Genomic DNA, 57,482 nt, shown 5'->3' on the forward strand with positions numbered 1-57,482 from the left:
CTTCGGAAATGTTCTCATCAAAAATATGATCATTAAGGACGATCGTGGGTACTAAGGTAATATTGGCTTGTTCTGTTTCTTCTATTATACTCTCGGCATGTTCCCGGTCAGTCTGTTCCGCGGCATGTCTCTTTTCTTTTGCATACTCAGCGATAGCGTCTTCGGGCAAGTTCCCCCATTCGTCTAAATGAGCAAAGTAGTATGTGATATCTTCTTTAGCCTGTTCCGGGTTACTGTGGTCTAAAAAGCGATGAAGGACATTTCCTTTCTTCAAACCAGGTGTATCCTTATCAAAGTGTTTAACGATGCGCTGCACCATACTTTCTTTGACGTATTTATCTAATAGAGGCAGAGAGTTCTCCCACCACTCTTTGGAATACGGACACCTTAGATTGATAAATTCGACGATTTTTACAGGTGCTTTATCATCCCCAATAAGCAGACCTCCCTTTGTCGTCACGTTTTTACTGTTTATTGCTGATGTGTCCAATCCCTTAACGACCTCCTTTCACTAATTCTTCACTTTCTTAAGTATACTCCTGATAAAAATGGATGACCAGTCAAACGATTTCTTAAAGGTTCTCATGCAATAAAAAAAAGACCCGCTCTTAAAGAGCAGGTCGCAAGTTCTTGATGTTATTTAGATAAATCCGCAGATGTATCCATGATTTCATCCACGAGGCCGTATTCTTTCGCTTCATCAGCCGTCATGAAGAAGTCGCGGTCTGTATCGCGTTCAATGACTTCCATGGACTGTCCTGTACGTTCGACTAAGATTCTGTTCAAGCGATCTCTTGTTCTCAGGATGTGTTTCGCTGCGATTTCAATTTCAGTTGCCTGTCCTTGAGCACCGCCTAATGGCTGGTGAATCATGATCTCAGAGTTCGGCAAGGCAAAACGTTTACCTTTCACACCGGCTGCAAGCAGGAAACTTCCCATAGAAGCGGCTAGTCCGATAGCGATCGTCTGAACATCTGCTTTGATGAAATTCATTGTGTCAAAAATAGCCAGTCCAGCTGTAACACTTCCACCTGGAGAGTTGATGTAAAGGTAAATATCTTTCTCAGGATCTTGGGCATCCAGGAATAACAACTGGGCAATGACTGAGTTAGCCACTTGATCGTCGATCGGTCCACCAAGCATGATGATACGGTCTTTTAGCAAACGTGAATAAATGTCATAGGCACGTTCACCGCGTGGGGATTGTTCAATAACTGTAGGTACTAAATTCATGTAACTTCCTCCTTAAAATACGTTCTAAATAAGTGTAGCATAAATGATATTTTTAATGAATCTAAAATGATTATAACGCATTGGTCAAACAAGGTCAAACGATTGTAGTCTGACTTTCATATTTTCCTGTTTAGGACTTTACATCATTTAGAAAAAATCATCCCACCAGTTCGCCCAATACAACTTCAACGAACTCTTTTTCTTTCCGCTCAATCAAATACTGCCGGATGTGAGGATCGATGTTCAAGCGCTGGAGTTGGATATCATCGCCATCTGTCTTTCCCATGCCGACATTGTTCAGGACACGGTGATACGCTTCTCCGAGCAGTTGTTTCGTGTCGGTCGTCCATTGAGCGACTGTCTGGTGTTCTTTTGCCTTCGTTTCAATGAACGCTGACGTTTCCTTTTTACTCAGATGCCAGTCCAATACCAGAAACTTGTCCCACACCACTTCCCGCATCCATTCAAACAGCAGCCGGTCTTTCTTCAGCAGGGCGTAAAACAGGATAGCTTTACTCGTATCCGTATCAGTCACCAAAAACTGATTGAACAAATATACATCCATTTCTTCCAGACGCTTTTGGATCTCATTAAAAAAACGCACTGTCCGGTCCTGACTATTCAGCTGAAAACGATTTTCTTCAAGCAGAATCTTCAGGATAGTCTCGTATGTTTTCCCCTCATGCAGAAGCTCAGCTACAATTCGAGTTTCTTCATATAAAAACCCTCGAGTATTTAAGATCGTCAGATAAGTATTTTCTGTCATGATTTCTCCCCTTCCTGTTACATCTTATAGTTTCAGTATAGCATTTATCGCTCTGCGGTACATACAGCCTGTTCTCTCTTTTATGACATTGAAAAAACAGCTCTAAAAAACTTGACGTCCAGAGAGCTGTTTCTCAAGTGATTTAAAGAAGTTGTCAGATAAGGATTTACTTAGAAATAGTCGTAAAGTTCAGGCACCCCTTTTGGAAGAATATCCTGCAGGGCCTGCGCCGTTTCCTTTGATGCAGCAAGTGATCCTTCAAACTGTAATTCATCAGCTGTTTTGAACTGCATGAACAGCTGCGTCCATGCCTGAATACTGTCTTTGAGGTGTCGGGATTCATTTCCCGGTTGCTCTTCGATCGTGACACTTACTTCGTGTTCAGAAACAGAAAGTTTGAACACGTTGTTGTTCCACTCTGCGGTATCATCCGTAACTTCCAGCCAGAAATCCTGCTGCTTGGATGTTTGGAATGGAAACTGTTTCAGAAAACCCTCCATATCCACGATGCGCGCCATCATGTGAGACATCATGGTCTGTTTCAAGTCTGCTTCATTGAACAAATGGGTCATACGCTGATCTGACCGACCACTATAAGTGAAACGTTCAAAGCTTGACGAGTGGGTACTGACAAAATCCCACAAACTTCTTTCGGCTGTGCCTGAGAGAGCCATCAGTTCATGTATCTTAAAGGTATTCTGATCGTGCCCTGTAAACTCATACACGAGATAGCCTTGCGGACTGCCTTTATCATCACGGTATAACGCCACCTTTTTCTTGTCCGGCGACAGAAATTTTTTCTCCCATAACCAGCCTGTTCGTCTGACTGGCCCTACGGACTGCGCTACCTTCTTCTCGTAGATCGCCTGGATCGCTTCTTTCTGCTCTTCATAACGTACACGTTCTATGCGGTTCTCCGGCGCTTCAAAAAGACCGAAATCTTCTGGCATGATTTGATACTGTCGTTGTTCGAAAGCTACTTCATAGCCGAATTTCCGGTAGAACCGGTAAGAAAACGGAGCGAGATAAGAAAGCACGTATCCCTGGTCTCTCATTTCTTCAAGCGCCTTTTCCAGCAACTGACGGATCGTTCCCTGGCCCCTGACTTCCGGATAGCTGCTCACGTTCCCGATACCGCCCATCTTCAATATACGGCCATGGTAATACATTTCAAATGGAAAAATGATCACTGAACTGGTCAGTTTTTCTTCAGAAAACGCCCCATAGGCGATTCCGTTAGCAAAACAGTCAGCGACCCACTTTTTTGTTTCCTCTGTATCTTCCAAACGAAAAGCGTAAACATTTAAGTCGTGTATTTCCTGATCATGATCTTTTGTCAGTTCCCTGATTTCCATCTAAGGTCCACCCTTCCACGTTGATTCCTTACTTCGTATTATACGCTTTTTGACCCTGTTTTTTCAGTCAATGTGCATAAAAAAGCTGCTGACCGATCGTTTTCAGTCAACAGCCCATGATTATTATTAGTTGTTGCTTAGATCTTCACCATTCGTCTCAATGACTTTTTTGTACCAGTGGAAGGATTTCTTCGGTGTACGCTCCAGCGTGCCGTTCCCCTCGTTGTCGCGGTCGACATAGATGAAGCCGTAACGTTTCTTCATTTCACCGGTCCCGGCACTTACCAGGTCGATACAGCCCCAAGATGTGTAGCCCATCAAGTCGACGCCATCCAGTTCCACAGCATTTTTCATTTCTTCGATGTGCTGAGCCAGATAATCGATGCGGTAATCGTCTGCTACATAACCGTTTTCGTCCGGCTTATCGATGGCACCCAGACCATTCTCTACGATAAAGAGCGGTTTCTGATAACGGTCATAAATATCGTTCATCGTGATGCGCAGGCCTAAAGGATCGATCTGCCAGCCCCATTCGCTGGCTTCAAGATAAGGATTTTTGACTGAAGCAAAGATATTGCCTGCCGTTTTTTCATTCACTTTCGGATCGCCTGAAGCTACACGTGAAGAATAGTAGGAGAATGAAATAAAGTCCACGGTATGTTCTTTCAGCAGTTCTTTGTCTCCGTCTTCAAACGGGATCTCCACACCTTCACGTTCCAGTTCTTTCAAGGCATAAGCCGGGTATTCCCCGCGTGACTGAACATCGATGAAGAAGTAGTTTTCACGGTCAGCCTGCTGAGCCGCCAGGACGTCTCTTGGATGCGGTGTATTCGGATAGTATTTACCGGCAGCCAGCATACAGCCGACCTGATTTTCAGGATCCACTTCATGCGCGATCTTCGTTGCCAGAGCACTGGCCAAAAGCTCATGATGGGCAGCCTGGTACTTCACTTGTGTCTGATTCTCGCCTTCTTCAAACGCCAGGCCAGCCCCCATGAAAGGTGCGTGCAAGATCATGTTGATCTCATTGAAGGTCAACCAGTATTTGACCAGGCCTTTGTAACGGGTAAACAGGGTGCGGGTCAGGTTTTCGTAAAAATCGACCATCTTGCGGCTGCGCCAGCCCCCGTATTCCTTGATCAAGTGCATCGGGCAGTCGAAGTGCGTGATCGTGACTAATGGTTCGATCCCGTATTTATGACATTCTTTGAATAAGTCTTCGTAGAATTTCAGACCGGCTTCATTCGGTTCTTTTTCGTCCCCTTTAGGGAAAATGCGCGTCCAGGCAATCGATAGGCGGTATGTTTTGAAGCCCATTTCGCCAAATAACGCGATGTCTTCTTTATAGCGGTTGTAGTGATCGATCGCTTCTTTAGCCGGATAGAAATGCTCATCGTCAAAGTCGAAGTGTTTCTGCTGACCTGTGATGATCGGACCGCGGTCTTCACCGATCGGCACGACATCCACGTTCGCCATTCCGCGTCCGTCCTGATCATATCCCCCTTCAAGCTGATTGGCCGCTGTGGCGCCGCCCCATAAAAAGTCTTTTCTAAATCCCATAGTTCTTCCTCCTGATTCTTTCTTAACGATCTCTATAATTTTAAGTACCTTTTCAGTCTATAGCGTGAAATCCATTACACACAATACCAATCGAAAAAAAGATTGGTTATGACTAGATCCAGCTGAAAAAGTTTGATTATTGAATCGCAGCGTGCACAATTTTTACTTTCAAATTCATTAGAGTATACTTGAATTGTATAAGTAAAGAGCACACTCTTTTATCATCTATCAATTATATGAGGAGGTATGAATCATGAGTGAAGAAGACGAAACGGAGAACAATGATAGAATGGGGGTAAGCCTGGCCATTGGTACTGCTCTGGGCATTACTTTTGGTCTCCTGTTCGACAATCTGGCTATCGGCATAGCCATCGGAATCTCTCTTGGTGTGGCCATCGGTTCATCAGACAAACCTGGAGATAACAAGGAAGATAAATAATCGTTAAGCATGAGCTCTGTGAATGGCGTTCATGCTTTTTTTCTGAAATTATACCCTAAAAAAACGCCAGCCTCTAAGGACCGGCGCTTAAACGTTATTCAGTTAATCTTTACTTAAGTCTTTACCATTGGTCTCGATGACTTTTTTGTACCAGTCAAAGGATTTCTTTGGAGTACGATCGAGCGTGCCGTTACCATAGTTGTCCCGGTCGACATAGATGAAGCCATATCGTTTTTTCATCTCGCCTGTCCCTGCACTGACCAAGTCGATGCAGCCCCAGGTGGTATATCCCATCAGGTCCACTCCGTCAAGCTCAACGGCGTCTTTCATCGCTTCTATGTGTGACGCCAGATAGTCGATACGATAGTCATCTTCCACATAGCCGTTTTCATCCGGATGGTCCACGGCACCCAAACCGTTTTCCACGATAAAGAGCGGTTTCTGATAGCGGTCATAGATATCGTTCATGGTAATGCGCAGGCCTAGTGGATCGATCTGCCAGCCCCATTCACTTGCTTTAAGATAAGGATTTTTAACAGAACGAATGACGTTCCCTTCTGCCTGATCTTTACTTTCAGGGTCTCCCGACGCTACACGATTAGAATAATAAGAGAAGGAGATGAAGTCGACCGTATGCTCTTTCAGCAGCTCTTTGTCGCCTTCTTCGAACGGGATCTCGATCCCTTCACGTTCCAGTTCTTTCAAAGCGTAGGCCGGATATTCGCCGCGGGACTGGACATCGATGAAGAAATAATTTCGTCTGTCGGCCTGCTGGGCAGCCAGCACATCTCTTGGATTTGGGGTTTCAGGATAATATTTCCCTGCAGCCAGCATACAGCCGACTTGTATATCCGGGTCCACTTCATGCGCGATTTTTGTGGCCAAAGCACTGGCTAAGAGCTCGTGATGCGCAGCCTGATAGATGACCTGCTTCTTGTTTTCGCCTTCTTCAAACACCAGACCGGCACCCATGAACGGCGCATGCAGGATGACATTGATTTCATTGAACGTGAGCCAGTATTTGACCAGGCCTTTATAACGGGTGAACAGCGTACGGGTCAGATTCTCGTAGAAGTCGATCGTCTTGCGGTTGCGCCAGCCGCCGTATTCCTTGATCAGATGGATCGGGCAGTCAAAGTGCGTGATCGTGACCAAGGGTTCGATGCCATGCTTGTGACATTCCTGGAACAAGTCTTCGTAGAATTTGAGACCGGCTTCGTTCGGTTCCTCTTCGTCGCCTTTGGGAAAAATACGTGACCAGGCGATGGACAGACGGTAGGTTTTAAAGCCCATCTCACCGAACAGGGCAATGTCTTCTTTGTAACGGTGGTAATGGTCGATCCCCTCTTTGGCCGGATAAAAATGCTCATCGTCAAAGTCCAAGTGCTTCCTGTCACCATTTCTTATTGGCCCGCGGTCTTCACCGATCGGGATGACATCCACATTAGCCAGTCCACGGCCATCTTCAGCATAGCCGCCTTCTAGCTGGTTGGCCGCTGTCGCGCCGCCCCATAAAAAGTCTTTTCTAAGTCCCATTCCTTCTCCTCCTGTAATTTAAGATCTGATTCGCTTACTATCTGTTTTTAGTTTATCGAGTGAAATCCATTACATACAAGCGTTTTCTAAAAAATAGTCACTTTTTGTTAACTAGTCTAATTCCTTTCAATATGGTAAAGTGACTGAGACTATGTATACAGGAAAGAGGAAATAACATGACACACTACGATGTCCTTGTGATCGGTGGCGGGACGAGCGGAATGATGGCTGCGATTTCTGCAGCAGAACATGGCGCCACTGTTGGACTCATTGAAAAGAACAACTTTGTCGGACGAAAGCTTCTTGTCACAGGAAACGGCCGCTGTAATGTGACCAACAACCGTGACAAAGAAGAAATCATTGCACACATCCCCGGCAACGGCCGCTTTTTATACAGTGCTTTTTACCAGTATGACAACTACGACATTATGAATTTTTTCCGTTCCCGCGGTATCGCTTTGAAAGAAGAGGACCACGGGCGAATGTTCCCGACGACAGATAAATCACGGACGATCGTGAATGCCTTGAAACAGATCATTGAAGATGTGGGCATCGACCTGCACGTCAACGCCCCCGTTGATACAGTCTTGTACGATGAGGAGAAAGTAACAGGCGTACGACTGGAAGACGGCCGCGAATTTAGAGCGACGTCCGTTATTCTGTCTACCGGCGGACGTGCCATGCCAAAAACCGGCTCGACCGGCGATGGGTACAAGTGGGCAAAAAAAGCCGGCCACACCATCAAAGAACTGTATCCGACTGAAGTCCCCCTCACATCGAAAGAACGGTTTATTGAAGAACGCGTCCTGCAGGGCTTGTCTTTACGTGATATCAATTTAAGTGTATTGAATAAGAAAAATAAATCAGTCGTGACTCACCGCATGGACATGATCTTCACTCATTTGGGCATCTCAGGACCGGCCGTTCTGCGCTGTTCCATGTTTGTCCTTCAGACCATGAAGCGCGACAAGACGGATGCAGCTATGATGACGATCGATTCACTTCCTGATATGACCGAAGGCGAACTGAAGCAGAAGATGGCTCAGCTGAAAAAGAACGACGGCGACAAGAGCATCAAGAACGTCCTGAAGCAGTTCGGTCCGGAGCGTTACATCCTGTTCGGGCTGGAACGTCAGTCTATCGACAGCGACAAGGCCTTCAAAACCTTAACCCCTAAAGAAGTCGAAGCAATCATCACGTTTTTAAAAGACTTCCGTTTCGACGTCCACGGCTCACTGCCGATCGAAAAAGCCTTTGTGACAGGCGGCGGCGTCCATACCAAAGAAGTGAATCCAAAGACACTTGAAAGCAAGAAGAAAAACAATCTGTATTTCACAGGAGAGATCCTGGACTACAACGGCTATACCGGCGGCTACAATATAACAGGCGCCTTCATTACCGGTCGTGTGGCCGGTATGCATGCCGCAGAATCGGCTTTGGCTTTGAAATAGGTATATTATAATTGGAAGGACTGATCGATCATGGAGCACAAGCTCAGAAAATCAGCATCAGATAAATCTATTCACGGTGTCTGCGGAGGTATTGCTGAATTCTTCGGGATATCCTCATTCGCCGTCAGACTCCTTTTTATCTTCTTACCCGCCAATATTATCATCTACGTCATTCTTGCTAATTCGATGGCTGAAAGTCCCCGGTCGATATGACTGGATCATTAAAAGACGAAACCCCTTGCCAGCTAGTAGCCGGCAAGGGGTTTTTCATAAGAGGTTCAATGAGGAGAATCTGGCTGTGCCAGATTTTTCTTTATAAATCTTTAGACTGAATAGAGTTCAGATAACCGAATTACTTCTGAACTTCACTTAATTAGGATAACGTTGAGTTCAGCTCCTTTTTTATGAGCTGAACTTCACTTCACAGCCGTATTGTTCAAATTCAGTCTCAAAATCCTTCATTCACTCAGTCCACTGGAAGATCCAGGCTGTTTTTCAGCTGGTCTATCTGCTTTTTCACCGCTTCTGGGGCCGGACCGCCTTCAATGTTTCGTTTGGTCACGCAGTTTTCAAGATCGATCGCTTCGTAAATATCTTCTTCAAACAGCTCATGCAGGGACTGATAGGTTTCCAGAGATACTTCTTCCAGTGTCTGATCCGTTTCTATACAGGTCTGCACCAGCGTCCCGATCACATTATACGCTTCACGGAACGGGACCCCTTTTTTGGTCAGGTAGTCTGCGCAGTCGGTGGCATTGATGAATCCTTTTGACGCTGCTTCACGCATGCGGCCCGTTTGAGCTTCCATTGTATCGATCATCGGAATCATGGCGGAAAGGGCCAGTTTCACTGTACTGATGCTGTCGAACAGAGCTTCTTTATCCTCCTGCATGTCTTTGTTATAGGCCAGTGGAATACCTTTCATCATCGTTAACAGCGTCTGAAGGTTGCCGTATGCACGTCCGGTCTTACCGCGTACCAGCTCGGCAACGTCAGGATTTTTCTTCTGCGGCATGATGGATGAACCGGTCGCAAAGGCGTCATCCAGCTTCACAAACTTGAATTCCTGAGAACACCAGGTGATCACTTCTTCAGACAGGCGGGACAAATGCATCATCACCATACTCAAGGCATAAGCGGCATCGATCACGAAGTCCCGGTCCGACACGCCGTCGAGACTGTTTGCTGTAACGGATCCAAAGCCCAGCTGTTCGGCTACATACTGGCGGTCCAATGGATAGGTCGTCCCCGCCAGCGCCCCGTTACCCAGCGGCATGGCATCGGTATGCTCGACGACTTCTTCCAGACGCTTGCAGTCTCTTTTGATCATCTGCGCATAGGCCATTAAATGATGGGCGAACGTCACTGGCTGGGCGATCTGCATGTGCGTATAGCCCGGCATGATCGTATAGAGATGCTGTTCGGCCTTCCTGGTCAAAACGGCTTCAAATTCTAGCAGCTGCTGGCTGATCTCTGTGATCTTTTTTTTGACATACAGTCTCAAGTCCAGCGCCACCTGGTCGTTTCGGCTTCTGCCCGTATGCAGTCTTTTTCCAGCTTCACCTATGCGTTCAGTGAGTTCAGATTCCACAAACATATGGATGTCCTCTGCCGTGGGATCGAATAAGAGAGCGCCAGTTTTCAGATCCATCAGAATGCTCTCCAGCCCCTCCACTATCAGCGAAGCATCTTCAGTAGAAATGATCGCCTGCTTACCCAGCATTCGGGCATGTGCCTGGCTGCCTTGGATGTCTTCTTCGAACAGGACATAGTCAAAGCTGATCGACGAGTTGAACACATCCACTTCTTTTGCGCTACCGCCGCTTAAACGCCCTTGCCAAACTTTATTAGATTCCGTCATGTCCCAGACCTCCCGATATGTCCACTACTTTATACTCAACTTTGTCTATTCCCAATCGGTCTCGCTGTTTTACCCTCACGCTTTCACTCCTGCACGTTTGATCAGATAGGATATCTCTGCCTGTTTACCAAACTGAACTTTCTGCTTCATTTCAGCATGGATCACACTCGACAAGCCATACAGATTGATAAATCCGGCCGCATCGTTCTGATCATAGACATCGTCCTCATCGAAGGTCGCAAACGCTTCTGAATACAAACTATAAGGAGATTCTACACTCGAAACGACCATATTGCCTTTATACAGTTTCAGTTTCACTGTGCCGGTGACTGTTTTCTGCGTTTCATCCACGAATGAATCCAGAGCCTGTTTCAAAGGTGTAAAATACTGACCGTTATAAATCAGGTTCGCGTACTTCTGGGCCAGCTCCTGCTTGTACTGGAGGGTCTCTTTATCCAGCGTGATCATCTCCAGCTGTTCATGGGCAAAGTAAAGCAGCGTACCGCCCGGTGTTTCATAGACACCGCGACTCTTCATGCCGACCAGACGATTTTCGATCATATCCAGGATCCCGATGGCATTGGATCCGCCGATGGTGTTCAGTGCTTTGATCAGTGAGACGCCATCCATTTCTTTTCCATTCAGTGCGACCGGAATGCCTTCATCAAAGGTGATACTGACATAAGTCGGCTGGTTTGGTGCCTGTTCAGGCGAGACACTCATTTCCAGGATCGCATCATACTTCGGTTCATTCAGCGGATTCTCCAGATCCAGTCCTTCGTGAGAAAGGTGCCACAGGTTCTTGTCCTTTGAATAATTTGTTTCGCGCGTGATCTTCAGTGGGATCTCATGTGCTTCCGCATACGCGATCGCTTCTTCACGGGAAGTGATGTCCCAGGTTCTCCAGGGAGCAATGATATCCATCTCGGGCGCCAGTGCCTTGATGCCCATTTCAAAACGGACCTGATCGTTTCCTTTGCCCGTACAGCCGTGACAGATGGCATCGGCCCCTTCCTGCTTGGCGATGTCGACAAGGGCTTTTGCGATGATCGGACGCGCGGTGGCAGTTCCTAATAGATATTTATTCTCATAAACAGCGCCGGCTTTTAGTGTCGGGAAGATGGAATCATAAACGAATGCTTCTTCGATCTCCGCCAGATAAAATTTTGATGCACCAGTTTTCAATGCTTTTTCTTCTAATCCATCGAGCTCGTCGTCCTGTCCAACATTTGCAGTCACGGCAATGACTTCACAGCCATAGTTCTCTTTCAGCCAGTGGATGATGACCGATGTGTCCAGTCCTCCGGAATAAGCCAGTACGATTTTGTTGTATGTTTTTTCAGTCATAAGTCATTCCCCTTTTTTTATATTAGTCAGCTCTATTTATTAATTTGGGTATAAAAAAAACGCCTTCTGTGTTTTACACAGAGACGATCAGATCGCGGTACCACTCTATTTGCAGACATATTATTATGGTAACGGAAAAATCAACGGCTGTCTGCCAGCTCATAGCATTAACGCTGCACACGGCTTTTCTACTTAAGTCGCTGACCTGTTGAATCAGAGTGATCCGTTGATCTTTCAGGGTCAGTTTTTTAAAAAGGTGACTTGGTTCGAAAAGCATCTTACAAGCTCGTTTCAATGACCGTTCATGTCAGCCTTCCACTCTGTGCTGATTCGCTGTGATGAAGAAAATCATTTACTCTCTTGTTCTTTGATGTTAGAAGTAGTCTATAACACACGTAATGCAATGTCAACACCAATATTCTATTTTTCGTATATTATTTTAAAAATTGACAAGTTTAGGTTAATTAACGCATCTTCTATACATTAATTATACTTATTTTGTATATTTAAAAAATCAAAAGTTGAAAGCGGTTATCATATTGTTGCTCGATCCTCACTTGTGTTTGTTGAAGATGAGAATCTGGCTGTGCCAGATTTTCCTTTTAATGTTTACAAGACCTTTGTTCTAGTACCTCTACACTATCATTGACATGAGTTAACACAAGGGCTGTTTTGTTCTATCAACTTTCTCTATCTTCAGGGCCGGGTTACCAAAAGATGACTCCTTTTCTCTTAACTCTGAATTTTTGATAGGCTCAGTTGCTATAAGAATAGCCTTCTTTTAGTAGCTCCTTTGCTTATTCCAACTGAGTTATTAAAACATGCCCCTTCTTTTAGCAACTGCAGCCGAAAATTGAAAAGAGTTCATAAAAGATGACCTGTTTTCTGTTAACTCCTTCTCTCTTTTTTGATCGAGTTCATAGAACATAGCCTTTCTTTTGTAAACCCGAAGAAAAAAAGGATCCAGTTATCAGAAGTTTAAATCCTTATATCAACTCCCTAATATTTTCTCAGCAATTTAAAAAAAGCTCCTCACGTAGTGTCAGGAACTTTTTCTGTATCAAAATGATTATCATTTTCTAGCAACAGTTATCAATACAGGAATTGTTAAAACCTATTCCAGTGTTTCTTTGATCAGTTCTTCGATGTCCGGGTTTTGTTCTCTTATTGCTTTGTACCAGTCAAATGACGGTGTGTACCTGATATTATCCAGCAGTCGGCTCAGGGCATGCGATCGGGCAGTCAATTCTTCGTATTCTTCATCTGTCAGCTCTTCTGTTTCCTGCAGTTTTGACAGCATAAGTCTGACTTCTCTCACTTCCTGCGAGAATAAGTGCCAGTGATCGGGGCTGCCGGGAGTATACAACAGATTAGGGTCCAGCTGATCCCAAAAGTGAGATAGAATGATTTCCCCTTCTTCTGAATTTGTATCGATATCCGTCCAGTCAGTACGAGACATCAGCGTAAATGTGCTCTGAAGACCAGATGCTTCCTGGGCATAGGCAGCGCCTAAGTCTTTTTTCAGGTTTCGGTTATTCCTGAACTGGACAAGTGATAAAACAGCTAACAGCACGCATATAGAAACAACGATTAAGGTTCCTTTATATTTTTTCATACAGACCTCCTGCTTTTCGGATGATATTCATTTCATTATGTAAGTTAAAAAATAAACGGCAGATAATTAATCATCTGCCGTTTATTTTTATTCTATAAATTAAGACAGTTGACTTGTCAGTTCAATAATACGGTCGACAGATTCGTCAAGATACTTGATCGTATCGGTCAGAGGCTGATCGGTCGTGATGTCGACACCGGCGACTTTGGTTGCATCAGCAGGCACTTTCTGTCCGCCTAAAGCCAGGAAGTCTAGCCAGCCGTCCACGCTTTCTTCCCCGCTCTTGATTTTCAGGAAGGCTTGGGTCGCGATCGTCAGACCAGCTGAGTAAGTGTATGGGTATAGTCCCATGTAGTAGTGGATCTGACGCATCCACGTCAACTCTGAACCTGGTTCCAGTTCAACAGAATTTCCCCAGAACTCTTCCAGTACATTACGTTTCAGTTCGCTCAACTTGTTGGCATCGAAACTCTTGCCAGCATCGATCAGACGGTACACTTCACGCTGATAAGCAGCTTCTAAAAGATGCGTCACAAAGTTGTGGAAGTAGGTTTTTGAGATCATTTTAGATAAAACATTACGTTCCATACGCGGATCGTCTGCCTTGTCTTTCAGATAATCTGTCAGAAGCAGCTCATTGAATGTCGATGGTCCTTCGATCAAGTACAGTGACGGGCGGGCACTTGTCAACGGGTTGTTTTCATTAGACAAGATCCCTTGACCGGCATGGCCAAATTCATGGAACAGTGTGTAGGCATCTGTCAGCTGTCCAGTATAAGAAACCATAACATACGGGTGCTTGCCGTAAGTCGTTGAGCAGAAGGCGCCGGAACGTTTGCCGTGGTTCTGGGCAAAGTCGACCCAGCGTTCAGGATAGGCACGCAGAATCATGTTGACGTAGTCTTCACCTAATGGCGCCATGGCTTCTTTGACCAAGTCCTTGGATTCTTCGATGCTGACCGGCGTCGTATAGTCCGGATCAAGGTCCACTTTCAGATCGGCATAAGTCATTTTCTCCAGACCGTGGACGTCTTTAAGGTGTGTGATATACTTACGCATCACTGGTGCAAAGTCTTTCATGATCATGTCGATCTGACGGTGATACAAGTCCTGCGTGACTTCCTGGTCTTCTAAAAGATAGTCGAAAATCGAATCATAGCCGCGCATCGTAGCCAAGGTCTTTTCACTTTGAAGTGCAGTATAATAACCGGTAGCTACGACATTCTTATACTGGCCCAGGACTTTGCTGAATTTGTCATAGGCTGCACGACGGATTTTTGGATCATCCGAGTACATGTAAACTTCTTCATACAAAACGAAGCTGAGCGGATACTCCTTACCGTCCACTTCAAAGGTACCGTAGTCCGCATCAGCCGAGCGCGCCTGTTCGAATATTTCTGACGGCGCATCAAAGACAGGTGACAGCTGAGCCAGAGCTTCTTCTACTTTTGGATCAAGTTTGGCTAATTTAGACTTTTTGATTTTTCTGATATAGGCTTCATAAACAGGTTCGATCTCAACGACAGCATTCAGCGTTCCTTCATCCAAGTCCTCGATTTGAGACTGGAAGAAACTCAATTTTGCACTGGCACCGGCCAGTACGTTTGAGGTGTGGCGGGCCTGCTGCTGGGCTTCACTGTCTGTGATATCCACTGATACCGGCAGACGTCCGTATTGTCCCAAATGAGAGGCTTTCGCAATGATTTCTTCATACTCTTTAATGGCCTGTACGACCGTAGTGATATCGGTCAGATTCCCATCATATTTAGTTGAGAATGCGTCTACTTCTTTAGGTAATGCTTCAAGTGCTTCTTCAAAAGCTGCCTGATCTGGAAAAATGTCACTTAAGTCCCACTTCAGTTCTTCAGCGATTTCTGAACGCTTTTTCATTTCTTCTGACATACGTTTCTCCCCTTAACCTTTACATTGATTTATGACGTTGTGTCATATTCAAAGCAAAAAAAATTTGCTCTTGTGGTTATTATAGCATGATTTTTCGTGTTATGTGAGAGCATTTTAATATTTATTTCGTTAAACACGTGTTATTTTATCATCGAATTATAATTATAAACAGTTATAAAAGCCTGCTGAACTTATTATCAATGTTCAGCAGGCTTTCAACAGTCATTAATCAGTACCCGGCTTCATAATCCACGACATTTTTCGAAGGGGCATCGCCTTCAACAAACGTTTTCAGGTTCTCCATGAATATCGGGAACACACTGGCAGCATAATCTTCCAGTCCACCGGCGATATGTGGTGTCAGCAGAACATCCTCCCGTTTGTAAATAGGGTGATTTTCCGGCAGCGGTTCTTCATGAATGACATCCAACGCCGCATACTGGATCCACTTTTCATCCAGAGCTTTCAGCAAGTCTTTCGTGACTACAGTCTGACCGCGCCCGACGTTTACAAAAATGGCAGAACTTTTCATGGCTCTGAATTTCCCTAAATCAAACAGATCCTCCGTCTCTTCCGTGAGCGGCAGGATATTGATCACAAAATCAGCTTCCGGCAAGACATCATCCAGCTTATCCTGCGTCACCAGTTCATCCATAAAGTCGACTGGATTCCCACTTCTGTTCACACCGATCGTTTTCATCCCGAAAGCCTGGGCTACTTTACCTGTCTGGGTACCGATGGCTCCAGAACCCACGATAAGCATGGTTTTCCCACTCAGTTCAAGCAGATTTGAGGCCGGATCCCATTTTCTCTGACGCTGTTTGATCAGTGAATGACCGATTTTTCGCGTATGGTTTAAAATCATACCAAAAATCGATTCTGTGATGCCTTTGCCATGGATCCCGCTGGCATTAGTCAAGGTAATACCCAGTTCGCTCAGCCTTTTCAGATCAACATAGTCGACACCGGCAGACATCAGCTGAACCCATTTGAGTTCGTTTTCCGGATCCTTCAACAGCTGAACCGTTTCATCTTTATCCCAGCCGTATATCGCTTTGACTTCAGAAATATCATCAGTCTCGCTCAACGCTTCAATGATTTCATACGAAGGGGCTGCCTTTTTGACTTGACTGAGCTGTTCATCGCTCAGCTTGATATAACTTAGTAACTTGTCAGACACTCACGATCTCTCCTTTGTATTTGTTTTTATCTTATATTCAGACTATTCTTCAATGGTATTATAATCACCAGTGATAACGTCCAGTTTCTGCATCTCATCTGTCGAAACATTATATCGGTACATGCCGATCAGATTGGAAAACGTGACACCGTCCTGTTCGACTGATTCACGGGCCTCCACCTGGACCCAGTTATCTTCAGTATAATTGACAAAGTAGAAGTAGTTTTCTTCGTCGATCTCCGCGCGCTCAATGACTTGTTCAAAGGCATAGTTTTCAGCCTCTGCCCGAGTCATGTTGCTTTCTGGCATAGACTCTTCCCCAGCTGTTTCTCCTTGGGCAGGTTCATTTTTTTCTGCATCCCGTTCAGTCAGCCAGGCTTCAATTTCTTCGTCAGTGGCTTCAGACAGGTCCTTGCCGGTCGCGGCTTTATATTCTTCGCTCAATAGTGCAGACTGACGCTCTTCTTTAAAGGCAGAGTCCGCTTGTGACTCAGCCGTTTCACTGGCCTCTTCCGCCTGCTGCTGACTGATTTCTTCTTTCAGATCTTCAGCTTCAGCTTCGAGCAGTTCTTTATCTGATAAGTCCTTCTGAAGCAGTCTTGAAAGTGTTCCTGACGCCGCATCCAGATTACCACCGTAGTACTCCTCTTTGGCCTGTTCCAGTAAAGCATAATCCGGATCCGATGGTTCTCCTTCAGTCGGAATAGCTTCATCGTCATTGATTCCGCTTGTTGCGCTGTCAGTGGTCGAACCATTTTCATCAGAGGTTTCTTCAGTCGGTGTTTCCGTTCCTGTATCCTCCGTGGTATCCTGGCAGGCTGCCAAACCAAGGCTCAAAGCAATCATGGGCAAAATCAGTCGTTTGTTTTTCATTGTCATTTCCTCCCTGTCATTTAATTTTCCAGTTCGTGATAAGCGGCATAAACCTCACGTTTGGGCATATCCCTAAGTAGTGCTACTTCCTTGATTGCTTTTTTACTGGGCAGTGACTCATTTTCCATGACAAATGCCACATGCTCTTTCAACGTCCAGTTTTCCCACACTTTAACTTCTTCCGTTTCCGCATGTTCATTCCCTTCGACGATGATGACAAATTCACCACGGATGTTTTCCTCACTTAACCATTCGTAGACCTCATCCATCGTGCCGCGGATAAATTCTTCAAAGCGTTTCGTGACCTCCCGTGCCAGAACAAGTTTCCTTTCAACACCAAAGACACCAGCCATGGCGTCAACAACTTGCTTGATGCGATGAGGCGATTCATAAAAGACGAGGGTCTCTTTTCGTTTATTCAGTTCTTCCAGTTCAGCTGTCAGGTCTTTCTTCTTTCTAGGTAAAAAGCCTAGAAAGTAGAATGGCTGAGGGGATAAACCTGAAGCGATCAGTGCTGTCAGTGCGGCATTAGGTCCCGGCAAGGGGACAACAGAGATGCCTGCGTCCACGGCGGCTTTCACCAAATCTACTCCGGGGTCACTGATGGACGGCATGCCTGCATCACTCACCTGAGCAATCGACTGCCCGTCTAGGAGTTTTTCAATCAGCTGCGGTGTACGCTCTTTTGAATTGTGTTCATGAAAACTCGTCTGTGTAGTTTCTACCTCAAAGTGATTCAGGAGCTTCTGCGTGTTCCGCGTATCTTCTGAGGCGATCAGGTCGACCTCATTTAAAATATTGACGGCCCGAAACGTCATGTCCTCCAGATTGCCTATGGGAGTCGGCACTAAGTAGAGTGTTCCTTTATCCTGTTGTTCAAAACTTTTCTGCGTCTCGATCATGTTTACCTGTCACCTCTCTCACGACACACACCGTCTGATTTTTCAAAGGCATCTTCACACCTTGTTCTTTCAGATATCTGTTTTTCTGGGTGCGTGCCTGTTTTTTGAATGCCGCTTCTGCTTTGGTTGCTTCACTGCGTGTCTCATACGCTTCTGCGTAAATCATCTTTAGCGGTCGACGTCTTTTAGGCCGGGTATACTTGGCCCCAACCCCGTCGTTGTGTTCTTTCAGTCTTCGGGAAAGGTCTGTCGTGTACCCGCCGTAAAGTGTCCCGTCCTTACAATGTAAAACGTAAAAGTAACTTGTCTTTGCTTCACTCATTGCCGTAGATCATCCTTCTCACTTCCGGGTAATAATTCCCGTTCTCGTCGAATACATACAGCGGCGGCAAGATTTTCAGTCCTGATTCTTTACCCTGTTTGATGCCTTCGATCAGCAGCATATTCGCTTCCCTATCCGGTTTCGGATAGACGAAGCGTATGCGTTTTGGTGCCAGTCGGGCTGCCCGCATCTCATCCATGATTTCTAAGAACCGTTCTGGCCTGTGCACGAAATAGGCTTTGCCTTTCGTTTTCAGAAGGCCCGCAGAAACGGTCATCAGTTCTTTCAACGTCAGATGCAGTTCATGTCTTGCGATGGCCAGATGGGCGTTAGGGTTTTGTCGACTCTCTTCTGTCACCGTGAAATAAGGCGGGTTACAGGTCAGGACATCCACTGAATCTTTTTTGATGTGTTCGGTCGCATGATTCACGTCTGAGTGAATCATTTCCACTTGATCTTCTAAGTCGTTGAGCTTGATACTTCGCTCCGCCATATCGACCAGACGCTCCTGCAGCTCCATGGCCACGACTTTGCTATTCGTCTTCTGGCTCAGCATTAGAGCCACTGCCCCATTGCCTGAACATAAATCGACAACTCTGGCCCGATCATGCTTCGGTACTTTAGCAAAATCACCCAGTAATACAGCATCCAGTGAGAATGAAAACACTGAGGGGCTCTGAATGATTTCCAGATCATACTGCATCAGCTGATCGATGCGTTCGTCTTCCTTTAATTGAATCTCCATTATAATACCTTGCTTCCTTTATGATCGTTTCATTAAGTATACCAAAAATCCTTGTCAGTTTTATCGTGATATGTAAATTAAAAAGACGGTAGAATTGACAAAAGCCACTCACAAGTGAGCGGCTTTCTATAATTAAAAATAAATACTTCTAAAGTGAATCTTCATTATTCCCATTCATATGAATATGACTAAGTTTCTCATTTAAACGACACGATCCCTACCTCTATCGTGTTCTTACAACTCCATAGTTGCGCCAGTGTGAATAAATTTCTTTAAAACGTGTTTATATTATACTTCATATTTACTTTCAACGTAATTATAAGTATACCATTTTCTGGGAGATAAGCAAATGGGACGCTCCAGTCTGAATCCGAGCGGAACGAAGTCGTTTTGCTATACTATACAATATTTACATAATATTGCCCGATGGTGCTTGCTGAATCTGGGCCTGTTCGGTCGTTACACTAACATTCTTCTCCCTAACTACCGAACTTGGCATTATTCGGCAGTTTGAATGAACCTTTTTATACCTAACTGTCGAACGTGCTACTTGTTCGGTAAGTACATTGGATTATCTTCATGCTACCTGTCGAACTTGGCTCTCTTCGGTAAGTACGCCCAACTCCTTTTATCCTAGTTACCGAATAGAGACTCTCTTCGACAATTAGGTGAGATTTCTCTGAGCGTACTTGTCGAACTTGGCTATATTCGACAAGTACGTGTAACCTATCTATCCCTAATTACCGAACCAACGGTCAGCAGACTGTTTTAAGGAACTTATCGGTTCTGCTAGTCGACTTTCCCTTTACAAGACAGTCATCACTAAAAAAAAAGACTTCAAGAAGGCGACTGAATTGAAGTCTACCTTCTTGAAGTCTCTGTTCATTTATACTCCCCGTTTTTCCAGAGGATGACTTCCCCGGAGGCTAAAGACTGTTTCACATCAATGATCCGCTGGTTGGCACTCCCTCTAAAAGCCAGGTTTAGATCCATCTTGTCCTGCTCGAACCGTCCGTCAACAAGAACATCGATGACAGAAAGCAAGGCTTTCTTGTCGTCCGTACCCGCCATCAGCTCTTTCCAGGTATAGCCTGTCCAGGACCAGATGTCTTTGGTATCGTCAAAAGTCTCTCTGATTTTCTCACATAAAGGAACCGTCACGCCGGTATTCAGAAACGGTTCGCCGCCCAGCAGCGTCAGCCCCTGACAGTAGTCGGCTTTCAAGTCTTCTAAAATCTGTTCTTCCAGAGCTTTAGAATATGGCCTTCCATAAGAAAAGTTTTGAGCGGCTTTATTGTAACAGCCTTTGCAGGCAAAGGGGCAGCCACTGACATATAAACTGCACCTGACCCCTTCGCCGTCCACAAAATTATAGGGTTTATAATCCGCAACATAGTTTTTACTGAAACGGTCTGACGTCCACGTGATCGGATCAGCTGGCATCTAAACCAGATCCCTTCATATGTTTCGTACGAGATGAGATCTCTTTATGACGTCCGTCGACCATCGGCCGTTTCTGAGGATTGCCCAGATACCCGCAGGTCCTCTTGACCACATCACAAGTTTCAGCATTGGTATTGCCGCATTGTGGACATTTGAAGCCATTTTCTGTCGGTCTGAATTCTCCTTCAAAACCACATTCGTAGCAGTGATCGATCGGAGTGTTCGTACCAAGATAACCAATGCGATCATAAGCGTAATCCCAGACAGCTTCCAGAGCTTTGGGATTCGTCTGCAGTTTAGGGTATTCACAGTAGTGGATGAAGCCGCCCCCCGTATACTGAGCATAGTCTTTCTCGAAGTCGATCTTTTCAAAAGGCGTCGGGTTTTTCCGTACATCATAATGGAAGCTGTTCGTGTAGTATCCTTTGTCTGTTATATCGGAGACATCACCGAATTTTTCAAGATCCAGCTGGCAGAAACGGTCTGTCAGACTTTCGCTTGGTGTTGAGTAGACACTGACATGCAGACCGCTTTCCTGACCCCATTCATCTGCGTGGTTCTTCAATGTTTTCATGATGTCCAGCGTAAATACTTTCGCTTCTTCATTATCTTCCCACTCATGACCATAAAAAACAGTAGCTGCTTCATAGAGCCCGATATATCCCAATGAGACCGTCGCGCGTTTATTCAAAAACAGCTCTGACACCTCATCTTCTTTGGTCAGCCGCTCCCCGAATGCCCCGTGCATGTATAAAATAGGGGCGTTTGCGGGTTCAGCTTCCATCACGCGGTTCGCCTTGAACAACAAGGCATCTTTCAAGACGGAAAGACGTTCTGTCAGCAAGGCATTGAACCGGTCGATGTCACCCTTAGATTCCATCGCTATACGCGGGATATTTAATGTTACGACCCCAAGATTCATGCGTCCCACAGAGACATCTTCGCCTTGCTCATTCTTCCATCCCTGCAGGAAGGAACGGCAGCCCATCGGCGTCTTGAAACTGCCTGTGATCTCCACTATCTTATCGTAGCTCAGGATATCGGGATACATTCGTTTAGTGGAACATTCCAGCGCCAGCTGCTTGATATCATAGTTTGGATCGTCCGCATTCAGATTCAGGTCTTTTTTTAAAGTGAAAATCAGTTTAGGGAAAATGGCTGTCCGTTTTTCTTTACCCAGTCCCTTGATACGAACCGTCAGTATCGCTTTTTGGATTTCTCGTTCGATCCAGCTTTTACCCAGTCCGAAGCCTAAACTGGTGAACGGTGTCTGTCCCTGACTGGTATAAAGCGTATTGATTTCATATTCCAGACTCTGCATGGCATCATAGATATCTTTTTTCGTCTTTTCAACAGCGAAAGCTTGCTGCTTATCCTGACCTTCGATCCACTCCCTGGCTGTGTTTAAATGTTTTTCAAAGTTCAATTCGGCATAAGGAGCCAGCACTTCATCCACCCGGTCGAAGCTGCATCCACCGTACTGACTTGAAGCCACATTCGCGATGATTTGAGCAGTTTGAGCGGTAGCCGTCTGGATGGACCGCGGTGAATCGACTTCCGCATTACCGATTTGAAAGCCGTTCTCAAACATATTTTCAAAGTCGATCAGACAGCAGTTGCTCATGGGAGAATAAGGGGTATAATCCAGATCATGGTAATGGATATCCCCTTTTTCATGGGCATTTGCGACATGCGAAGGCAGCAGTTTCAGTCCAAGGGCTTTGCCGACGATCCCTGCCGTCAGATCACGCTGTGTGTTAAAGACTTTACTGTCCTTATTGGCATTTTCATTGACAATGGCTTTGTCCTGTTTCAGTAAACTGTCGATCATGGCATTTACATCACGCCTGTTCTCACGCTTTTTTTCTTTGTCTTCTCTTCGTTGAATATACCCTTCGACAAGGTCCAGAAAACCGTGCTGCTTGAGAACATCCAGCACGACAAAATCGATTGCTTTCGTATCGATATCCGCTTCATCATTGCTGAGAATGATCTTTTCGACTTCCAAAGAGATCCCTTTCAAGTCACTAAACGAAAAATCCAGATCCAGCTGCTGCACAGCCTGAAACAAGGCTTCTGTGATTTTCCTGCGATCATACGTCTGTACTCTGCCATCTCGTTTTTTTACGACTGATATATTATATTCTTTTGTTGTTCCTTCCTTTGCCATATCTACGTTCTGCATGTGGCTTTCCTCCTCTGATTTACACTCGCTTATTCAATCATTCACAAATATATCTAAAAAAATAAATGTACGTTTACAAATCAGTTTCAAGCGTTTCCCCTTTAGAGAAACGCCTGTAAACGTCATTGATGCTGCTTAACTCATCCACTTCTCGTAGTCGCTGTCGTCCATCGATTCGACCATCCCCACTAAATAACCATTCCCGACTTGGGAGAAGAAATCGTGGTTGCTGGTCCCTGTCGAAATCCCATTCATGATGATCGGGTCGACATCTTGTGCCGTATCAGGGAACAAGGGATCAAAGCCGAGGTTCTGCAGCGCTTTGTTGGCATTGTATCTTAAAAAGATACCGACACTGTCCGTCCAGCCGATGTCATCATACAAATGACTCGTGTACTCTATTTCATTTTCGTAGAGTCGGAACAGTAAGTCATAGGCCCAGTTCTTCAGCTCCTCTTGCTCTGTTTCATCCAGCTGATTATAACCCACTTGAAACTTATATCCGATATACGTGCCATGGACTGATTCATCCCGCAGGATCAGCTTGATGATCTCCGCGACATTCGTCAGCTTGCTGTTTCCGAGATAATAAAGCGGGGCATAGAAACCTGAATAAAACAGGAACGACTCAAGCAGGACACTTGCTACTTTCTTCTGCAGATCGGTCCCGTCCTGGTAGATCCCATTGATGATCTGCGCTTTTTTCTGAAGCATCGGATTGGAATGCGTCCACTCAAAAATCTCGTCGATTTCAGCTTTTGTATTCAACGTACTGAAAATGGCACTGTAGCTTTTGGCATGCATGGATTCCATGAATTCGATATTGTTATAGACGGCTTCTTCATGCTGAGTCCGGCTGCTTTTCTTGAGTGCCTCGATCCCGTCCTGTGACTGCAGTGTATCCAGGAGCGTCAATCCCCCAAACACTTTGGCGATCATTTCCCGTTCGTTTAACGGCAACGTGTTCCAGTCACTCAAGTCATTGGAAAGCGGGATCCGGGTATCCGTCCAGAACTGTTCCACCAGCTTTTCCCAGGTCAGTTTATCGATCATATCATCGATCCGATTCCAGTTGATGGCTTTATATGCTTCTGCTGTCATATTTGATTCTCCTTTATTCAGGAAAAGACCTGATTCGGCCTCTTCTCTTTTCCTACCAGATATTTCTCCTGTTAAATCGTACAGCTTTCACAGGCGTTGGCTCCGATTTCTTCTTCGTCATCGGTAAAGGTTCGCACGTAATAGATCGACTTCACACCTTTTTTATGGGCATAGTGTCTCAGAATAGTCAGATCCCGGGTCGTCTGTTTATTGGTGCGCCCTTCTTTCCATTCATACAAGCCTTCTGGAATCGCCGAACGCATAAAGAGTGTCAGGCTCATCCCCTGATCCACATGTTTTTGAGCCGCTGCATACACATCGATGACTTTACGCATATCCATATCATAGGCACTGGTGTAATAAGGCATCGTTTCATTGGATAAGTAGGGGGCCGGGTAATAGGTCTTCCCAGTCAGTTTTTCCTGACGTTCCTCCACTAAGCGCGTGATCGGATGCAGGCTGGCAGAAGTCTCATTCACATAACTGATGGATCCTGTCGGCGCTACAGCCAGACGGTTCTGATGATAGAGACCGTATTTTTGAACATCAATTTTCAGCTGTTCCCAGTCTGCTTTAGACGGAACAGCAATACCACGATCATTGAACAGGTGCTCGACTTTTTCGTGTTCGAAGGTAAAGGATTTTTCAGTATACTTGTCGAAGTACTTCCCTGAGGCATAATCCGATTTTTCAAAGTTATGGAACACTTCTTGCCGTTCTCTAGCCATTTCATTACTGGCTTTCAATGTGTAGTAATTCAGCAGCATGAAGTAGATATCCGTGAATTCGATCGATTCCGGCGAACCATAATGCATTTGGTTCAACGCAAAAAACGTGTGCATCCCCATAGCGCCCAAACCGATCGTATGGTACTTGTCATTCCCGTTTTTCACAGTCGGCACCGCATCGATACTCGAATGGTCAGTCACATAGGTGAGCGCCCGGACCATCGTATTGATCGACTGTTCAAAGTCAGGCGTATTCATCAAGTTGACGACATTCGTTGAGCCTAAGTTGCAGCTGATGTCGGTCCCCATCACTTCATATTCCTGATTATCTTTAATTATGGAAGGTTCCTGGATCTGCAGGATCTCGCTGCATAAATTGCTCATCGTTATCGTGCCATGGACCGGATTTTCCCGGTTCGCTGTGTCGATATTGATGATATAAGGATAGCCGGATTCCTGCTGAAGCTTGGAAATTTCATTTTCGAGTTCACGTGCATTGATTTTCGTTTTTCTAATCTCCGGATCAGCGACCAGCTTGTCGTACTCTTCTGTAATATCCACATATGAGAATGGCTTGCCGTAGAGGCGTTCGACATCATAGGGGCTGAAAAGATACATTTCTTTGTTTTCAGCAGCCAGTTCATAAAACTTGTCCGGTACCACAAGACCTAAAGACAGCGTTTTGACACGTACTTTTTCATCTGCATTTTCTTTCTTTGTGGATAAGAAACGCAGGATATCCGGATGGAAGACGTTCAAATAGACCGCTCCAGCCCCGTTCCGCTGTCCAAGCTGATTGGAATAGCTGAAACTGTCTTCTAAAAGTTTCATGACAGGCAGGACACCGCTTGAAGCATTCTCGATGTGCTTGATCGGATCACCCGCTGCTCTCAGATTCGTCAGGTTCACCCCGACACCTCCACCGATGCGTGACAGCTGAAGCGCCGAGTTGATCGTGCGGCCAATGCTGTTCATATCATCCATCGTCTGGATCAGGAAACAGGACACAAATTCGCCCCGTCGCTTACGTCCGGCATTCAAGAATGTCGGTGTGGCCGGCTGATAACGCTGATTGATGATCTCCTCAGCAATATGACTGGCCAGCCCCTCATCACCATCTGCCAGATACAAGGCATTGAAGGCGATCCGGTCCTCAAAGCGTTCCAGATACTGCTTGCCGTCGTTGGTTTTCAGCGCGTACTGTGTGTAAAACTTATATGCGCCCATGAACGAGCGGAACCGGAATTGCTTGGCATACAACTCTTCAAATAACCGATCGAGAAATGCTTCTGAATACTTTTCAATAAATTCCCTCTCGATAAAGTCATGAGTCATTAAGTAAGTCAGTTTTGCTTTGACACTATCGAAAGGGACAGTGTTTGGATCGATATGTTCTTTGAAGAAAGCCTGGACTGCTTCCTGATCTTTATGCAAAGGTATCTGATTATCCACAGGCCGGTTGATTTCATTGTTGAGTCTAAAATAAGTTACTTCTTTTGACTTTTCATTTCGTGTGCTGGTCGATACCAAGGTCATTCACCACTTTCTTTAATTTCAAAACGTCTTCATCATTCCCCTGAAATTCGAATCGATGGAGTAAGGGCACGTTATAGTCCTGTGCGATATCTTTGGCCGTGAAGACGTACAGTTGACCAAAGTTTATATTTCCTCCCCCCGCGACTCCTTTTAACCATTGACTATTCTCTCCGGTCTCAAGAAAGTCGTCCCATATTTCAGTGACTTCTTTGTCATAAGTAGGCGTTACTATGATAAAAGGTTCATTCATTTTAACAAACGGATCTGCCGGATTTAATTCCAGTACATCCATTCTCAGCTTCTCTACAAACTTACGTGTCTGACCAGTCAGTGTAAAAAAGACCACTTTCATATTGCTAAGCCAATCTGTTCAGTATATCGGGTCTGAAACCATTAAAAGCTTCAATGCCTTCTGCTATGACAACTGGCAGCGAGCTGAACCCCATTTTTTTCACTTCATCAATGGCTTCACCATTCTGTTCCACATCTTTTTCTTCAAAGGGTATTCCCTTATTCTCCAGATATTTTTTTGTAAATTGACATTGCATACAATTCGGTTTTGAATAAACGATCACTGATGATTCTTGCATTATAATTACCTCCATTATCCATGTTCTGAGACAACAAGATGTCACGGTTTTTCAGTAAGTTTCCGTCTGATCCATCTCCCTGTTCGATAATCTTATTTTACATCAGTCATTTTCAAAATCAAGGGGAACACACTACATATACCAAAATAATGTATAACACATACAACATATAGTGTTTTGGATACAGAAAAAACCTTCCTCACACTGCAGTTATACTGCATCAAGGAAGGGTTCTAATTAAATTTTTTCGAATAGTTGATATACATTTATCTTCGTTCACCGTAGATGACTTCCAGACAAAATGCACAGGGCTCATCGCCATCTCTTCTTGAGCCATAAAATAAATTACAGACATGAAAGCCGTCTTCATATATTTTTTCAAGATTCAAGCGAGACTTTGTCATACCAGAATCAGTCATTTGTTTCTCGATCGACTGCTGTTTTATTATTTCTGCTAAGCGATCTCTGAGATGTTGGTTTTCCATTCGCAGCACATTGTTTTCTTCGGTTAAGTGAGATAATTCTTCTTTGATATTCTTGATTGTACTTAACGTGGCTTCTGCTTGGGACTCCAGCTCAGAAAATGTATCATGCAATTCTTTTTTATCCATTTTTCACCACTTCTTTACTCTTCTTAGCTTATTTGTTAGTGATGCATGGACCGAAGAAATGTCCTCTTACATCTTTACCTAGCATACCATGATTACCATAAAAAAGCCAAATGTACACAATATCTTATTAAATTTCTACAGAGATCTTTTCATAGCTGCCAGCATTTTTAGAGCAGACATTTCAAGTACGCCCTGTGCGGCAACATTACTGTCCAGATATTTTTTTCCTGTCAGAATGATGTCCATCAGGTCGGCAAGCGTTACTGCACTTAATCGATCAGCTTCTTCCTGGATCCTAGTCTGATACTTCAGATAGCCGATAGAATAGTCTTTTGAAAGCTGAGTATTCAGTATATCCTGTAAAATGACCAGAAAGAGATCCAGGACCCGATGATACTCTGCTTTTTCCTTAACCAGAGGCATGATATCCGTGTGAACATAAATGAAGGCCTGATCATCTTTTTTAGAAAAGGCTACATACCATTTCCACACAGCCTCTATTAAAGCAGTAAGATTTTCATTCTCCGACAGTTCAAGGGCCTGTTCTGTATCACTGGTCAACTGACTCAGTACAGACGCCCGTTCCTTAGACAAACCGGCTTCTTCCAGAGCCTGCATCCGGTGTTCTTTTGACAGCTGAGGGAAATGGATCAGCTGGACACGGGATAGTATCGTTGGCAGCAGCTGATGCTTAGCGGTCGTCATTAATATGACGACGATATCACCATCCGGCTCTTCCAGAAACTTCAACAGACTGTTGGCCGCCTGAGTCGTCATCTTTTCGACATCTTTCACCATCACCAGTTTCTTTCTACCTTCCATCCCGCTTCTGGTAAATTCCTGCTTTAATCCTCTAACCTGGCCGATTTTGATCGACAAGCCCTCCGGCTCCAACTCGATGACATCGGGATGCTGGTGAGAAGCGATCCGCTGACACGTATGACATTCTCCGCAGGGGCCATCAGAAAAGTTCTGACAGAACAAACTCTGAGCTATCCATAACGCCGTCTCTTTTTTACCTGTGCCTGTCTTGCCGTCAAATAAATAGGCATGCTGCAGGTTATCTTTTTTAATTAACTGAAGAAACAGCCGCTGAATGCTCGGCTGTTTGATTGTTGTGGTAGACATTGCTCGTCTCCCTTGCGTTTAGAATTGTAAAAATTGATCGATCGGTAAAACAAAAATCGTGGCACCGCCAACTTCAACATTTACTGGATATGTCAGATCCGATTCCAGCGTGAAGTCGTAAGACGGTGGGCTCATCATGGTTTGACTGCGCGTTGAACAGTTTTCTTTGATCAGTTCAAGCGTCTCATCAACCTTTCTGTCCTCGACACCCATTAAGAATGTAGTGTTCCCTGCTCTCAAGAATCCGCCTGTAGAAGATAATTTCGTTGCCCGGATACCATTTTCAACAAACTCATCCGCCAGACGCTTACTATCCTGATTCTGTACGATTGCTACGACTAATTTCATCTTACTTCATCCTCTCTTATGAACCGCTCTATCATGCTTAGATTTTCAGATTCTTGCCTTGACGATTTTCCATACATCCTCAAATACTTTTTCTTCAGACTGACTCGCATCTACCGTGACAAAACGATTGGGTTCTGCCTCGATCAAAGCCAGATAACCTTTTCTCACTTCTTCATGAAAGGCCACTTCTTCCAGCTCAAGGCGGTCTTGCGTGCGGTTGGAATTTTTATCTTTTATTCGATTAAGCCCAACTTCTGCATCCACGTCTAAATAGATCGTCAGATCTGGTCTCAATCCTTCGATGGCAAATTCATTTATTGCCTTGACTTCTTTGATCCCGATCCCTCTAGCCTGACCCTGGTAAGCGATAGAACTGTCTACAAATCGGTCACATAGTACGATATCTCCTCTTTGTAGTGCAGGATTGATTTTTTCCACAACATGCTGACGTCGCCCGGCTGCCAGCAAAAGGGCTTCAGTTCGGTCATCCATGTTCGTATGTATCGGATCCAGCAAGATAGCTCTTATTCTTTCAGCTATTTCGCTGCCTCCCGGTTCTCTTGTAACGACTAAAGGTCTGGTGGTGGTCTGCTTTATTGCTTCGACTAACCGTTTTACAACACTCGATTTTCCTGCACCATCCGGTCCTTCGATCGTGATAAATAATCCACTCACAAAACTTCCTCCATCTATAACTCGATTCTACCTTCATTATACGTTAGATAGTACAGTGTTGTCTATTCTAAAAAAGAGTTCCATCCATGGATACTAAATAGTGAACGTATTAGTCACTATTTTTCTAAAAGCTTAGGTAGCCTCAAGCATTGAACTTTCATAAAAAAATCAGCTCCATTTTTCCATAATGATTGCGCGACTATATATCTATATCCTGTCTAATTCAATTCATTGTATAGAATAGATCATCACGCTGTGACAAAATAAGACTTTTGGATATCATCGCTTTTCATCTAAAGATAACCGACAAAAAACGACTGTATCAGACAGCCGTTTTTTGTCGAACGTTATACCTTTTTTTAGTCTTATCCCTCTGATTTAATAACGATTTTCCCCACGGCATGATGCGTTTCACTCAATTCATGAGCTTTGTATATTCCTTTTTCACTCAAGGGAAAGGTCGAACCGATCACGGATCTTAGATTCCCTTGCTCCATCAAATCGGCAAGTTCTTTTAGCTGCTCTCCATTCGGTGTCAGCCAAATATTATTAAATGTGACATCGGCTTTCTCGATCCACTCTTCTTCTGCTTCTGCAACTATGGAAACAATTCTGCCTGTATGAGGTTTCACAACTTTAAAACTGTCTTTCAGAACTTCACCGCCGATTGTATCAAAAACCATATCTACGCTGTTTAACAGCTCGCTGAATTCTTCCTTTCGATAATCAATGAACTGATCGACACCTAAGTCCATCAGTAACTCTTTGTTTTTACCGCTTGCTGTAGAGATAACAAAGGCGCCTTTATTTTTTGCCAGCTGGACAGCATATGTGCCGACGCCACCGGCCCCTGCGTGAATGAGGATTTTTTCTCCAGCTGCCAATTTACCATAATCAAATAGAGCCTGAAAAGCAGTCAGTCCCGCTAAAGGAACAGCAGCAGCTTCCTCAAACGAAACATTTTCAGGAATAGGAGCAAGCAAATGATCGTCCACCGCAGTATACTCAGCATATGTGCCGAATCGAGTGGTTTCAGGTCGTGCAAACACCCGATCACCAGTTTTCCAGCCAGTAACTTTACTGCCAATCTCATATACTTCGCCTGCAACATCCCAACCTAAAATAATCGGGAAGTCCCAAGGAAGCATTTGCTTGAGGTAACCTTCTCTTAACTTCCAATCAATAGGGTTGATCGAGGTGGCTTTGACTTTTACCACAACTTGATGTTCCTTCGGTGTAGGCATCGGTACTTCTGCTTCTTTCAATTTTTCTTTTCCACCATATTCTTCGATAATAATAGCTTTCATTTGCTTCTCCTCCATATTCATACTGAGAATGTCATAACTTCTTACAAATAATAAGTGTACCCAAAATCAAAAGAGAAAGCTAATTTTATGTGTTATCAGTATATAAGAATCATTTCCCTATACTCTTTCTCCTGCCCATGGTCGTTTTTCACTCTAGCTGAATATCATGTTTTCACTCATTACTCCAGATAGAAAGCGGCGGTCATATTGTCTTTCAGAATTAATTTCTAATATTCAGGAGTGACGATCGAAAGCAACCTTTTTATTTTTCCAGCCTTTAATAAAATATGATCAGGCTGTCAACAAAAAGCAGCGATTCATCGTCTGTTTTTTATGCATTACTTATTTGATGACCAATACACTAAATTGTTTACAAAAAAACAGGCCGATAGTTTTTACACTATCGGCCTGAATTCCTGTTTATTTATTAGTTAGAAAATTTCTTTTTGTACACTGTCATTGCTGCACCAACAGCAGTTGAGAATGCGCCTAACAATAAATACAGATAAGTGTTTGTAGCAGTTTCAGGTAACTCTTCCCCGTCCTGGTCTTTGTCTTGATCGTCTTCGGCATCTTCACCGTCTTGACCATCCTGACCATCTTGACCGTCTTGACCGTCTTGACCATCCTGACCGTTTTCACCGTCTTGGTCTGGTAATTCTTCGCCCATAAGATCAATGATTCTACCTTCGATTTCAGGGTTTACGATACCACCAAGGTACTGGTCTTCAACCATATAGTCGATCAACTGCTGCCAGTCTTCTTCACCGATATCTCTGACGCGGCCTTCTTCAAATGCCTGAGCAAATGTTTCATAGCCATCGCCGCCCTGACCGGTAAAGCCGTTTGTCGTTACGAGATACATTTCATCCATAGCGATTTCTGTCAGCTCACCATCTTGATCGATATACATTTCTACAATGCGGTCACCTGGTTCTCTTGTACTGTCATAGTAGAATTTCATGCCAGATACATGCAGGAAGCCACCGTTTTCTTCAGGTGCCTGACGAACACTGTGTTCCATGATCTCTTTGATTTCCTGACCAGAAAGTTCAGCTACAACTGGGTTATTACCAAATGGTAATACTGTCAGGACTTCACCGACTGTGATCGGTCCCTGATCGATACCGGCACGGATGCCGCCACCGTTCTGGAAGGCAATCACTGTTTCAGGGAATTTCTCCTGAGCTTTAGCAAGCATGGCATCAGTGATCAGGTTACCTAAACGTGTTTCGTCTGCACGAACACTCATTTCATCGCCTTCACCGAATCTTGGATTTTCTAACGCTTCAACAGCAACTGCGCCTGTTTCTTCGTTAGCGATCTCATCGACTCGTTCTTTGTACTCTGACAAAACGTTGAGTGCTTCTTCATCAGCTTCATATTCGCCAATATCCAGTAATTGTCCCATTTGTGAAAGAACAATACCATTTTCATCGAATTCAACTGTCAGTGTACCCAGATTATTTGCATACTGGCCGCCCTGAACGATAACTGTCGGTTCTTTTTCATTACCTTCATCATCGTGAGTGACTACAAACGGTTCGTCGATTTCAGAATGTGAGTGACCACCGACGATAATATCAATGCCGTCAACTTCCATAGCTACTCTCATATCATTGCCGACTTCTGGAGCTGTGTCGAAGCCTAAGTGGTTGACTGCCATGATTTTATTGATCCCTGCATCTTCGAATGCCTGAACAGCTTCTTCAGCTGCTTTAATGAAGTCTGTAAAGTCAACTTCCATTGGGCTTGAAATGTTTTCAGTGTCTTCTATTGTTACACCAAAGATACCGACTTTTTCCCCATTTATTTCTTGAACGATGCTGCTGTATATCAAGCCATCTTCCGGATCATCTACAACGGATTCATTAGTTTCGAGCTCATTCATAAACGGATCTTGAGAGAAGTCGATGTTTGTTCCCAAGAACGGGAAGTTTGCTTCTTTTACAAATTCCGAAAGTGACTCATGACCATTTTCTTCAGCGCCCAAGTCAAATTCGTGGTTACCGAAAGTCATCACATCGATATCCATTAAGTTGAGTAAGGCAAGATCTGCCAGTCCTTTATACTCATTAAAGTATAAGGTTCCCGAGAAGACATCTCCCGCATGTACCAGCATAGAATCTGGATTCTCGCCACGGAATGCGTCGATTGCAGAAATCATGTAAGGATAGTTTTCTACGCGACCGTGTGTGTCATTCATGTGCATGACTGAGAATTCAAACGTGCCATCCTCATCAGGTAATTCTGCCCCTTCATTTAGATCATTGATTCTACCTTCAATTTCAGGATCAACGACGCCACCAAGGTATTCGTCTTCAACCATGTAGTCGATGAGCTGCTGCCAGTCTTCTTCACCGATATCTCTGACGCGGCCTTCTTCAAATGCCTGAGCAAATGTTTCAAAACCATCGCCGCCCTGACCGGTAAAACCGTTTGTCGTTACAAGATACATTTCATCCATGGCGATTTCTGTCAGTTCGCCATCTTTGTCGATGTACATTTCTACGATTCGGTCTCCAGCATCTCTTGCACTGTCAAAGTAGAATTCCATACCAGATACTTGCAGGAATCCACCATTTTCTGCTGGTGCCTGACGGACACTGTGTTCCATAATATCTTTGATTTCTTGTCCAGATAGTTCTGCGATCACAGGGTTATTACCGAATGGAAGAACTGTCAGGACTTCACCAACTGTGATTGGTCCTTCATTGATACCGGCACGGATGCCGCCACCGTTTTGAACAGCAATCACTGCTTCTGGGAATTTCTCCTGAGCTTTTGCAAGCATGGCGTCGGTAATCAAGTTACCTAAACGCGTTTCGTCTGCTCGAACACTCATTTCATCGCCTTCACCATGTCTTGGATTTACTAATTCTGAAACAGCAACAGCGCCTGTTTTTTCGTTAGCAATTTCATCAACGCGGTCTTTATATTTCGCCAAAGCAACAAGTGCGTCTTCATCAGCTGGATATTCTCCTGTGTCTAACAATGCACCGGATTGAGCAATAACTTTTCCATCAGCATCAAATTCAACATTCAATGTGCCTAAGTTCCCGGCATACTGCCCACCTTGAACGATGACCGTCGGTTCTTTTTCGTTACCTTCATCGTCATGAGTGACAACATACGGTTCATCGAGTTCTGAATGTGAGTGACCACCGACAATAACGTCGATACCGTCCACTTCCATGGCTACTCTCATGTCGTTTCCGACTTCTGGAGCCGTGTCGAAGCCTAAGTGGTTGACTGCCATGATTTTATTAATGCCAGCATGTTCGAAAGACTGAACTGCAGCTTCAGCAGCATTTACGAAATCCGAGAATGAAACATCCCTAGGGCTTGAAATATTCTCAGTATCTTGAGTTACTAATCCAAAAATCCCAATTTTTTCGCCATTTATCTCTTTAACAATCGTTTCATAGATTTTACCATCTTCAGGATTTCCTTCTAACAGTTCATCTAGTTCAAAAGGTGCCATATATTTGTCTTCTGAGAAATCAACGTTTGTACCTAAGAATGGGAAGTTGGCTTTCTCTACAAATTCAGCTAATGACTGATGACCATTTTCTTCATCACCCAAGTCAAATTCATGGTTACCGAATGTCATGACGTCAATATCCATCATGTTTAACAGTGCTAAGTCTGCCAGGCCTTTAAATTCATTGAAGTATAAGGTGCCTGAAAACACATCACCGGCATGAACAAGCATGGAGTCAGGGTTTTCCCCACGGAATTCTTCAATAGCTGTGAGCATGTTCGGATAATTTTCTACTCGGCCGTGCGTGTCATTCATATGCATGACTGAGAAGTCAAAGGTTTCACGTAAGTCGATTTGAGCGAGGACTGGTTCATGGTCACTTGCTCGACTGTGCATGTCAGTGAAATCAGCATTGACATGGATCATATCAATTTCAGCTGTATCAGCAATATTATTTGACACCAGGATATGATCTAACACTTGTGAATTACCCTGATAAACGTAGCTGTAACGGTCACTTGCAGGTACTTTATTAGTCAGGTTAGTTAATGCATCCCCTGCGAGTATTTCCAGTGGTTCTGAGAATTCGAAGTCATTCATGTCACCGAGAACAACCACATTTTCATCTGGATTCTCTGCCAGTATTTCGTCTACAAACGAGTTGACTGACTGTGCTAACTGATTACGTTCGATTCTGCTGTCAAATTGTGGTGGCTGAACTTGACCATAATATGGATCATCTCCGCGTTTAGAGTTCAAATGATTGGCAATAACAACAACACTCTCACCATTGAACTCAAATTCTGCAGCTAGAGGTTTTCTTGTCCCTTCAAAGTCTGATGGGTTGACACGACCTGGGTTGAGTGTTAATTCACCATCAACATAATCAACAGCTTCAGTTGCTCCACCTTTATCTTTTTCGATCAATGAAACGCGGTCTGGATTATATAAGAACCCTACACGTATATTCCCACCAGGAGCTCCGCCATCTGCGTTGTATTCAGGATCAATGTTTGCATACGCGTATGTTGGTCCGCCTGCAGCTGAAATTTCATCAATTAAGCGCTGGTAACTTGCATCTGCTACTGAAGAGTTTGAAGCCTCTTCACCATCATCATCCTGTACTTCTACGATACCGATGATATCTGGTTCATTCATATCATTGACGAATGTGCTGGCAATTCTCTGAGCTTTTATATCTGAGGTTTCCTCAATATTTGCCGAGAAGTTCTCCACATTATAGGTAGCCACAGTTAACTTGGAGTCATTTTTAACAATGGATGTTGCTGAAGATGCCGCTTCGACTGAAACGTGAGCAGCTTTCATGTCTGCTAAATCTGAATAGATCTTGTAATTGCCAAATCCGTAGTTAACAACACCATCGATCGATTCAGTAAATTTGTCCCCAGTTTTAACGGCAAAATTTTCTGCATCATCATTTGGGTGAAGTTTGAACGGAATCAGTCTGGAATCCGGTCCGTCTTCAGACAGACGAAGCCCGCCATTGACAGTTGTATTTGAAGGTGTGTAGTCTTCTGTGGCAACAAATAAATCCCCGTATGCCTGCGGAGCAACAGCTCTTGAAGGCTGTACTTCTACACGCATACCTTCAATACTTTCCCAATAATCTAAAGAGTAGGCATCTGGATCAAAAACGTCTAGTGTTGTCCCGCCTTTGATTTCTCCAGGTAAATCACCAGATGTAACTTCTACAGAAGAAGGTAGTTCAACATCACTTTTAGTAATATCTACTATGCCGCCTTGATCATCTCTGGCATTTATTTGCGTTACAGGCAAGTCTGTTTCATCTTTATCACCGTAACCGTCTATATAATACTCAGATACTTCACCAGTGACTTCAACAAGATCACCAATTTTAACTCCGCTACTATTGTTGCCCGTATAAACAACGATACCTTCAGATGTGTTGTCATTGTCATCTGTCATGTCATCCGGTGTCTGCATATGGAAATAGTATGCATTGTTAAGCTCATATACATAAGTGACGACACCTTTTACGTTGTAAACATTTTCTCCATCCATTGGAGAATAATGTGCTTCGCCTTGAATCTCATGTATTTTATTTCCTTCAGTAATATCTACAACAGTGTAAGTGAATTCAGATAATTCGCTTTTTCTGTCGTCCACTACTGCAATTGCTTTAATAGTTTGATCATTTTCTAAAGTGATCGGTTCTGTATATACAGTACTTGATTCAGTTGGTTCAGAACCGTCTGTGGTGTAATAGATTGTTACACCAGAGGTGCGAGAGGACAGGGTGATCTCTGTATCCATTGGAACGTTTCCTGAATAATGGCTGGCAGTTACAGGAATAACAATGTTTGAGTCTTCTATGACATCGTTAATGTCTCGAGGTATCAGCTGAACAGCATTATAATAAGAGACAATTCCGGTGATGGACTCATAAATCGTCCCAACTGTTAAACCAAGATTGCCATTTTCATCTCTGATTGTGAATTCCGTTCCCGATTTATCCTTCGCAGTATAGTTCTTTCCATCTTCTGCTGTTATTTCGATATTTTCCATAATCGCTAATTCAGACTGATGGTCTTTAAGTTCAACGCCATCTAAAGGTACTGGTTTAGGAACTTCTGACCCTTCTACTTTATCCGCGACAGTTGGGTTTTTAATTTGTAGTAACCCATTAAACTCATCAAGGGCACCTTCAACAGTTATCTCATCGCCCAATTCGACATCTAATGAATCACCTGGGAATAATGCAATCGCACCTGTCTCGTCTTGAATTTGAACGGTACTGCTTAATTTTGCGGTCACTATACCTTTTGTTTTTACTTGCTCTTCTAGATTCTGTGCACGTGCATCTTCAATCGTCAGAAGATCCAGTTCTTTCGGTTCCTCAGTGATTGGAGGTGTATCTATATCTCCTACTTCTCCAGTATATTCAATTGAAGATACACCCAGTAAAGCATCGGCCCCATGATAGGTAGCTGTTTCACCGGTTACAATAATTTCTTTCCCAAAATTATTTATATCAGATTGAAGTCCAAATTTGGTTCTATTACCATCAACCAACTTAATTGCCAATACATTGGCGACGTTATCTTCATTGGGATCATCAGCTATAGCCACACTGTAATCATCTATAAATTCACTAGTTACAAGTGAAGGGCCACTAGCTAAATGTCCGACAATATAACCTTTGACTGTAGCTTCAGTACCATCATTTTCTCTTGCTATTGCATCTGCTACTGAAATCGTCGCATCAGTTTCAACTGCCATAAGCATAACTGATCCTGACTCAGCTGAAGATTCTTCGCCTGATTCCACTACTGGATCAGCGGCAGCCTCTTTGGATTCATCTGCTGTTCCTTCTGCAGTTTCATCCACTTTGCCTGCGTCTGGATCGACAACTTCAGTTGTTTTAGATTCTGTTTCTGTCTCAGCATACGCCGTTAACGGTGCAGCCGTCTGCGCAAACGAACTTAACAGGAGCATTGTTGCCAGGGAAAAACTATATTTCTTTCGCCAATTGTTGTGCATTCAATTCTCTCCTTGTAAATATGTTTTACTCTATTTATTTAATATGTAGCTGTGTTTCAGAGAATATCCCCCCTTGGATGTGTATTGACATAATAAATGTTTAGAGTTTGTAAAAGTAATAAAAGAAACACCTATGCAAGAGCTCTAAAAGATATTAGAGTACATCGGGAATCTTTTTTAGCGATTACATATGTTGGTTTATATTTTAAACTAATATAACTTCCAGTTATAATCGCTCGTATCTAATAGTTTAATCTACAGAAATAACAATGTCAACGCTTCCATTTAAATAAATAGTGTTATCCTATCCAAAACCCTATACTTTGGGCATCTTTTACTGAAATAAATTTCTCAAAAGACTATTAACTGTAAACAAAAAAAGCCGAAAATAATGGTCGGCTTTTTTAAAAAACAATATTCAGTTTAAAATATTTCCATTTATCTTTCTGATCCGGGCTTCTTTGAACAGATAATAATAGGTTGCTTTCTGAAGTTTATAGTGAGCCTGCCACTCGGGTTGGTCGTCAACAGCCATCCCTTTTATTTTCTCGTAAGATTCAAATTGTTTTCTCTGTCTGCTTATCAGTTCCACTAATTTTTCATCATAGGAACGTTTTAATTTACTTGTTCTTTTAAATAATGGCATCATGCACCTACATCTCTCTTCGACCTTCTACTGCTTTTAGCAGCGTGACTTCATCTGCATATTCGATATCACTGCCGACAGATAGCCCGTGAGCCAGACGGGTAACTTTGATGCCGGCAGGTTTGATCAGACGGGATAGATACATTGCTGTCGCTTCCCCTTCGGCCGTAGCATTCGTCGCAATGATCACTTCTTTTACTTCGTCTTTCTGCAGTCGTTTGATCAGAACGGGAATATTGATATCTTCCGGACCTGTGCCTTCGACTGGAGACAGCACACCATGCAGAACATGATACAGTCCTTTGAAATCCTGCATTTTTTCCATGGCAATGACATCTTTCGGATGCTCCACAACTAAAATAACAGACTGATCACGATTTTTATCTTCACAGATATCACACGGGTCGTTCTGCGTCATATTCCCGCAGATCGAACAATACTGTAAATCCCGCTTCACACTGATCAAGGACTTTGCGAATCGTGTGACATCTTCTTCCTGCATATTGACCGTATAAAAAGCCAGGCGAGCAGCGGTTTTTTCGCCGATCCCCGGTAGTTTCATGTAACTCTCCATTAATTGTGCAATCGGTTCTGGATAATGCATAACCGTTTCCTTTCTAAAAGAAAGCCTCAATCTCAGTTGAGGCTTTCACTCTTTTACTTATTCTTACATTCCAGGTATACCCAGACCTTTAGAATATTTCCCCATTACTTTTTCTGTTTCAGCATCGATTTTTCCTAGGGCATCATTAACAGCCAGCAAAACCAGATCTTCAATGATTTCTGCATCTTCCGGATCAACGATTTCTTCTTTGATCGATACTTTTTTACATTTCTTGTCACCGGTGAATGTGACGGTTACTAGATCGTCATTGGCAGTGCCCGTAAATTCTCTTTCATTCAAGGCTGCCTGATTCTGTTCCATTTCTTTCTGCATCTTCTGCATTTTTTTCATCATACCCTGCATATTTCCCATTCCACGCATATTTCATCATCCTTTTCATTATTTAGTCGTTTATGGTTACATTTTCTTTTCCGAAGAGATTCACTGCCTCACTTACGACAGCTTCCATTTCTTCGGACTCTTGCGTTACTTCCTCTTTCTCCTGTTCGTCGGTGTTTCCTTCCTGGCTGCCGCTCTTCATCTGATCGATGTAGGCTTGACGGACTTCCAGCCATTTGGCAGAAGGGACTGTCGCCATATCGGCACGGTGACCGATAACTTTTTCCAGATAATCTCCGACCGCATCGATCAGGAAGGTATCACTGGCAGCTCTTTCACATAGAATATCATAATCAAAGGTGACGACCAAACCGTTGGGACTTGCGGCCACTGGTTTAGACGTATTCATGATCGCTTTCTGACTGGTCGACAAAGCATTGATCAGGTCCGGCCAGACATCTTTCAGTTTCGCCAGATCCCCCCGCGTGGCATGTTCCAGGATACCAAATACTTGATGTGTGTTGACTTTGAATGCCGTCTGTCCTGATTTTTTCCGGGTCGGCTGACGTTTCGGTGCAGCTGCGCCGTTATTATCTGAGCTGGTCTTCTGCATCTGTTCGATAGCTTTCTGCATCTGGTTCAGCTTGTTTTTTAGTGAACGGATCTCCTGGCTGTCACTGGTGTCTTTCTGCACAGTCGCTTGAGGTGCTGAAACGGTCGCTGCCTGAGGCGTAGCCTGTGCAAGACGCACGGTCGCGACTTCAAGATACACTTCTGCATGTGTCGAGGTCCGCATTTCCAGTTGAGTCTGATTCATGATACGGATGACATCATAGATTTTTTCCGGATGTGCCCCTGCGATCAATTCTTTAAATGAATCATCCACTTTACTCATCTTGAGGAGCGTATCATCCTCGGTTTTCTGATAAATAAGGATATCCCGGGAAAACAGAATGACATCCTCAACTAGACGGTTAGCGTCTTTCCCCTCCTGCATCATCTGATGAAGAAGACCAAGACCTTTTTCGGTGTCGTGATTCAATGCCGCAGTTAAATAATCGATCATCAGCTCCTGAGTGATACTGCCGGTGATCCGAAGCGTGTCATCCAGAGTGACTCGGCCATCTGAGAACGAAATGACTTGATCTAAGATACTCAAGGCATCACGCATACCGCCTTCGGCAGCTTTGGCAATGCTCATCAAGGCATCCGGATCAAATTCAACTTGTTTTTCGTTCAGGATATAAGTCATCCGCTTGATGATATCCTGAGGTGAAATCCGTCTGAAGTCAAAACGCTGTGTCCGGGAAATGATCGTCAGCGGTATTTTATGTGGTTCAGTCGTTGCCAGAATGAAGACGACATTCATCGGCGGTTCTTCCAGTGTTTTGAGCAGCGCATTGAAGGCCCCCATCGAGAGCATATGCACTTCATCGATGATATAGACCTTATACTCAGCCTCTGTCGGTGCATAGTTCGCTTTCTCTCTGATGTCACGGATCTCATCCACACCGTTGTTACTTGCTGCATCGATTTCTATAATATCTCCAAGTTTCCCCTGAGTGATCGACTGACACAAATCACACTCATTACACGGTTCCCCATCTACCGCATTCGGACAATTCATTGCTTTGGCAAAAATTTTAGCAGCACTTGTTTTTCCTGTTCCTCTAGGCCCGGAAAACAAGTATGCATGGCTGGTATTCCCATGACTTAATGCATTCCTTAAGGTCCGGGTTACAGCCTCCTGGCCCGCAACATCCTCAAATCGCTGGGGTCTCCAGACACGATATAACGCTTGATAGCTCATGTTTCCCCTCTTTTCTCACAAAATCGGTCTCTCTACTATTATAGGTGAATTCCTGTCTAATTCAAAAACTTTTTATGAATTTTCTAGCCATTGAACAAACATAAACAATTTTTAAAACCCGGTCCCTATGCTGTGCTGATACAGGATTTAAGTATTCAGTCACCAATCCTTCAGCTGATGGGAACGACCAATTCGGCAGTATCAACTTACATAAATACACGTTCTTTTATTTTCCCGTTTAAATCTGTTAAAATAACTTTAACTTGCCAGTGATTCGATTAAACTACATAAATGTCAATTTCTTTGGACGAAGGAGAAACTATGCCATGAAAAATCATGAAGAAACAAGCCGGTTCCACATCATTGACTGGCTGCTGCGCGTACTTAAGGGCATGCTCATCGGTTCAGGAGCGATCCTTCCGGGAGTCAGCGGTGGGGCTCTGGCAGCTGTATTTGGTCTGTACGAGCCACTCATCTTATTCATTTCAGATATCACGAATGAATTTATAAAATGGATCCGCTACTTTTTGCCGGTCGGTATCGGTGCACTTTTAGGCGTCTTCGTCTTATCCTATCCGCTGGACTTCGGGCTGCAGTACTACCCGGTCCATGTCCTTTGGGCCTTTATCGGCGCCATTCTTGGCACGCTGCCTACTTTGTATAGGGAAGCGGGGAAAAACGGACGAAAACCATATCATATCGCTTTAGCTGTTCTTACGGCTGTCCTCATGTTTGTCCTTTTGTTATGGGCGAACGAGAACCTGGACTTACAAGTGGAGCAGAATGTTCTGACCTGGTTATGGTCTGGTGCTATCTTTGCATCTGGCTTTATCATTCCAGGCCTCAGCCCATCAAACTTTCTTATCTACTTGAACCTCTATCAGCCTTTGACGGAAGCTATCCGACTGCTTAATTTTTCAATCCTGATTCCAGTCGCTATCGGAGCAGTCATCTGCGTGTTTCTCTTTGCAAAAGCTATCAGATACTTGTTAAGTATTGCCTATGCAACCGTGTTTCACTTTGTATTCGGTGTCGTCGTCGCTTCTACAGCGATCATCGCTCCCTCGATCGAGATGTATGCTGATCTGACTGCTCTTGACTATGGCCTTGTCATTCTGCTTTTTCTTGCTGGACTGGCCCTTGGGTTATGGATGGGACGTCTGGAAAACACTTATAAGACAGAATAAGACCAGCAAGTTAAGTTCCGAGCCGATCCAGCACTAGCAGTATAATTGAAAATTCCTATGTCGATATATGTCGATGTGGGGATTTTCGCTTGAAAACAAGATGACTTACTTTAAGAAGTCTTTAGTTTTTATCCTACTCACTTGAAAAGGTAAACTGTTGGCTTCTAAATAAAACAGTAAAAAAAAGATGCCCTTATAATAAGGAGCATCTCTATCTATGAATAGGTTTAAAGTATTCATGGCTATGTATTCACATAACACATGGCGGAGCGATACTTAGTGCTGCTTCCTTCCGGACCTGACACGGTTCGTATGCCCGCCATTGTCATGTGGCCTCTCGGCACTTATTATAATAGCACAAGTAGATATTTTTTTCCAGTATAAATTTAAAAAGAGCAGCTGACACCGTTGATGGCGCGGATGACTCGTGAGCTGCTTTTGGAAGCAAGTACTGGGATAATAAGAAAAACTGATAACAGTATGAAGGTCGTCGTTAGTCCCGATTCAGGCAGTAAATAGGTGATCCCCTGAAGGATCAGAAAATACAGAAGATAAAACCCGATACTGAAAGCCGGACACATAAATCGTTTCATCAAAGTCACTCCTTAGTCAAGATATAGTTTACCATCCCGGTTATCGCTTTGCCAGTTTAATTATGGTCCAGACTATTCTCATCAGCTTACTGGACGATGATCCTAAAAAACCGTATGAACAGAGTCAATAGACGACCTTGTTCCTGCGGTTTTTCAGTTTAGCCTTATCCTTTGATCAGATATCAGCCAATATAATCGATATTTTCGAGGATCATACCGCTTTTGGGAACGGTAGGGATATTCACCATACTGAACCCGATATCCTGATTTGGAACGGTATATGAGACTTTATTAATTAAATAATCCGCAACAACTTCCATGGCCCGAACGGTATTGAATTCACCCGGACAGCGGTGTCCAGTATAATAATCGCCGCCACCTTGAGCTAGCAGTTTCATCTGAATCTCATCGGTCGGACTTGAATGCCAGTCACTGAAGCGTTCCGGTCTGAATTCTTCCGGGTCTTCCCAAATGCGTGAATCGTGATTGGTTCCATAAAAATCTAAAATAACTAACGTATCTTTGTCAAAGGAATACCCCTTCCATTCAAAATTTTTACGCGTTGTGGCGCCGTTAAACGGAAAGAACGGGTAGTACCGGCGTATTTCCTGTATGAACATATGCAGATAATATGGATCCTCTCCATTAAGCTTATCTTTAACTTCTGGAAACTGATGCAGTGATAGTGCCGTAAAAGTAAAATATATGGCGATCGCTACAGAAGGACGCAGAACATTCAGGAGTTCCACAGCAGCTGTTTTTAAGTCAAGTAACTCTCCATCCAGTTGTTCATGCCAGGCGACCTGGTATAAAGCTGTCTTCTCCTGCGGGTGCAGTTTATTGTCTCTGACTTGCTGAATGAGATCCCTGCACCATGATTCAGCTTGCTGGCGCCCAATTCTTCCTTCAATATGTTTTACACTCATGGCCATAGGAGATTCGAACATAATGGCCAGTTGGCGGGAACGTTTTTTCACGTCCTTTTCCGGTAGCGGCACACCTGCCCATTCGCAGACTGCTCGCGTCAGCACTTCTTTACTCTCTTCGTAAAAGACAATAGACTCTTTAGTCATCCACTCTTTTGTCGCTTTGAGCAGATGTTTTTCAACGAGTTTTGCCCAAACTTCGATCTGATCTTTTGACATTAAGTCCATAAACATTTTTTTACGGTTGCGATGTGCGTCATCATCAAGGTGCTGCACTCCGCCTTTCCCCAGAAGTGTGGCTACTGCAGGTTCAGGAGGTGTTCCTCCTCTTTTAAATTTATCTTCATCGTAGAAAAGTTTCGCTGCTTCTTCGCCTCCCATGACAAGTGCTTTCTGGCCGAGCAAGCGCGTCTCAAAAACATCTGACTGATAAATCTTGTGGCGATTTGGAGCATACATATATCCTTCCCGCAGGATTTTCAGTCCATTCTCAAACCCTTTTTCTATTGGAATTGATTTATTCAATTTGATCACTCCTTCTCATTTATCTGGCAATATCATGTGAAATACTCCTCTTCATAGTTAAGTTATCATTTTTATGATATTTCATTTTCGTCAGTTTACTACTGCCGTTACCGACCGGCTTTATTGTGCTTTGTCAAACTTCTTATTGTCGTAAAAAATTCTCGTTATTTCCCATTTCCATCTTTCCGTCTTCTTTTTCACCTTACTTTGCAGCGCTACGATAGTGAACCAGGATCCATACAGGAGAAACATTGAAACTGAAAAGTTCAATCCGTTTAAAATAGTATCTGATAAATTTATATTTTTCGTTACTACAGAAAATATTAATGGTACGGCAATGTAAGTCACAACAAAACTAGACAGCATTAAATACAAACTATCTTTTAAAAAACCACTTAATGAATAGTCATACTTTGAATCCATCAAGCCAAAAATAATCAGTTCTATTAGAATAAAAGCAACAACTATAAATGACATAAAAATATAGTTGAAGTCCGCTGATAAAAGCAGCATCAAGATCGCCAAAGACGGCATAGTGTACATGACTTTATATCTTTGCAATTTCTCCTGCTCACTTAGCTCATTTAATTTTAATATTTCTCTCACCTCATTCTCATTATACACAGAATATATTATTTTTTCTAGTATACATCTTAAATAAGGTAAGCACTTTCATAATAACCAATCACAACTGATAGAGTCAATTATATGTACTTTCTTTTTTAATCAATATCACTTTGACTGCATTAGGCGTGTTAGTCTAAATGGATATACAAAAACACCCTGAAGCATGCTATTACACACTTCAGGATGTTTCTAAAAAAATTCATGATTTTATTGTCTTGTTAGAAAATAATCAGGCAGAATGATTCAATTTTTTTGCCTTTTTATTACTCTGCATGATACTCCATGAACGTTTGATCGTTCCCAGTAAGTTGGTATCAGAATAGATCAGTACATTAGAACGATAGAACGCCAGAGCAATAAATGATATCACGATGGCAAATCCAACGGTTCCGATGATCGACATCCAGATACCAAAGGTCGATACCGTTTCCGCTGCTATCCTGAACGGCATGACAAAAGGTGTAAAGAGTGGAATATACGAAAAGACGGCAACGAACATGTTATCCGGAGCAGTAAAGGCGAATATCCCGACATAAAACCCTGTCAGCGCCAGAAAGACGATAGGCGTCACTGCCTTGTTCACATCTTCCATTTTTGTAGCCAGGGAGCCAAAGAACGCTGCCAGTACCACATACATGAGCACGCCCACAATAAAGAAAATGAGTGTATACCCCATCAGTTCCTGGAATATAGCAGCGACATCTACGCCTCCGATCAGATCCTGAACGATCTGGGCATCTTTAAAGTATAACCATGCGCCAAGTCCCACCACAGCATAAATAGCTATTTGAGTAAGTAGAATCAGCATGACACCAGTTAATTTACCAAAGAAGTGATTCGTCGCACTGGCACTGGACAAAATGATCTCCATAATTCGTGTACCTTTTTCACTGGCAACCTCTTCAGCAATAATACCGGCATAAGTCATGATAAAGATCATGATGGCTATACTGACGAAATAGGCGCCGCCCTGCTGGATCATACGGTCAGAAAAATCTTCCTGAGTCAGGGACCCTTCTTCAACATTTACATACTGCTCATCTATCATAACGGGTTCTGATAACGCCATAACTTCTTCCGGTGCCAGCGCGAGCTGATCAGCTCTCACCATCGTCTGATAATTCGATAAAGCTTCCTGAATAATCGGTAACAGCTCAGACATGTCATCCGTATAAACAAGTTGTGCATCGATCGTTCCATTTTCAACTTCCGCTACAAGGTAACCGCTGATCGATTCATCGAGTAAGGCTTCTTCAGCCTCAGTTTCCGTCCCGATTTCTTTCTCGATCTCAAAGCCCCATTCTTCATTTGAAAAAATCTGATTAATGCTTTCGTTTTCAGTTAATACAGCAATCGATACATCCGGGGCCTGTTGCTCTTCCTGAGAAAAGTAATACGTCAGTCCCGCAATGAAGGCAAAGACAAGTAAAGGCGACAGTACCATAACCGCAAATCCGAATGATTTCACGTTCTTTTTATAAACTTCCTTTGTAATGACCCAGTATTTACTCATTCTTTTCACCCGCCAATCGTTTAAAGATCTCTTCCAGTGTCGGAGGCTGCTGACTGAATGTTGGGATATAGCCATTCTTAGTTGCTGCATCGAAGATGGCTTTACCATCTTCCGTTTCAGTCAGATAAGCCACGTCAATACCGTCATTTGTTTTTTCGACCCGTTGTACACCAGGAAACTGGCGCAGTTCTTCAGGCGTTAAGTCGGATTCTAAGAAAAGTTTTGTCCGTCCGAACTGCTGACGGATGTCTCGAACAGTTCCATTCAGGACCGGTTTGCCGTCTTTCAACATGATGAGACTGTTACACAGTTCTTCCACATTATTCATATTGTGACTTGAAAAGATAATACTTGCTCCATTAGCCTGGGCCTCTCGGATACCATCTTCCAGCAGTTCAGCATTGACCGGATCCAGCCCACTGAACGGTTCATCTAGAATGATCAGTTCCGGCTGGTGAATCAATGTCGATATCAACTGCACTTTCTGCTGATTCCCTTTAGACAGCGTCTTGACTTTATCCGTCTTTTTACCTTTGACCTCGAATTTTTCCAGCCAGTGATCGATCAGCGGTTTGATTTCACTTTTTTTCTTCCCGCGCAGCTGAGCAAAGTAGAGCAGCTGGTTTTCAACTGAAACTTTTGGATATAAGCCACGTTCTTCAGGCAGATAACCTATTTTATTGAATGTCTTTGTTGTCAGATATCCTTCGTTCCAGAGCACATGCCCTCTATCCGGGGTCAATAAATTCAAGATGATACGAAACGTTGTTGTCTTACCAGCACCATTCTGACCGATCAGTCCCATGATCTCACCGGGCTTGATCGTAAAATTCAAGTCATCCACTGCAGTAAGCGATCCAAACGTTTTCGTCAGATCTTTAACTTCTAGCATGTTCTTCCTTCTTTCTATGTTTTTATGTATTGTTCTCCAGCATAAAACATGAGAACAATTATATTGTATAATAATTCATGTATATTTGCATCCTACTAAAGTACTATTTATCACTTTTAGTCACATTTTCAGTTACTAAACAAGACCAACTATCGGATGGAGCCTAAAGTTCACCTTCAGCTCATTCTCTTATAATAGATCCATCCAGAGTAAATACCAGGTATCACTATCCAGGAAAGAATACCGTATTTCACCACTTCGATCAGTTCAATATTTAGAAAGTAAGCGATGATCATAATCAGGATGATTGGAAATGTTATATAGCCGAGCCATTTGTGCGCAGCTTTCCATGTCTCCTCATCACGTACTGTCCAAGGCAGACGGAGCCCCATATACCGGTTAAACGGCAGTTTTGGTGCAGTGTTTCCAATGATTCCCATGATCGCCAGTGTTGCGATAAAGGCCAGACCATTTTCGTTTTCCATAATCAGTGAACCGGCATCGGGGTACCAGATCAGAAATAAGAATACTCCAGTAAAAAACATTATAAACAGCCGATTCAACCGTCTCATCGTTTTCACTTTCGGATTAGATGCGGATAACTGAGCGATCTTAGGTGTGTAAATATCCATTAGCCCCAGCCCAAATATGATTCCTATACCGATCGATATAAGGCGCCATTCACTTCCTTCTACAAATAGACCCAGACCTATGATCACTGTTGCAATGATAGTGAGCGGCCAGATAACTGCTGGTTTTTTCATTCTTCATTCTCCTTTTCAAAAAGATTCATAAATCCACTTAATGTTTCCTGCAGTACTGTCAGGTTAATGGAGTAAATACGGTACAGTCCTTTTTTCTCCGCACTCACTAATTCAGCTTCTTTTAAAATATCCAGATGTTTTGAAATAGCCGGTTTAGATATGTCGAATTGTTCAGCTATCTCTCCTGCCGTCATGTCTCTGTCCCGCAGGAGAGCAAGGATTTTTCTTCTCGTCGGATCACTCAACGCTTTGAATACGCTGCTCATTTTACATCCTGCTTTCTTTAACTATTTAACCGTTTAGTTAAATATAATATAGTCCAAACCCTAACTTTTGTCAACACAAAAGAGAGGATGAACAGATTCATCCTCTCTTCCAGCAGAATAGTGGTGAATCCAACAAAATCCACTTAAAAAGTTGTCTCAAAAGTAATTTAGCGACCAGTTCAGGCTGCGATTCTCCAGGAAGTAGTCGCAATAGTCGTTTAGTGACAAGTTTATGCTGCAAGTCTCCAGGAAGTAGTCCTAATAGCCGTTTAGCGACCAGTTCAGGCTGCAAGTCTCCAGTAAGTAGTCCCAATAGCCGTTTAGTGACAAGTTTATGCTGCAAGTCTCCAGGAAGTGGTCGCAATAGCCGTTTAGTGACAAGTTTATGCTGCAAGTCTCCGGAAAGTGGTTGCAATAGCCGTTTAGTGACAAGTTTATGCTGCGATTCTCCAGGAAGTGGTTGCAATAGCCGTTTAGTGACTTGTTAGCATTATAACTTTCATGGTAATGATTGCGATATAACACAATTACTAAGTACAGTACTTCTCTTGCTGCATAAAATTTTTAAAAGGAGCGAGGTTGGGGAAAAGTCCCAGCCTCGCTCCTTTTACTATTCGCATAAAGATTTAACCTTCAATAATTTTCACATAAAAGGTCCGTTGTCTGGGACCGTCAAATTCTGAAAAGTAGACGCTCTGCCAGGTACCAAAGATAATTTCCCCCTCATGAATGATCAGGGATTCACTGGCACCGACAAGCGACGATTTCATATGACCATCGGAATTCCCTTCCATGTGGACAAAATAATCGTGATTCGGAAATGTATCATCCAGTGCACGTTTCAAGTCCTTTTTCACGTCCGGATCTGCATTTTCATTGATCGTTATACCAGCCGTCGTGTGCGGACAGTAAACGAGCATCATTCCTTCTTTGACGCCGCTCTCTTCAAGAGCTTCGTTCAGATAGGAATCCAGTTCTTTGAATTCCTGTTTATCTTGAGTAGATAGAGAGAACTTCTTTAAATAAGTCATTTATCTTCCTCCTTTATCTTCTTGATTTAATCATAACGAATCCGATGATTTTATCCAAAGAGAAAGAATCGATTCATCTTCAATCTACTTTTACGATCCATCCTTCGGGCGCTTTTACATCACCGAATTGTATCCCTACTAATTCATTATATAACTTCATCGTTACGGGACCGACTTCCTCTTCCGAATAAAACACGTGGAAATCATTACCCACTTGCAGTCCGCCTATGGGAGCAATAACAGCTGCTGTGCCACAAGCGCCGGCCTCTTTAAAACGATCGAGTTCATCGATATAGACGTCTCCTTCTTTAACCGTCAGACCTAAGCGGTTTTCAGCCACCCACATTAGTGACCGTTTGGTGATGCTGTTAAGGATCGAAGGCGATTTAGGCGTAATGAATTCGTCATCGTGCGTGATTCCAAAGAAATTTGCGGCACCGACTTCTTCGATTTTTGTCTGGGTTGCAGGGTCCAGATAGACGGCATCACTGTAGTGACGTTCTTTCGCTTCTTTACCCGGCAAGAGGCTGGCCGCATAGTTCCCGCCAACTTTTGAAGCACCGGTACCTCTGGGTGCGGCACGGTCATATGAACTAACTAAAAAGTTAGAGGGTTTTAACCCGCCTTTAAAGTAGGCACCGACTGGTAAGACAAAGATCGAAAAGATGTATTCCTCTGCAGGTTTGACACCGATATTATCTCCAACACCGATCACAAACGGGCGAATGTACAAAGAACTGCCCGATCCGTATGGAGGGACCCACTCTTCATTTGCTTTGACCACTTTTTTTACAGCCTCAACGAACGCCTCTTCCGAATAACTAGGCATGAGCAGGCGCTCACAGCTCTGTCTCATTCTTCTGGCATTTTCGTAGGGTCTGAAAAGATTGATCGATCCGTCTTTTGCCCGATAAGCTTTCATGCCTTCAAAACACTGCTGTCCGTAGTGCAGCGCCGTAGACCCTTCTGAAATGTGAAGCGTATTGTCTGTCGTTAAAGAGCCTTCGTCCCATTGTCCATCTTTATAGTGTGATAAGAAGCGGTAATCTGTTTTAATATAAGAGAAACCTAAGTTCTCCCAGTCGATCTGTTTTATTCCTTTTTCGTTCTGCATAAATGAATCCCCATTCTTTCCCCAAATTTTCTTACGTTTTCCATTATACCAAAAATGAATGCAGATGTTTATCTTCAACTAAATTTAAACTATTCATCCAAGATATGATAAACTGGAACAAATAAATCAAAAAGGATGATCACGTATGAAGATAGGATTTATCGGCTTTGGCAATATGGCCCGGGCGATTGCAAAAGGTTTGATAGACAATGAAGTACTGAAAGAAGACGATCTCTTTTTCTCCACCCGTTCAGAGGAAAGTCGTCTGGCCATTGAAAAAGAGTGGCACATAAACGGTATGGCTTCAAATCAGGCAGTCGTCGACCAGTCAGACGTTATTCTGCTGGCGGTCAAACCTCATCAGGTAGACCAGGTCCTGAGTGAACTGACTTTTCCTGCCGGCCTGCTGCTGTTATCCGTCGTTGCCGGTTATTCAAGCGATCAGTTGAATCAGTATATCCCCGCTGACCAGTGCATCCGAACGATGCCTAATCTGAATGCACAAGTTAATGCATCAATGACAGCATTGGTTGAAAACAAACAGGTCACTGAAGAAGATATGGCTAAAGCCAAAATCATCTTTAATGCGGTCGGAGAAGTTATGGTGGTTCCGGAAGACCAGTTAGGTATCTTCATTGCTTTAGCCGGCAGTTCCCCTGCACTTGTTTTTCTGTTCATCGACACACTGGCGCGTGCGGCAGTCAAATACGGTATGCCAAAGGACAAAGCCACTGAGATCGCTGCTCAGGCAGTCCTGGGAAGTGGAAAAACAGTCAAGGAAGCCTCGGACTCACCGTGGAACCTGATCGATCATGTTTCTTCTCCGGGTGGCATCACTGTTGAGGCGGTATTGAGTTTACTGGAATCTGACTTCTCTTCTTCACTGATCACAGCAGTCGATAAAATGATCGAAAAAAATGAAGAGATGACAAAAAAGAACGCAGAATAGTAATAGAGACCCTGTATCAAAGGCAAGAGGCTTTGATACAGGGTCCCGTTTATTTTTCCAGTATATTTTTCTTCTTTCTCACTCTTAAATCTTTGAAGAACGTCGTCAGAAGTGAACGGCATTCCTCTTCCATCACCCCAGCGTGTACTTCGCACTGATGATTGAGCCGTTCGTCTTCAAGAACCTGCATCAGAGTCCTGACTGCACCGCCCTTGGGATCGCTCGGGCCATAGTAGATACTTTTCAGCCGTGCCAGAACGATTGCCCCACTGCACATGACACAAGGTTCCAGTGTGACAAAGAGATGGCAGTCTTCAAGTCGCCAGTTGCCAAGTGTTTCGTTAGCCTCTTGTATAGCGATCATCTCTGCATGCGTCGTCGCATTCTGCGATGTTTCTCGCTGGTTATGTCCCCGGCCGATGATTTCACCGTCTTTGACAACGACGGCCCCGATAGGTACTTCATCGATCGCTCTGGCTTTTTCAGCCTCTTTGATTGCCTCATTCATCCATTTATGGATGTCTTTCTCAGTAAATTCAGACATGTCTTTCCGCTCCATTTTCATTCTTACTTCTACATAGGTCAGTTTCTAAATCGTATAAACAGTGGTAGAATAAGGATAGCATAATTAAGGAGGAAATACATTGGATTTTTCCAAGTTAAAAAAACTCTACCCTGAATCAACTTTAAGTAAACATCCTTTCATGGAAGAAGATACGCTCCGAATCCCCTATAAAAATCAATGGATCCATATACCAAAGAAATCGTTAGACGATAAAGAAATCAGCATACTTAATCTTTTAAAAGAGGAGATCCAGCCTGACACGTTTCCTGCATCCCAGTCTAAGTGGTTCAATTTTATGGAGGGAAACCGGGAATATCCCCCTCAGACCACTCATCCTGTCCGTCTGATCCAGCTTGTGCTAGAAAAAATGGATGATCAGTTCGATTATTCCATTTGGATCGATTCCATCACGCATCTTTTTGAACCCGTACTGGATGTCTTTTTTGTCACTCAAGATGCTTGCTACATCATTCAGGATAATACGTCTCAAACGCTTACCCAGGAAGAGATTTACGGCATGCTGAAAACACTCGAGGACGATTTTTCCATTCGTACCAATGCCTATATCGGACAGTTCTGGTCACCGGACAATTCTCTGAAAGCAATTCTCAAAGAAGAACAGCGTATATTCCAGGAAGAAGTGTCTCATCTGCACGACCGGATCTGTTCTCTCTCCGATGTTGCCTTGAGATATTTTACAAAAGGAGCTTTGTCGCGCAGTACTCTGATGCAGGAGTTAAAAAAACAGCTTGATGAGCAGCCAGACTGGAAAGAACTGATCCTAGCCTTATGGACAAGTCAGGGGAATATCAGTGTAGCCGCCAAGCAGTTGTTCATTCACAGAAACACCCTGCAGTACCGTATGGACCGCTTCTATGAAACAACCGGCTTATCGTTAAGAAATATGAACGATCTACTTTTATGTTATTTACTGGTGTTATGACACGCGCAAAAAAGAGACTCTACAGAGTCTCTTTTTTTGTTATCTTTTAAGTTTTCTCATGACTTTTTTTGATTCTCTTTTTTTGTCATGCATGAAATCTTTAAGATCATCTGTCATTTCTGAGAATTTCCCTTCCAGGTCGTTGACTTTGTCGACCGTTCCAAGAAGGTTGCTGATTTCATCATCAGATAATTTATTCACGACGCTTTTTGCCTTATGATTTCCATGGAATTTACTTCCAACATAATGTTTGGCTTTCTGACGGTTGACTGCTGATTTCGTCTTTGTTTTAGCCGAATCTGACGTAAACAAGAGCGTGATCAAGCCAACTAAAAATGCTACACCTACTCCGATTAAAATATTTTTCTGATTGTCGTCCAACTGATGATCCTGATGCATAGTATCTCCGTCCTTTCATCTTTTGAATATATTCATCTTATCAAACATTCCTGCAGAATACTAAAGATAACGATTATACAGAGGATAATACTAAAAAACGGATGGGCAGTGACAGTGTATGTCGACTGCTCGCCCGTTCAGATTATCTAAGGTCAGCTTTTATCCATTGGCGGCATTGTATACATGACTTTAGGCGGTATCTCGAGTTTTGGTTTCCCGCCCATAGCCGTTGCTTTATCTTCATATTTAAATGCTTCGCCATCTGCCGCTTTCTTGCCGTCAACGATTTCTTTACTATCCTGGCCTTCTGAGAAATTATACAGGACATCTCACAGCCCATATTCTAGTTAGATAATAAAAAAAAGAATCCTCCAACCAGAAGATTGATACTGGTTGAAGGACTCCTTTACTCTCTTATTCGTTAAACTAAGCTTATTTATTGGTTGTCAGTTTCTTTTTGCTGTTATTTTTTGCATCCCGTGTTTTTAAAGTGATTTCTCCTTTAGTTGCTCCAAGAGTCACTTTGTCACTAAGACTGATTTCACCTGCAAGCAGTGCCTCACTCAAACGGTCTTCGAATTTATTCTGAATGGCCCGTTTAAGCGGTCTGGCTCCGTACTCCGGATCAAATCCTTCATCGGCAATAACATCCATGGCAGCCCTGGTGATTTTCAACTCGATACCAAGTTCTTGCATACGTGTAACGATGTTTTTCGTCAGTAACTGAACGATTTCTCTCAATTCCTCTTTCTTCAGAGACTGGAAGACGATCGTATCATCGACACGGTTCAGGAATTCCGGACGGAAAGCATTTTTAAGCTCTTCACGAATACGTTTCTCCATAGCATCGTGGTCGAAGCGTTTGTCTATCGCACCAAAGCCGACAGATTTTTCATCTCTCAAGGCTGTCGCGCCCAGATTTGAAGTCATGATGAGGATCGTATTTTTGAAGTCGACTTTTCGACCTTTCCCATCTGTCAGCAAACCGTCATCCAATACTTGAAGCAGGATATTGAAGACATCCGGATGGGCTTTTTCCACTTCATCAAGCAGGATGACTGAATAGGGTTTCTGGCGGATTTTCTCGGTCAGCTGACCACCTTCATCATAACCCACATACCCTGGTGGTGAACCAACCAGACGACTGGTACTGTATTTTTCCATGTACTCAGACATATCGACTCGGATAAGCGCTTCTTCGCTGCCGAACATCGCTTCTGCCAGAGCTTTAGCCAGTTCCGTTTTACCTACACCTGTAGGTCCGAGGAACATGAATGAACCAATAGGCCGATTAGGATCTTTTAAGCCACTGCGCGCCCTTCTGATCGCTTTAGACACGGCAACGACAGCTTCCTCCTGCCCCACTACACGCTGGTGAAGTACTTTTTCAAGTTTCAGCAGACGCTCGCTTTCTTTCTGTTCCATTTGATTGACAGGGATACCGGTCCACTGGGATACGACTTCCGCAATATCAGAAGCAGTAACTTCCAGTCGGTCTCCATCGTTCTTTTCACCTTGTTTGATGATCTTTTCCAGTTTTTTACGCTGACGCATTTCTTTTTCTCTGATCAAAGCAGCGCGTTCAAAATTCTGAGACTGAATAGCCTCTTCTTTGCGCTTGATCAAATCTTCAAGCATTTCAGTTGCTTTAGATAAAGGAGTCGGAGAATCGCTCTTGTCCATCCTTACTTTTGAGGCAGACTCATCCATTAAATCGATAGCTTTATCCGGTAATTGTCTTGAAGTAATATAACGTACGGAATAATGAACGGCTGCACGAATGGCATCGTCCGTGATCGATACCCCATGATGATCTTCGTAACGGTCTCTCAACCCGAAAAGGATCTCTTCTGCTTCCATCTCAGTTGGTGGATCGACGTGAATAGAGGCAAAGCGTCTTTCCAGTGCCGCATCTTTTTCAATGTGTTTCTGATATTCATCTAAGGTCGTAGCACCAATCGTCTGAAGTTCGCCTCTTGCGAGCGCCGGTTTCAGAATATTGGAAGCATCGATCGCTCCTTCTGCACCACCTGCTCCAATCAAAGTATGCAGCTCATCGATAAACAGGATGACATTACCATCATGATAGATCTCATCGATGATCTTTTTCATCCGTTCTTCAAATTCACCCCGGTATTTAGTCCCGGCAACTAAAGACCCCATATCTAATGTCATCAGTCGTTTATCCGTCAGCACCGGTGGTACTTCGCCTGAAATGATTTTCTGAGCTAACCCTTCTGCAATAGCTGTTTTACCTACCCCCGGTTCACCTACGAGCACAGGATTGTTTTTTGTACGACGACTCAAGATCTGAATGATACGTCGCACTTCTTTATTTCTGCCCACGATCGGATCAAGACGATCTTCGCGAGCCTGCTGTGTCAAATCACGTGCCAGTGAATCCAGTGTGGGTGTTCCGCTCTGTTCATCTTGATTCGCCTTCACATTCCGTCTACTGTTCATTTTGCTTCGTGAACTTTTCTGCTGTGCCCCTAACTTTTTCAGTACAAGCTGTCTGGCTTTTGCAAGATTGACATCAAGATTATTCAAAATTTTTGCAGATAGAATATCTTCATCTCTCAATAACCCCAGCAGTAAGTGCTCAGTTCCAACAAGCGGACGCTTCATTCGTCTAGCTTCATCTGTCGCATATTTGATGATCTGTCTTGCTCTTGGGGAATAAGGAAGGATTGCATGTTTAGGGACTTGTTCTGTCGTTCCATAGCTTGCAAAATGTTCAATTTCTTCTTTGACATCCTGTTCAGTTATATCTAACTCTCTCAGTGTCATACCTGCTATGCCTTCATTTTCTATGACTAAACCTAAGAGAAGATGTTCTGTCCCAACTGTACGGTGGCGGAAGGATTTGGCTTCCTCTTGGGCTATAAGCAGGGCTTTTTTTGCTTTATCTGTAAATAGTTCATTCATATTTGTTAGTCCGCCTTTCTTTTATTCGGCTCTTCGTAACATAGATTGGCTAACATCGAACGAAGCAGATTTGCCCGAACCCGATTATCTGTTACGCGATCACCCGTATAAAGTGACTTATCCATTGCCACTATCATTAATTTTGCTTCACGCTTGCTTATTATTTTATCATCATAAAGTTTTTGTACGACCGACTTCGCGTCTCTTTCAGATATGTTGTTCCCTATGATTTCGATCATAGTATTCAACATATCTAATTCATCCAGCACTTGAACTTTAATAATACGAATATAGCCACCTCCGCCACGTTTACTTTCAACAAGGTAACCTTTTTGAATAGTAAAACGGGTGTTGATGACATAATTGATCTGGGACGGGACACAATCGAAAAGTTCAGCGATCTCACTTCGTCGGATCTCAACTTGCTCTTTCTGTTTCAATACCTTCTTCAGATAAGCTTCTATGATATCTGTCATATTTTTATTTTCCATTATGATTAATAAAGAGATTTACTCAAGATACAAGCACACTGCTGAACAGTTTGTTGCATCTACTCTTCGGGTTCCCTCCTTTTCACATGTTTCTGATTAGGAACGTTATTTGTTTGACTATTTTTGACTAATAATAATTATACCAATAAACAGATAAAATTAAAAGGGAGAAGCTGAGGAAGTAACCGTATCTTTATACAGAAAAAAGTGACCTTAGAAGTTACCTAAGATCACTTTTCATATATTATTTGAACGCGCCCTAAAGGACTTGAACCCTCAACCGCCTGATCCGAAGTCAGGTGCTCTATCCAATTGAGCTAAGGACGCATTGTGACAATATAGATTGACTGCAAAAAAATGAGCCGTGCTGGGCTCGAACCAGCGACCCTCTGATTAAAAGTCAGATGCTCTACCAACTGAGCTAACGGCTCTAAAAACAAAATGGAGGTTAACGGGCTCGAACCGCTGACCCTCTGCTTGTAAGGCAGATGCTCTCCCAACTGAGCTAAACCTCCGATGATTTTTTAAAAATAAAAAAAGAGCTGCACGGCAACGTCCTGCTTTCACAAAGGGAAACCCTTCACTATCCTCGGCGCTGGGAAGCTTAACGGCTGTGTTCGGAATG

Annotated in this window: 50 protein-coding genes, 3 tRNA genes, 1 other RNA gene and 1 other annotated feature (1 of these 55 only partly in view); of the genes, 6 read left to right on the forward strand and 48 right to left on the reverse strand. The window is 43.5% G+C overall.

Annotation, left to right across the window (positions count from 1 at the left end):
• The 5 genes from BMX84_RS01815 to BMX84_RS01835 form a co-directional block, all read right to left on the reverse strand.
• A protein-coding gene (locus BMX84_RS01815; RefSeq protein ID WP_091486598.1) for a thioredoxin domain-containing protein crosses the window boundary here: on the reverse strand, positions 1–490 show its 5' portion. It extends 47 nt beyond the left edge of the window; only the first 490 of its 537 coding nucleotides appear in the window; it begins with the start codon at positions 488–490; its stop codon lies beyond the left edge, outside the window.
• A gap of 146 nt (positions 491–636) precedes the next feature.
• The gene (clpP, locus tag BMX84_RS01820) at positions 637–1,233 is read right to left on the reverse strand and encodes an ATP-dependent Clp endopeptidase proteolytic subunit ClpP (RefSeq protein WP_091486601.1); all 597 of its coding nucleotides are present in this window, start codon (positions 1,231–1,233) and stop codon (positions 637–639) included.
• A 157-nt stretch (positions 1,234–1,390) separates the two neighbouring features.
• Complete coding sequence (locus BMX84_RS01825) at positions 1,391–1,999, reverse strand: DUF1819 family protein (protein ID WP_091486603.1); 609 nt, start codon at positions 1,997–1,999, stop codon at positions 1,391–1,393.
• Positions 2,000–2,169: 170 nt separating this feature from the next.
• The gene (locus tag BMX84_RS01830) at positions 2,170–3,354 is read right to left on the reverse strand and encodes a GNAT family N-acetyltransferase (RefSeq protein WP_091486606.1); all 1,185 of its coding nucleotides are present in this window, start codon (positions 3,352–3,354) and stop codon (positions 2,170–2,172) included.
• A gap of 126 nt (positions 3,355–3,480) precedes the next feature.
• Complete coding sequence (locus BMX84_RS01835; RefSeq protein WP_091486608.1) at positions 3,481–4,914, reverse strand: 6-phospho-beta-glucosidase; 1,434 nt, start codon at positions 4,912–4,914, stop codon at positions 3,481–3,483.
• Positions 4,915–5,167: 253 nt separating this feature from the next.
• Here BMX84_RS01835 and BMX84_RS01840 point away from each other — a divergent pair, with 253 nt between their 5' ends.
• Positions 5,168–5,353, forward strand: a complete 186-nt coding sequence (locus tag BMX84_RS01840; protein ID WP_091486611.1) for a glycine zipper domain-containing protein — start codon at positions 5,168–5,170, stop codon at positions 5,351–5,353.
• 102 nt (positions 5,354–5,455) lie between these two features.
• Here the strand turns inward: BMX84_RS01840 and BMX84_RS01845 are convergent, their stop codons facing one another.
• Positions 5,456–6,889: a 6-phospho-beta-glucosidase gene (locus tag BMX84_RS01845; RefSeq protein ID WP_091486614.1), complete on the reverse strand. Its 1,434-nt coding sequence runs from the start codon at positions 6,887–6,889 to the stop codon at positions 5,456–5,458.
• Between the two features lie 176 nt (positions 6,890–7,065).
• Here BMX84_RS01845 and BMX84_RS01850 point away from each other — a divergent pair, with 176 nt between their 5' ends.
• Positions 7,066–8,340: a BaiN/RdsA family NAD(P)/FAD-dependent oxidoreductase gene (locus BMX84_RS01850; protein ID WP_091486617.1), complete on the forward strand. Its 1,275-nt coding sequence runs from the start codon at positions 7,066–7,068 to the stop codon at positions 8,338–8,340.
• Positions 8,341–8,370: 30 nt separating this feature from the next.
• Positions 8,371–8,553 (forward strand): PspC domain-containing protein, encoded by a 183-nt coding sequence (locus BMX84_RS12830; protein ID WP_091486619.1) that lies wholly within the window; start codon positions 8,371–8,373, stop codon positions 8,551–8,553.
• A 253-nt stretch (positions 8,554–8,806) separates the two neighbouring features.
• Here the strand turns inward: BMX84_RS12830 and argH are convergent, their stop codons facing one another.
• The 25 genes from argH to dnaX form a co-directional block, all read right to left on the reverse strand.
• Positions 8,807–10,201 (reverse strand): argininosuccinate lyase, encoded by a 1,395-nt coding sequence (gene argH / locus BMX84_RS01860; RefSeq protein ID WP_091486622.1) that lies wholly within the window; start codon positions 10,199–10,201, stop codon positions 8,807–8,809.
• Between the two features lie 75 nt (positions 10,202–10,276).
• The gene (locus tag BMX84_RS01865; RefSeq protein WP_091486624.1) at positions 10,277–11,548 is read right to left on the reverse strand and encodes an argininosuccinate synthase; all 1,272 of its coding nucleotides are present in this window, start codon (positions 11,546–11,548) and stop codon (positions 10,277–10,279) included.
• Between the two features lie 76 nt (positions 11,549–11,624).
• Positions 11,625–11,925 (reverse strand) — a binding site (T-box leader).
• Between the two features lie 737 nt (positions 11,926–12,662).
• Positions 12,663–13,163, reverse strand: a complete 501-nt coding sequence (locus BMX84_RS01870; RefSeq protein ID WP_091486628.1) for a hypothetical protein — start codon at positions 13,161–13,163, stop codon at positions 12,663–12,665.
• A 99-nt stretch (positions 13,164–13,262) separates the two neighbouring features.
• Positions 13,263–15,065 carry an oligoendopeptidase F gene (gene pepF, locus BMX84_RS01875; protein ID WP_091486631.1) on the reverse strand — a complete coding sequence of 601 codons (1,803 nt, stop codon included), beginning with the start codon at positions 15,063–15,065 and terminating at the stop codon, positions 13,263–13,265.
• Between the two features lie 229 nt (positions 15,066–15,294).
• The gene (locus tag BMX84_RS01880; protein WP_091486634.1) at positions 15,295–16,245 is read right to left on the reverse strand and encodes an NAD(P)-dependent oxidoreductase; all 951 of its coding nucleotides are present in this window, start codon (positions 16,243–16,245) and stop codon (positions 15,295–15,297) included.
• 42 nt (positions 16,246–16,287) lie between these two features.
• Entirely contained in the window at positions 16,288–17,118 is an 831-nt protein-coding gene (locus BMX84_RS01885; protein WP_091486636.1) for a hypothetical protein, read from the reverse strand.
• Positions 17,119–17,138: 20 nt separating this feature from the next.
• Entirely contained in the window at positions 17,139–18,017 is an 879-nt protein-coding gene (gene rsmI, locus BMX84_RS01890; protein WP_091486738.1) for a 16S rRNA (cytidine(1402)-2'-O)-methyltransferase, read from the reverse strand.
• A complete protein-coding gene (locus tag BMX84_RS01895; RefSeq protein ID WP_091486639.1) occupies positions 17,995–18,342 on the reverse strand; it encodes a GIY-YIG nuclease family protein in 348 nt (115 codons plus the stop codon). Before BMX84_RS01895 ends, rsmI begins: the two co-directional genes overlap by 23 nt.
• A complete protein-coding gene (locus BMX84_RS01900) occupies positions 18,335–19,087 on the reverse strand; it encodes a tRNA1(Val) (adenine(37)-N6)-methyltransferase (protein WP_091486641.1) in 753 nt (250 codons plus the stop codon). The genes BMX84_RS01895 and BMX84_RS01900 overlap by 8 nt, the downstream gene beginning before the upstream one ends.
• A gap of 882 nt (positions 19,088–19,969) precedes the next feature.
• Positions 19,970–20,530: an anaerobic ribonucleoside-triphosphate reductase activating protein gene (gene nrdG, locus BMX84_RS01905; RefSeq protein WP_091486644.1), complete on the reverse strand. Its 561-nt coding sequence runs from the start codon at positions 20,528–20,530 to the stop codon at positions 19,970–19,972.
• Positions 20,520–22,715: an anaerobic ribonucleoside-triphosphate reductase gene (nrdD, locus tag BMX84_RS01910; RefSeq protein WP_218142319.1), complete on the reverse strand. Its 2,196-nt coding sequence runs from the start codon at positions 22,713–22,715 to the stop codon at positions 20,520–20,522. Before nrdD ends, nrdG begins: the two co-directional genes overlap by 11 nt.
• Positions 22,716–22,850: 135 nt before the next feature.
• Positions 22,851–23,816 (reverse strand): class 1b ribonucleoside-diphosphate reductase subunit beta, encoded by a 966-nt coding sequence (gene nrdF, locus BMX84_RS01915; RefSeq protein ID WP_091486646.1) that lies wholly within the window; start codon positions 23,814–23,816, stop codon positions 22,851–22,853.
• Positions 23,817–23,887: 71 nt separating this feature from the next.
• Positions 23,888–26,080, reverse strand: a complete 2,193-nt coding sequence (nrdE, locus tag BMX84_RS01920; RefSeq protein WP_091486649.1) for a class 1b ribonucleoside-diphosphate reductase subunit alpha — start codon at positions 26,078–26,080, stop codon at positions 23,888–23,890.
• Entirely contained in the window at positions 26,049–26,432 is a 384-nt protein-coding gene (nrdI, locus tag BMX84_RS01925; RefSeq protein ID WP_091486652.1) for a class Ib ribonucleoside-diphosphate reductase assembly flavoprotein NrdI, read from the reverse strand. The genes nrdE and nrdI overlap by 32 nt, the downstream gene beginning before the upstream one ends.
• A gap of 4 nt (positions 26,433–26,436) precedes the next feature.
• The gene (gene nrdH, locus BMX84_RS01930; RefSeq protein WP_091486654.1) at positions 26,437–26,670 is read right to left on the reverse strand and encodes a glutaredoxin-like protein NrdH; all 234 of its coding nucleotides are present in this window, start codon (positions 26,668–26,670) and stop codon (positions 26,437–26,439) included.
• Positions 26,671–26,936: 266 nt separating this feature from the next.
• Entirely contained in the window at positions 26,937–27,281 is a 345-nt protein-coding gene (locus tag BMX84_RS01935; protein ID WP_091486657.1) for a DNA replication initiation control protein YabA, read from the reverse strand.
• 135 nt (positions 27,282–27,416) lie between these two features.
• The gene (gene holB, locus BMX84_RS01940; RefSeq protein ID WP_091486660.1) at positions 27,417–28,409 is read right to left on the reverse strand and encodes a DNA polymerase III subunit delta'; all 993 of its coding nucleotides are present in this window, start codon (positions 28,407–28,409) and stop codon (positions 27,417–27,419) included.
• Between the two features lie 18 nt (positions 28,410–28,427).
• On the reverse strand, positions 28,428–28,757 hold the full coding sequence (locus BMX84_RS01945; protein ID WP_091486664.1) for a cyclic-di-AMP receptor: 330 nt from the start codon (positions 28,755–28,757) through the stop codon (positions 28,428–28,430).
• A gap of 45 nt (positions 28,758–28,802) precedes the next feature.
• Complete coding sequence (gene tmk, locus BMX84_RS01950; protein WP_091486666.1) at positions 28,803–29,432, reverse strand: dTMP kinase; 630 nt, start codon at positions 29,430–29,432, stop codon at positions 28,803–28,805.
• A 365-nt stretch (positions 29,433–29,797) separates the two neighbouring features.
• On the reverse strand, positions 29,798–30,739 hold the full coding sequence (locus tag BMX84_RS01955) for an NADP-dependent oxidoreductase (RefSeq protein WP_091486668.1): 942 nt from the start codon (positions 30,737–30,739) through the stop codon (positions 29,798–29,800).
• Positions 30,740–31,166: 427 nt separating this feature from the next.
• Positions 31,167–37,745, reverse strand: coding sequence for a 5'-nucleotidase C-terminal domain-containing protein (locus BMX84_RS01960; RefSeq protein WP_091486672.1), 6,579 nt, complete (start codon positions 37,743–37,745; stop codon positions 31,167–31,169).
• A gap of 418 nt (positions 37,746–38,163) precedes the next feature.
• Positions 38,164–38,394, reverse strand: coding sequence for a DUF2508 family protein (locus BMX84_RS01965; protein ID WP_091486675.1), 231 nt, complete (start codon positions 38,392–38,394; stop codon positions 38,164–38,166).
• 4 nt (positions 38,395–38,398) lie between these two features.
• Positions 38,399–38,995 carry a recombination mediator RecR gene (recR, locus tag BMX84_RS01970; RefSeq protein WP_091486677.1) on the reverse strand — a complete coding sequence of 199 codons (597 nt, stop codon included), beginning with the start codon at positions 38,993–38,995 and terminating at the stop codon, positions 38,399–38,401.
• A 63-nt stretch (positions 38,996–39,058) separates the two neighbouring features.
• Positions 39,059–39,376: a YbaB/EbfC family nucleoid-associated protein gene (locus BMX84_RS01975; RefSeq protein WP_091486680.1), complete on the reverse strand. Its 318-nt coding sequence runs from the start codon at positions 39,374–39,376 to the stop codon at positions 39,059–39,061.
• A gap of 22 nt (positions 39,377–39,398) precedes the next feature.
• Positions 39,399–41,144 (reverse strand): DNA polymerase III subunit gamma/tau, encoded by a 1,746-nt coding sequence (gene dnaX, locus BMX84_RS01980; RefSeq protein WP_091486683.1) that lies wholly within the window; start codon positions 41,142–41,144, stop codon positions 39,399–39,401.
• Positions 41,145–41,470: 326 nt separating this feature from the next.
• Between dnaX and BMX84_RS01985 the strand changes: the two genes are divergently transcribed.
• Complete coding sequence (locus BMX84_RS01985) at positions 41,471–42,331, forward strand: DUF368 domain-containing protein (RefSeq protein ID WP_091486685.1); 861 nt, start codon at positions 41,471–41,473, stop codon at positions 42,329–42,331.
• A gap of 246 nt (positions 42,332–42,577) precedes the next feature.
• Here BMX84_RS01985 and ffs read toward each other — a convergent pair.
• The 10 genes from ffs to BMX84_RS02040 form a co-directional block, all read right to left on the reverse strand.
• Positions 42,578–42,665: signal recognition particle sRNA small type (ffs, locus tag BMX84_RS01990), an RNA gene on the reverse strand.
• Between the two features lie 52 nt (positions 42,666–42,717).
• Positions 42,718–42,924 (reverse strand): hypothetical protein, encoded by a 207-nt coding sequence (locus BMX84_RS01995; RefSeq protein WP_091486688.1) that lies wholly within the window; start codon positions 42,922–42,924, stop codon positions 42,718–42,720.
• 182 nt (positions 42,925–43,106) lie between these two features.
• Entirely contained in the window at positions 43,107–44,375 is a 1,269-nt protein-coding gene (locus BMX84_RS02000) for a cytochrome P450 (protein ID WP_091486691.1), read from the reverse strand.
• A gap of 120 nt (positions 44,376–44,495) precedes the next feature.
• Positions 44,496–44,981, reverse strand: coding sequence for a hypothetical protein (locus tag BMX84_RS02005; protein WP_091486693.1), 486 nt, complete (start codon positions 44,979–44,981; stop codon positions 44,496–44,498).
• Positions 44,982–45,231: 250 nt separating this feature from the next.
• Positions 45,232–46,515, reverse strand: a complete 1,284-nt coding sequence (locus BMX84_RS02010; protein ID WP_177165429.1) for an ABC transporter permease — start codon at positions 46,513–46,515, stop codon at positions 45,232–45,234.
• On the reverse strand, positions 46,508–47,407 hold the full coding sequence (locus BMX84_RS02015) for an ABC transporter ATP-binding protein (protein WP_091486698.1): 900 nt from the start codon (positions 47,405–47,407) through the stop codon (positions 46,508–46,510). The genes BMX84_RS02010 and BMX84_RS02015 overlap by 8 nt, the downstream gene beginning before the upstream one ends.
• 176 nt (positions 47,408–47,583) lie before the next feature.
• Positions 47,584–48,171 (reverse strand): SdpI family protein, encoded by a 588-nt coding sequence (locus BMX84_RS02020; protein ID WP_091486700.1) that lies wholly within the window; start codon positions 48,169–48,171, stop codon positions 47,584–47,586.
• Positions 48,168–48,437, reverse strand: coding sequence for an autorepressor SdpR family transcription factor (locus BMX84_RS02025; RefSeq protein WP_091486703.1), 270 nt, complete (start codon positions 48,435–48,437; stop codon positions 48,168–48,170). The genes BMX84_RS02020 and BMX84_RS02025 overlap by 4 nt, the downstream gene beginning before the upstream one ends.
• 626 nt (positions 48,438–49,063) lie before the next feature.
• Positions 49,064–49,468 (reverse strand): secondary thiamine-phosphate synthase enzyme YjbQ, encoded by a 405-nt coding sequence (locus tag BMX84_RS02035; RefSeq protein ID WP_091486708.1) that lies wholly within the window; start codon positions 49,466–49,468, stop codon positions 49,064–49,066.
• A gap of 79 nt (positions 49,469–49,547) precedes the next feature.
• Positions 49,548–50,582 (reverse strand): branched-chain amino acid aminotransferase, encoded by a 1,035-nt coding sequence (locus BMX84_RS02040; protein WP_091486711.1) that lies wholly within the window; start codon positions 50,580–50,582, stop codon positions 49,548–49,550.
• A 145-nt stretch (positions 50,583–50,727) separates the two neighbouring features.
• On the opposite strand from BMX84_RS02040, the gene proC reads away from it, so the two are divergent.
• On the forward strand, positions 50,728–51,531 hold the full coding sequence (gene proC, locus BMX84_RS02045; protein WP_091486713.1) for a pyrroline-5-carboxylate reductase: 804 nt from the start codon (positions 50,728–50,730) through the stop codon (positions 51,529–51,531).
• A 49-nt stretch (positions 51,532–51,580) separates the two neighbouring features.
• On the opposite strand, the gene tadA is transcribed toward proC, so the two are convergent.
• Positions 51,581–52,075 carry a tRNA adenosine(34) deaminase TadA gene (tadA, locus tag BMX84_RS02050; RefSeq protein WP_246119139.1) on the reverse strand — a complete coding sequence of 165 codons (495 nt, stop codon included), beginning with the start codon at positions 52,073–52,075 and terminating at the stop codon, positions 51,581–51,583.
• A gap of 100 nt (positions 52,076–52,175) precedes the next feature.
• Here tadA and BMX84_RS02055 point away from each other — a divergent pair, with 100 nt between their 5' ends.
• On the forward strand, positions 52,176–53,039 hold the full coding sequence (locus tag BMX84_RS02055) for a helix-turn-helix domain-containing protein (protein ID WP_091486718.1): 864 nt from the start codon (positions 52,176–52,178) through the stop codon (positions 53,037–53,039).
• 39 nt (positions 53,040–53,078) lie between these two features.
• Here the strand turns inward: BMX84_RS02055 and BMX84_RS02060 are convergent, their stop codons facing one another.
• The 6 genes from BMX84_RS02060 to BMX84_RS02085 all read right to left on the reverse strand — a co-directional run bounded on the left by BMX84_RS02060 (position 53,079) and on the right by BMX84_RS02085 (position 57,372).
• Positions 53,079–53,438 carry a hypothetical protein gene (locus BMX84_RS02060; protein ID WP_091486721.1) on the reverse strand — a complete coding sequence of 120 codons (360 nt, stop codon included), beginning with the start codon at positions 53,436–53,438 and terminating at the stop codon, positions 53,079–53,081.
• A 432-nt stretch (positions 53,439–53,870) separates the two neighbouring features.
• The gene (locus BMX84_RS02065; RefSeq protein ID WP_091486722.1) at positions 53,871–56,366 is read right to left on the reverse strand and encodes an ATP-dependent Clp protease ATP-binding subunit; all 2,496 of its coding nucleotides are present in this window, start codon (positions 56,364–56,366) and stop codon (positions 53,871–53,873) included.
• Positions 56,367–56,371: 5 nt separating this feature from the next.
• Positions 56,372–56,857, reverse strand: coding sequence for a CtsR family transcriptional regulator (locus BMX84_RS02070; RefSeq protein WP_091486726.1), 486 nt, complete (start codon positions 56,855–56,857; stop codon positions 56,372–56,374).
• A gap of 253 nt (positions 56,858–57,110) precedes the next feature.
• Positions 57,111–57,184 (reverse strand) — tRNA-Arg (locus tag BMX84_RS02075).
• A 31-nt stretch (positions 57,185–57,215) separates the two neighbouring features.
• Positions 57,216–57,288: transfer RNA gene (locus BMX84_RS02080), tRNA-Lys, on the reverse strand.
• An 11-nt stretch (positions 57,289–57,299) separates the two neighbouring features.
• A tRNA-Val gene (locus tag BMX84_RS02085) sits at positions 57,300–57,372 on the reverse strand.
• Positions 57,373–57,482 lie beyond the last annotated feature (110 nt).

It is taken from the genome of Alkalibacterium putridalgicola, from assembly GCF_900109825.1.
Classification (GTDB): Bacteria; Bacillota; Bacilli; order Lactobacillales; family Carnobacteriaceae_A; genus Alkalibacterium; species Alkalibacterium putridalgicola.

Excerpts from the sequence above, each read along its gene's own strand:
- proC (WP_091486713.1), top strand. The coding sequence starts at position 50,728 with ATGAAGATAGGATTTATCGGCTTTGGCAATATGGCCCGGGCGATTGCA.
- BMX84_RS02040 (WP_091486711.1), bottom strand. The coding sequence starts at position 50,582 with ATGCAGAACGAAAAAGGAATAAAACAGATCGACTGGGAGAACTTAGGT.
- BMX84_RS01845 (WP_091486614.1), bottom strand. The coding sequence starts at position 6,889 with ATGGGACTTAGAAAAGACTTTTTATGGGGCGGCGCGACAGCGGCCAAC.
- nrdH (WP_091486654.1), bottom strand. The coding sequence starts at position 26,670 with ATGCAAGAATCATCAGTGATCGTTTATTCAAAACCGAATTGTATGCAA.
- BMX84_RS02060 (WP_091486721.1), bottom strand. The coding sequence starts at position 53,438 with ATGCATCAGGATCATCAGTTGGACGACAATCAGAAAAATATTTTAATC.
- BMX84_RS01935 (WP_091486657.1), bottom strand. The coding sequence starts at position 27,281 with ATGGATAAAAAAGAATTGCATGATACATTTTCTGAGCTGGAGTCCCAA.
- BMX84_RS02010 (WP_177165429.1), bottom strand. The coding sequence starts at position 46,515 with ATGAGTAAATACTGGGTCATTACAAAGGAAGTTTATAAAAAGAACGTG.
- BMX84_RS02065 (WP_091486722.1), bottom strand. The coding sequence starts at position 56,366 with ATGAATGAACTATTTACAGATAAAGCAAAAAAAGCCCTGCTTATAGCC.
- BMX84_RS01825 (WP_091486603.1), bottom strand. The coding sequence starts at position 1,999 with ATGACAGAAAATACTTATCTGACGATCTTAAATACTCGAGGGTTTTTA.
- BMX84_RS01870 (WP_091486628.1), bottom strand. The coding sequence starts at position 13,163 with ATGAAAAAATATAAAGGAACCTTAATCGTTGTTTCTATATGCGTGCTG.
- BMX84_RS01830 (WP_091486606.1), bottom strand. The coding sequence starts at position 3,354 with ATGGAAATCAGGGAACTGACAAAAGATCATGATCAGGAAATACACGAC.
- tadA (WP_246119139.1), bottom strand. The coding sequence starts at position 52,075 with ATGTCTGAATTTACTGAGAAAGACATCCATAAATGGATGAATGAGGCA.
- BMX84_RS01850 (WP_091486617.1), top strand. The coding sequence starts at position 7,066 with ATGACACACTACGATGTCCTTGTGATCGGTGGCGGGACGAGCGGAATG.
- BMX84_RS02020 (WP_091486700.1), bottom strand. The coding sequence starts at position 48,171 with ATGAAAAAACCAGCAGTTATCTGGCCGCTCACTATCATTGCAACAGTG.
- BMX84_RS02025 (WP_091486703.1), bottom strand. The coding sequence starts at position 48,437 with ATGAGCAGCGTATTCAAAGCGTTGAGTGATCCGACGAGAAGAAAAATC.
- dnaX (WP_091486683.1), bottom strand. The coding sequence starts at position 41,144 with ATGAGCTATCAAGCGTTATATCGTGTCTGGAGACCCCAGCGATTTGAG.
- BMX84_RS01865 (WP_091486624.1), bottom strand. The coding sequence starts at position 11,548 with ATGACTGAAAAAACATACAACAAAATCGTACTGGCTTATTCCGGAGGA.
- nrdE (WP_091486649.1), bottom strand. The coding sequence starts at position 26,080 with ATGACCTTGGTATCGACCAGCACACGAAATGAAAAGTCAAAAGAAGTA.
- holB (WP_091486660.1), bottom strand. The coding sequence starts at position 28,409 with ATGTCTACCACAACAATCAAACAGCCGAGCATTCAGCGGCTGTTTCTT.
- BMX84_RS02070 (WP_091486726.1), bottom strand. The coding sequence starts at position 56,857 with ATGGAAAATAAAAATATGACAGATATCATAGAAGCTTATCTGAAGAAG.
- BMX84_RS01965 (WP_091486675.1), bottom strand. The coding sequence starts at position 38,394 with ATGATGCCATTATTTAAAAGAACAAGTAAATTAAAACGTTCCTATGAT.
- nrdG (WP_091486644.1), bottom strand. The coding sequence starts at position 20,530 with ATGCCAGCTGATCCGATCACGTGGACGTCAGACCGTTTCAGTAAAAAC.
- BMX84_RS02035 (WP_091486708.1), bottom strand. The coding sequence starts at position 49,468 with ATGACTTATTTAAAGAAGTTCTCTCTATCTACTCAAGATAAACAGGAA.
- clpP (WP_091486601.1), bottom strand. The coding sequence starts at position 1,233 with ATGAATTTAGTACCTACAGTTATTGAACAATCCCCACGCGGTGAACGT.
- argH (WP_091486622.1), bottom strand. The coding sequence starts at position 10,201 with ATGACGGAATCTAATAAAGTTTGGCAAGGGCGTTTAAGCGGCGGTAGC.
- BMX84_RS02015 (WP_091486698.1), bottom strand. The coding sequence starts at position 47,407 with ATGCTAGAAGTTAAAGATCTGACGAAAACGTTTGGATCGCTTACTGCA.
- BMX84_RS01995 (WP_091486688.1), bottom strand. The coding sequence starts at position 42,924 with ATGAAACGATTTATGTGTCCGGCTTTCAGTATCGGGTTTTATCTTCTG.
- BMX84_RS01900 (WP_091486641.1), bottom strand. The coding sequence starts at position 19,087 with ATGGAGATTCAATTAAAGGAAGACGAACGCATCGATCAGCTGATGCAG.
- BMX84_RS12830 (WP_091486619.1), top strand. The coding sequence starts at position 8,371 with ATGGAGCACAAGCTCAGAAAATCAGCATCAGATAAATCTATTCACGGT.
- recR (WP_091486677.1), bottom strand. The coding sequence starts at position 38,995 with ATGCATTATCCAGAACCGATTGCACAATTAATGGAGAGTTACATGAAA.
- nrdD (WP_218142319.1), bottom strand. The coding sequence starts at position 22,715 with ATGCAGAACGTAGATATGGCAAAGGAAGGAACAACAAAAGAATATAAT.
- BMX84_RS01960 (WP_091486672.1), bottom strand. The coding sequence starts at position 37,745 with ATGCACAACAATTGGCGAAAGAAATATAGTTTTTCCCTGGCAACAATG.
- pepF (WP_091486631.1), bottom strand. The coding sequence starts at position 15,065 with ATGTCAGAAGAAATGAAAAAGCGTTCAGAAATCGCTGAAGAACTGAAG.
- BMX84_RS01895 (WP_091486639.1), bottom strand. The coding sequence starts at position 18,342 with ATGAGTGAAGCAAAGACAAGTTACTTTTACGTTTTACATTGTAAGGAC.
- BMX84_RS01885 (WP_091486636.1), bottom strand. The coding sequence starts at position 17,118 with ATGAAAAACAAACGACTGATTTTGCCCATGATTGCTTTGAGCCTTGGT.
- BMX84_RS01945 (WP_091486664.1), bottom strand. The coding sequence starts at position 28,757 with ATGAAATTAGTCGTAGCAATCGTACAGAATCAGGATAGTAAGCGTCTG.
- BMX84_RS01985 (WP_091486685.1), top strand. The coding sequence starts at position 41,471 with ATGAAAAATCATGAAGAAACAAGCCGGTTCCACATCATTGACTGGCTG.
- BMX84_RS01835 (WP_091486608.1), bottom strand. The coding sequence starts at position 4,914 with ATGGGATTTAGAAAAGACTTTTTATGGGGCGGCGCCACAGCGGCCAAT.
- nrdF (WP_091486646.1), bottom strand. The coding sequence starts at position 23,816 with ATGACAGCAGAAGCATATAAAGCCATCAACTGGAATCGGATCGATGAT.
- BMX84_RS01840 (WP_091486611.1), top strand. The coding sequence starts at position 5,168 with ATGAGTGAAGAAGACGAAACGGAGAACAATGATAGAATGGGGGTAAGC.
- nrdI (WP_091486652.1), bottom strand. The coding sequence starts at position 26,432 with ATGAAAGTGGTCTTTTTTACACTGACTGGTCAGACACGTAAGTTTGTA.
- BMX84_RS01975 (WP_091486680.1), bottom strand. The coding sequence starts at position 39,376 with ATGCGTGGAATGGGAAATATGCAGGGTATGATGAAAAAAATGCAGAAG.
- BMX84_RS01955 (WP_091486668.1), bottom strand. The coding sequence starts at position 30,739 with ATGAAAGCTATTATTATCGAAGAATATGGTGGAAAAGAAAAATTGAAA.